The organism is Pyxidicoccus sp. M15, from assembly GCF_056858435.1.
The window spans coordinates 8417370-8471349 of sequence record NZ_CM166495.1 but is presented as its reverse complement, the minus strand read 5'-3'; the positions used below and the strand labels follow the sequence as shown (position 1 = coordinate 8471349).

61 protein-coding genes (2 of these 61 only partly in view) are annotated in these 53980 nt (G+C 68.0%); 37 read left to right on the top strand and 24 right to left on the bottom strand.

The window, feature by feature from the left end; translation table 11 throughout:
* The 15 genes from ACX9TP_RS31365 to ACX9TP_RS31295 form a co-directional block, all read left to right on the top strand.
* Nucleotides 1–3744, top strand: the 3' portion of a protein-coding gene (locus ACX9TP_RS31365; RefSeq protein WP_482974310.1) for a phage tail tape measure protein. 27 nt of this gene lie to the left of the window's left edge; only the last 3744 of its 3771 coding nucleotides appear in the window; its start codon lies off the left edge, out of view; the stop codon is at nt 3742–3744.
* A 266-nt stretch (nt 3745–4010) separates the two neighbouring features.
* The gene (locus ACX9TP_RS31360; RefSeq protein WP_482974309.1) at nt 4011–4295 is read left to right on the top strand and encodes a hypothetical protein; all 285 of its coding nucleotides are present in this window, start codon (nt 4011–4013) and stop codon (nt 4293–4295) included.
* Between the two features lie 202 nt (nt 4296–4497).
* Nucleotides 4498–5079, top strand: coding sequence for a phage tail protein (locus tag ACX9TP_RS31355; protein WP_482974308.1), 582 nt, complete (start codon nt 4498–4500; stop codon nt 5077–5079).
* 117 nt (nt 5080–5196) lie between these two features.
* Nucleotides 5197–5748: a DUF4236 domain-containing protein gene (locus ACX9TP_RS31350; RefSeq protein WP_482974307.1), complete on the top strand. Its 552-nt coding sequence runs from the start codon at nt 5197–5199 to the stop codon at nt 5746–5748.
* Nucleotides 5749–6417: 669 nt separating this feature from the next.
* Nucleotides 6418–7113, top strand: coding sequence for a phage minor tail protein L (locus tag ACX9TP_RS31345; RefSeq protein WP_482974306.1), 696 nt, complete (start codon nt 6418–6420; stop codon nt 7111–7113).
* A gap of 268 nt (nt 7114–7381) precedes the next feature.
* Nucleotides 7382–8392: a trypsin-like serine protease gene (locus ACX9TP_RS31340; protein WP_482974305.1), complete on the top strand. Its 1011-nt coding sequence runs from the start codon at nt 7382–7384 to the stop codon at nt 8390–8392.
* Between the two features lie 149 nt (nt 8393–8541).
* Nucleotides 8542–9273: a C40 family peptidase gene (locus ACX9TP_RS31335; protein WP_482974304.1), complete on the top strand. Its 732-nt coding sequence runs from the start codon at nt 8542–8544 to the stop codon at nt 9271–9273.
* Complete coding sequence (locus ACX9TP_RS31330; protein ID WP_482974303.1) at nt 9267–10334, top strand: hypothetical protein; 1068 nt, start codon at nt 9267–9269, stop codon at nt 10332–10334. Before ACX9TP_RS31335 ends, ACX9TP_RS31330 begins: the two co-directional genes overlap by 7 nt.
* Nucleotides 10327–12837, top strand: coding sequence for a TipJ family phage tail tip protein (locus tag ACX9TP_RS31325; RefSeq protein WP_482974302.1), 2511 nt, complete (start codon nt 10327–10329; stop codon nt 12835–12837). Before ACX9TP_RS31330 ends, ACX9TP_RS31325 begins: the two co-directional genes overlap by 8 nt.
* Nucleotides 12838–12850: 13 nt before the next feature.
* Nucleotides 12851–15007 (top strand): Hint domain-containing protein, encoded by a 2157-nt coding sequence (locus ACX9TP_RS31320; RefSeq protein WP_482974301.1) that lies wholly within the window; start codon nt 12851–12853, stop codon nt 15005–15007.
* Between the two features lie 20 nt (nt 15008–15027).
* A complete protein-coding gene (locus tag ACX9TP_RS31315) occupies nt 15028–15561 on the top strand; it encodes a hypothetical protein (protein ID WP_482974300.1) in 534 nt (177 codons plus the stop codon).
* A 328-nt stretch (nt 15562–15889) separates the two neighbouring features.
* A complete protein-coding gene (locus ACX9TP_RS31310) occupies nt 15890–16882 on the top strand; it encodes an AbiTii domain-containing protein (RefSeq protein ID WP_482974299.1) in 993 nt (330 codons plus the stop codon).
* A 35-nt stretch (nt 16883–16917) separates the two neighbouring features.
* Entirely contained in the window at nt 16918–17325 is a 408-nt protein-coding gene (locus tag ACX9TP_RS31305; protein WP_482974298.1) for a hypothetical protein, read from the top strand.
* 106 nt (nt 17326–17431) lie between these two features.
* Nucleotides 17432–17710 carry a PadR family transcriptional regulator gene (locus ACX9TP_RS31300; RefSeq protein WP_482982250.1) on the top strand — a complete coding sequence of 93 codons (279 nt, stop codon included), beginning with the start codon at nt 17432–17434 and terminating at the stop codon, nt 17708–17710.
* Nucleotides 17710–18240, top strand: a complete 531-nt coding sequence (locus ACX9TP_RS31295) for a hypothetical protein (RefSeq protein ID WP_482974297.1) — start codon at nt 17710–17712, stop codon at nt 18238–18240. The genes ACX9TP_RS31300 and ACX9TP_RS31295 overlap by 1 nt, the downstream gene beginning before the upstream one ends.
* Nucleotides 18241–18316: 76 nt before the next feature.
* Here ACX9TP_RS31295 and ACX9TP_RS31290 read toward each other — a convergent pair whose 3' ends face one another.
* Nucleotides 18317–18526, bottom strand: a complete 210-nt coding sequence (locus ACX9TP_RS31290) for a hypothetical protein (RefSeq protein ID WP_482974296.1) — start codon at nt 18524–18526, stop codon at nt 18317–18319.
* Between the two features lie 97 nt (nt 18527–18623).
* Between ACX9TP_RS31290 and ACX9TP_RS31285 the strand changes: the two genes are divergently transcribed.
* Together ACX9TP_RS31285 and ACX9TP_RS31280 are read left to right on the top strand one after the other, a co-directional pair.
* Nucleotides 18624–19067: a hypothetical protein gene (locus ACX9TP_RS31285; protein WP_482974295.1), complete on the top strand. Its 444-nt coding sequence runs from the start codon at nt 18624–18626 to the stop codon at nt 19065–19067.
* Between the two features lie 57 nt (nt 19068–19124).
* Nucleotides 19125–19781, top strand: a complete 657-nt coding sequence (locus ACX9TP_RS31280; RefSeq protein WP_482974294.1) for a hypothetical protein — start codon at nt 19125–19127, stop codon at nt 19779–19781.
* A gap of 118 nt (nt 19782–19899) precedes the next feature.
* Here the strand turns inward: ACX9TP_RS31280 and ACX9TP_RS31275 are convergent, their stop codons facing one another.
* Nucleotides 19900–20166 (bottom strand): hypothetical protein, encoded by a 267-nt coding sequence (locus ACX9TP_RS31275; RefSeq protein ID WP_482974293.1) that lies wholly within the window; start codon nt 20164–20166, stop codon nt 19900–19902.
* Between the two features lie 123 nt (nt 20167–20289).
* Between ACX9TP_RS31275 and ACX9TP_RS31270 the strand changes: the two genes are divergently transcribed.
* The 8 genes from ACX9TP_RS31270 to ACX9TP_RS31235 all read left to right on the top strand — a co-directional run bounded on the left by ACX9TP_RS31270 (nt 20290) and on the right by ACX9TP_RS31235 (nt 27289).
* Entirely contained in the window at nt 20290–20742 is a 453-nt protein-coding gene (locus ACX9TP_RS31270; protein ID WP_482974292.1) for an NlpC/P60 family protein, read from the top strand.
* Between the two features lie 31 nt (nt 20743–20773).
* Entirely contained in the window at nt 20774–21235 is a 462-nt protein-coding gene (locus tag ACX9TP_RS31265) for a pentapeptide repeat-containing protein (protein WP_482974291.1), read from the top strand.
* Between the two features lie 51 nt (nt 21236–21286).
* The gene (locus ACX9TP_RS31260; protein WP_482974290.1) at nt 21287–22318 is read left to right on the top strand and encodes a hypothetical protein; all 1032 of its coding nucleotides are present in this window, start codon (nt 21287–21289) and stop codon (nt 22316–22318) included.
* A 372-nt stretch (nt 22319–22690) separates the two neighbouring features.
* Nucleotides 22691–23176 (top strand): AHH domain-containing protein, encoded by a 486-nt coding sequence (locus tag ACX9TP_RS31255; RefSeq protein WP_482974289.1) that lies wholly within the window; start codon nt 22691–22693, stop codon nt 23174–23176.
* Nucleotides 23177–23178: 2 nt separating this feature from the next.
* Entirely contained in the window at nt 23179–23763 is a 585-nt protein-coding gene (locus ACX9TP_RS31250; RefSeq protein WP_482974288.1) for an imm11 family protein, read from the top strand.
* A gap of 1106 nt (nt 23764–24869) precedes the next feature.
* Nucleotides 24870–26414 (top strand): jacalin-like lectin, encoded by a 1545-nt coding sequence (locus ACX9TP_RS31245; protein ID WP_482974287.1) that lies wholly within the window; start codon nt 24870–24872, stop codon nt 26412–26414.
* A gap of 465 nt (nt 26415–26879) precedes the next feature.
* On the top strand, nt 26880–27005 hold the full coding sequence (locus ACX9TP_RS31240; protein ID WP_482974286.1) for a hypothetical protein: 126 nt from the start codon (nt 26880–26882) through the stop codon (nt 27003–27005).
* Nucleotides 27006–27097: 92 nt separating this feature from the next.
* On the top strand, nt 27098–27289 hold the full coding sequence (locus tag ACX9TP_RS31235; protein WP_482974285.1) for a hypothetical protein: 192 nt from the start codon (nt 27098–27100) through the stop codon (nt 27287–27289).
* 62 nt (nt 27290–27351) lie between these two features.
* Here the strand turns inward: ACX9TP_RS31235 and ACX9TP_RS31230 are convergent, their stop codons facing one another.
* Nucleotides 27352–27633, bottom strand: a complete 282-nt coding sequence (locus ACX9TP_RS31230) for a hypothetical protein (RefSeq protein ID WP_482974284.1) — start codon at nt 27631–27633, stop codon at nt 27352–27354.
* Nucleotides 27634–27779: 146 nt separating this feature from the next.
* Between ACX9TP_RS31230 and ACX9TP_RS31225 the strand changes: the two genes are divergently transcribed.
* Nucleotides 27780–28499 carry a DNA-methyltransferase gene (locus tag ACX9TP_RS31225; RefSeq protein ID WP_482974283.1) on the top strand — a complete coding sequence of 240 codons (720 nt, stop codon included), beginning with the start codon at nt 27780–27782 and terminating at the stop codon, nt 28497–28499.
* 153 nt (nt 28500–28652) lie between these two features.
* Here the strand turns inward: ACX9TP_RS31225 and ACX9TP_RS31220 are convergent, their stop codons facing one another.
* From ACX9TP_RS31220 to ACX9TP_RS31210, 3 genes are all read right to left on the bottom strand, one after another.
* Nucleotides 28653–29642 (bottom strand): hypothetical protein, encoded by a 990-nt coding sequence (locus ACX9TP_RS31220; protein WP_482974282.1) that lies wholly within the window; start codon nt 29640–29642, stop codon nt 28653–28655.
* Between the two features lie 175 nt (nt 29643–29817).
* Nucleotides 29818–30036 (bottom strand): hypothetical protein, encoded by a 219-nt coding sequence (locus tag ACX9TP_RS31215; RefSeq protein ID WP_482974281.1) that lies wholly within the window; start codon nt 30034–30036, stop codon nt 29818–29820.
* Nucleotides 30037–30074: 38 nt separating this feature from the next.
* Nucleotides 30075–30416 (bottom strand): hypothetical protein, encoded by a 342-nt coding sequence (locus ACX9TP_RS31210; RefSeq protein ID WP_482974280.1) that lies wholly within the window; start codon nt 30414–30416, stop codon nt 30075–30077.
* A 1297-nt stretch (nt 30417–31713) separates the two neighbouring features.
* Here ACX9TP_RS31210 and ACX9TP_RS31205 point away from each other — a divergent pair.
* Complete coding sequence (locus ACX9TP_RS31205) at nt 31714–32361, top strand: nuclease-related domain-containing protein (RefSeq protein WP_482974279.1); 648 nt, start codon at nt 31714–31716, stop codon at nt 32359–32361.
* 31 nt (nt 32362–32392) lie between these two features.
* Here the strand turns inward: ACX9TP_RS31205 and ACX9TP_RS31200 are convergent, their stop codons facing one another.
* From ACX9TP_RS31200 to ACX9TP_RS31190, 3 genes are all read right to left on the bottom strand, one after another.
* Nucleotides 32393–33643: a hypothetical protein gene (locus ACX9TP_RS31200; RefSeq protein WP_482974278.1), complete on the bottom strand. Its 1251-nt coding sequence runs from the start codon at nt 33641–33643 to the stop codon at nt 32393–32395.
* Between the two features lie 164 nt (nt 33644–33807).
* Nucleotides 33808–34941 carry a hypothetical protein gene (locus tag ACX9TP_RS31195; protein WP_482974277.1) on the bottom strand — a complete coding sequence of 378 codons (1134 nt, stop codon included), beginning with the start codon at nt 34939–34941 and terminating at the stop codon, nt 33808–33810.
* A gap of 172 nt (nt 34942–35113) precedes the next feature.
* Complete coding sequence (locus ACX9TP_RS31190; protein ID WP_482974276.1) at nt 35114–35524, bottom strand: hypothetical protein; 411 nt, start codon at nt 35522–35524, stop codon at nt 35114–35116.
* 485 nt (nt 35525–36009) lie between these two features.
* Between ACX9TP_RS31190 and ACX9TP_RS31185 the strand changes: the two genes are divergently transcribed.
* Nucleotides 36010–36198: a hypothetical protein gene (locus ACX9TP_RS31185; protein ID WP_482974275.1), complete on the top strand. Its 189-nt coding sequence runs from the start codon at nt 36010–36012 to the stop codon at nt 36196–36198.
* A gap of 3 nt (nt 36199–36201) precedes the next feature.
* Here the strand turns inward: ACX9TP_RS31185 and ACX9TP_RS31180 are convergent, their stop codons facing one another.
* Nucleotides 36202–36450, bottom strand: coding sequence for a hypothetical protein (locus ACX9TP_RS31180; protein ID WP_482974274.1), 249 nt, complete (start codon nt 36448–36450; stop codon nt 36202–36204).
* Between the two features lie 45 nt (nt 36451–36495).
* Complete coding sequence (locus ACX9TP_RS31175) at nt 36496–37281, bottom strand: hypothetical protein (RefSeq protein ID WP_482974273.1); 786 nt, start codon at nt 37279–37281, stop codon at nt 36496–36498.
* A gap of 257 nt (nt 37282–37538) precedes the next feature.
* Between ACX9TP_RS31175 and ACX9TP_RS31170 the strand changes: the two genes are divergently transcribed.
* From ACX9TP_RS31170 to ACX9TP_RS31150, 5 genes are all read left to right on the top strand, one after another.
* A complete protein-coding gene (locus ACX9TP_RS31170) occupies nt 37539–38414 on the top strand; it encodes a C39 family peptidase (protein WP_482974272.1) in 876 nt (291 codons plus the stop codon).
* Nucleotides 38411–39361, top strand: coding sequence for a tetratricopeptide repeat protein (locus ACX9TP_RS31165; RefSeq protein WP_482974271.1), 951 nt, complete (start codon nt 38411–38413; stop codon nt 39359–39361). The genes ACX9TP_RS31170 and ACX9TP_RS31165 overlap by 4 nt, the downstream gene beginning before the upstream one ends.
* Nucleotides 39362–39364: 3 nt before the next feature.
* Complete coding sequence (locus ACX9TP_RS31160) at nt 39365–40306, top strand: tetratricopeptide repeat protein (RefSeq protein ID WP_482974270.1); 942 nt, start codon at nt 39365–39367, stop codon at nt 40304–40306.
* Nucleotides 40307–40309: 3 nt separating this feature from the next.
* Nucleotides 40310–40582, top strand: coding sequence for a hypothetical protein (locus ACX9TP_RS31155; protein ID WP_482974269.1), 273 nt, complete (start codon nt 40310–40312; stop codon nt 40580–40582).
* Nucleotides 40583–40653: 71 nt separating this feature from the next.
* A complete protein-coding gene (locus ACX9TP_RS31150) occupies nt 40654–40890 on the top strand; it encodes a hypothetical protein (RefSeq protein ID WP_482974268.1) in 237 nt (78 codons plus the stop codon).
* 121 nt (nt 40891–41011) lie between these two features.
* Here the strand turns inward: ACX9TP_RS31150 and ACX9TP_RS31145 are convergent, their stop codons facing one another.
* The 13 genes from ACX9TP_RS31145 to ACX9TP_RS31085 all read right to left on the bottom strand — a co-directional run bounded on the left by ACX9TP_RS31145 (nt 41012) and on the right by ACX9TP_RS31085 (nt 50668).
* Complete coding sequence (locus tag ACX9TP_RS31145) at nt 41012–41203, bottom strand: hypothetical protein (protein WP_482974267.1); 192 nt, start codon at nt 41201–41203, stop codon at nt 41012–41014.
* Nucleotides 41204–41335: 132 nt separating this feature from the next.
* Nucleotides 41336–41752 carry a hypothetical protein gene (locus ACX9TP_RS31140; protein WP_482974266.1) on the bottom strand — a complete coding sequence of 139 codons (417 nt, stop codon included), beginning with the start codon at nt 41750–41752 and terminating at the stop codon, nt 41336–41338.
* On the bottom strand, nt 41752–42114 hold the full coding sequence (locus ACX9TP_RS31135; RefSeq protein ID WP_482974265.1) for a hypothetical protein: 363 nt from the start codon (nt 42112–42114) through the stop codon (nt 41752–41754). Before ACX9TP_RS31135 ends, ACX9TP_RS31140 begins: the two co-directional genes overlap by 1 nt.
* On the bottom strand, nt 42111–43142 hold the full coding sequence (locus ACX9TP_RS31130) for a hypothetical protein (protein WP_482974264.1): 1032 nt from the start codon (nt 43140–43142) through the stop codon (nt 42111–42113). Before ACX9TP_RS31130 ends, ACX9TP_RS31135 begins: the two co-directional genes overlap by 4 nt.
* The gene (locus ACX9TP_RS31125; RefSeq protein WP_482974263.1) at nt 43139–43423 is read right to left on the bottom strand and encodes a helicase HerA domain-containing protein; all 285 of its coding nucleotides are present in this window, start codon (nt 43421–43423) and stop codon (nt 43139–43141) included. The genes ACX9TP_RS31130 and ACX9TP_RS31125 overlap by 4 nt, the downstream gene beginning before the upstream one ends.
* Nucleotides 43416–44297, bottom strand: a complete 882-nt coding sequence (locus ACX9TP_RS31120) for a hypothetical protein (protein WP_482974262.1) — start codon at nt 44295–44297, stop codon at nt 43416–43418. The genes ACX9TP_RS31125 and ACX9TP_RS31120 overlap by 8 nt, the downstream gene beginning before the upstream one ends.
* A 31-nt stretch (nt 44298–44328) precedes the next feature.
* The gene (locus ACX9TP_RS31115; RefSeq protein ID WP_482974261.1) at nt 44329–46008 is read right to left on the bottom strand and encodes an amidohydrolase family protein; all 1680 of its coding nucleotides are present in this window, start codon (nt 46006–46008) and stop codon (nt 44329–44331) included.
* A 157-nt stretch (nt 46009–46165) separates the two neighbouring features.
* Nucleotides 46166–46753, bottom strand: coding sequence for a hypothetical protein (locus ACX9TP_RS31110; RefSeq protein ID WP_482974260.1), 588 nt, complete (start codon nt 46751–46753; stop codon nt 46166–46168).
* A gap of 125 nt (nt 46754–46878) precedes the next feature.
* Nucleotides 46879–47370, bottom strand: coding sequence for a hypothetical protein (locus ACX9TP_RS31105; protein WP_482974259.1), 492 nt, complete (start codon nt 47368–47370; stop codon nt 46879–46881).
* 300 nt (nt 47371–47670) lie between these two features.
* Nucleotides 47671–48750, bottom strand: a complete 1080-nt coding sequence (gene bet / locus ACX9TP_RS31100; RefSeq protein ID WP_482974258.1) for a phage recombination protein Bet — start codon at nt 48748–48750, stop codon at nt 47671–47673.
* A 258-nt stretch (nt 48751–49008) separates the two neighbouring features.
* Entirely contained in the window at nt 49009–49308 is a 300-nt protein-coding gene (locus ACX9TP_RS31095; RefSeq protein WP_482974257.1) for a hypothetical protein, read from the bottom strand.
* Between the two features lie 136 nt (nt 49309–49444).
* Complete coding sequence (locus ACX9TP_RS31090; RefSeq protein ID WP_482974256.1) at nt 49445–50377, bottom strand: hypothetical protein; 933 nt, start codon at nt 50375–50377, stop codon at nt 49445–49447.
* A gap of 78 nt (nt 50378–50455) precedes the next feature.
* Nucleotides 50456–50668 (bottom strand): hypothetical protein, encoded by a 213-nt coding sequence (locus ACX9TP_RS31085; RefSeq protein ID WP_482974255.1) that lies wholly within the window; start codon nt 50666–50668, stop codon nt 50456–50458.
* A 238-nt stretch (nt 50669–50906) separates the two neighbouring features.
* Between ACX9TP_RS31085 and ACX9TP_RS31080 the strand changes: the two genes are divergently transcribed.
* The 4 genes from ACX9TP_RS31080 to ACX9TP_RS31065 all read left to right on the top strand — a co-directional run.
* Nucleotides 50907–51263, top strand: coding sequence for a hypothetical protein (locus tag ACX9TP_RS31080; RefSeq protein ID WP_482974254.1), 357 nt, complete (start codon nt 50907–50909; stop codon nt 51261–51263).
* A gap of 277 nt (nt 51264–51540) precedes the next feature.
* On the top strand, nt 51541–52293 hold the full coding sequence (locus tag ACX9TP_RS31075; RefSeq protein ID WP_482974253.1) for a hypothetical protein: 753 nt from the start codon (nt 51541–51543) through the stop codon (nt 52291–52293).
* A 694-nt stretch (nt 52294–52987) separates the two neighbouring features.
* Complete coding sequence (locus ACX9TP_RS31070; RefSeq protein WP_482974252.1) at nt 52988–53209, top strand: helix-turn-helix domain-containing protein; 222 nt, start codon at nt 52988–52990, stop codon at nt 53207–53209.
* A 2-nt stretch (nt 53210–53211) separates the two neighbouring features.
* A protein-coding gene (locus tag ACX9TP_RS31065; protein ID WP_482974251.1) for a tyrosine-type recombinase/integrase crosses the window boundary here: on the top strand, nt 53212–53980 show its 5' portion. Its footprint extends 422 nt past the window's final position; only the first 769 of its 1191 coding nucleotides appear in the window; it begins with the start codon at nt 53212–53214; its stop codon lies beyond the right edge, outside the window.

The window sequence follows — 53980 nt, the reverse complement described above, 5'->3', positions numbered from 1 at the left end:
CTGTCCATCCGCATCGACTCCTCCGACGCGAAGGCGGGCGTGGAGTCCCTCACGAAGCTCAGCGGCGCTGCGGAGAAGACGGAGACGGCGACGAAGAAGGTGGAAACGGCCACCGAGCAGTACCTGAAGGGGCTGGAGCGCATGGTGCGGGAGGTCGAGGAGACCAACCGGGCCCTGGAGCGCATGCGCACCGTCAGCAAGGACCTGGAGCTGGTGGCGGCTGCGGCTGGGGGGCTTCAGGCCGCGCTCGGCAACACGGCGGGGCTCCAGCACTTCAACACGCAGCTCGGCGCCAGCGACGTCGCCATGGAGCGCTTCCAGAAGTCCCTCATGGACACGGCCGCCGTGGGCCGCTTCATGGGGGATTTGGAGCGGGCGTCCCTGAAGCTGAGGGACATGCACGCGGCGCAGGAGAAGGCGGCCGCCGCCGTCCGGGACGTCCAGCACGTCACCGAGGCCGCCGAGCCGCCCGTCACGCGCCTCGCGCGCGGCCTGGGCGGGCTGGTGGGGCAATTCGTGGGCGTGGCCGCTGCCGGGGCGGCCCTTCGCAGCGCCACCACCGAGGCCCTCGGCTTCGGGACGGCCATGGCGCAGGTGAGCACGCTGCTGGACGGGGAGCAGCTGAAGATGATGGGCACCCTGGCCGAGCGGGCGAAGGCGCTGGGCGCGGAGTTCGGCCGCATGCCCACGGAACAGGCGAAAGCCCTCTACGACATCATGAGCGCCGGCGCGTCGGACGCCGCGCAGGCCACGGAGATGCTCCGCGTAGCCAACCAGCTCGCCATCGGCGGCGTCACCGACGTAGGCACCGCGGCGGATGGCCTGACGAGCATCATGGCCACCTACGGCGGCAGCCTCCGGAGTGCCACCGAGGCGGCGGATGCCATGTTCGTCTCGGCGGCGGACGGGAAGACGTCCATCGAGGCCATCGCCCGCCACATCGGCAAGGTGGCCCCCATCGCCTCACAGACGGGCGTGTCGCTGCAGGAGTTGCTGGCAGCCAACGCGGCGCTGACGAAGTCGGGCATCAAGACGGAAACGGCCCTGGAGGGCGTGCGCAGCATCCTCGCGCAGGTGGCGAAGCCCTCGGAGGACGCGGCGAAGCTGGCACGTGCCCTCGGCGTCGACTTCACCACGGCCGGGCTGCGTGCCCGTGGCTTTGCCGGCTTCATGGAGCACGTCCGGGAGCGGACGCATGGCAACACGGAGCAGCTCGCCCTGCTCGTGGGCGGCGTCGAGGCGCTGCTGCCCGCAATGGCCCTCACCGGCACCGCCTCCGCGGACTTCGCGGCCTCGCTGGAGCACATGAAGGACGCAGCAGGCCGCACCGAGTCGGCCTTCAACAAGATGGCCGAGACGCCGCAGATGAAGCTGGACCAGCTCCGCGCGCGCTTCGCCTCTCTCCAGGTGGACGTGGGGGACGGGCTGCTCTCCGCCATGGGCCCTTCCATGGACGGACTCCTCCGGCACTTCAACGAGGTGACGACGGCCGCGCGGTACCTCGGCGAGGGGCTGGCGGTGCTGGCCACTGTGCGCGCGGCGGGGTGGGCCCAGGACTGGACGAAGGCGCTGGCGGACAAGGCCGGGGCCGCGCGCCAGGCCCGGGACGCCATGACGAACGCCGCGCTCGCGGATGCGGCGTACTCCCGCCGGGTGACGGAGAGCCGGGCGGCGGCACTGCGCAATGCGCTGGCCATGCTCCAGCAGCGACAGGCCGCCCTCGAAACGGCCGCCGCGCTGGAGGGCCCCTTCACGGTGGCGCACACCCGCGCGGCCATCGCCTCCAACGCGCTGGCGCAGGCGAAGGCGAAGGAGGCTCTGTCCATCGAGGGCGCGTCCTTCGCGGCGCGGGCGGGCTCCGCCGCGCTCAGCGCGCTGGGAGGCCCCATCGGTATCATCACCACGGCCCTGGGACTGGCGGCGACCGCCTACTTCGAATTCGGCAGGGCCGCGGAGGAGGCGAGCGAGAAGGCGAAGCAGGCTATCCGCGAGAGCGGGGCCGCCGCGGATCGGGGCAGCCAAATCATCACCGACCTCCAGGCTCGCCTGAAGGTGGAGAAGGACCTGACGAAGCAGCAGGAGGCCTACAACCTCGCCCGGCTGGAGTTCATCAACCTCGGGCCGAAGTACGAGAAGGCCCTCAGCGCTGGGACGGGCACCATGGAGGGCATGCGCGCCGACTTCGAGCGGATGGTGAAGGCCGACCTCGTGGACGCGCGTCTGGAGCAGGAGCGCCTCAAGAAGTACTGGGCAAACACCGAGAAGGCGATTTACCGAGATGCGGTCGGCGACACGCGACGAGCTAGCCCCGAGCGTCTGCGGCAGGGGGTCGCAACGGACGAATACTGGCGCATTCCGGAGGAAGTCCGGGCGACGGACAAGTACAAGCGGCGCTCGGACAAGGAACTGAAGCCCATCGAGGAGGAGTTGAAGGCCCAGCGCGAGCGGGAGGTGCAGCTGCTCAAGGCGCAGCAGCGACTCGACGACGCCGCGAAGGCCTCCAACACGCTGACGGAGGAGGAGGAGAAGCGCGCGGCCACCACGGCGAAGGTGAATGCCGCCACGTCGCAGTCCGCCCAGTCCCTCCTGGACGACGTGAAGGCGAAGGAGGCGGCGGAGAAGAAGGCCACGGCGTGGCTGGCGCGGCTGGAGGAAGAGGCGCGCGCGCTCGGGAAGACGAAGGGCGAGGCGTTGGAGTTGAGCGACGAGTACGCGGCCCTCACCGCCGAGCAGAAGCGGCAGGCGGATGTGGCCATCGCCAAAATCAAGGCAGCGGAGGACGCCAAGGCAGCGGAGAAGGCAGCCGCCAAGGCCGAGGAGGAGCGCACGCGCATCCTCCAAGAGCTCAACCGCGAGCTGGGCAACCCCGGGGCGGAGAAGTACGCGCAGGCCCAGCGCATCCTCCATGAAGAGCTGGACCAGGGGCGCGTGTCCCTCTCTGCCTACCAGGCGCAGATGGCCAAGGCACGCAGCCTCTGGACGGAGGAGGGGAAGGCGGAGACCCAGCTGGCGAAGGAGTTGGAGCAGCTCCCGCGCCAGCTCAACCCGCTCCTCGAAGCCCAGAAGCGGATGGACATGGTGAACCGCCTCTTCAAAGAGGGCCGGCTGGGCGCGGAGGCCTACCGGAAGGAGGTGGAGCGCCTCCAGGAGCAGCTCTCCACCGGCTTCGCGCTGGCGAAGGACTCCATGGTGGCGGCCACCCAGCACATGGAGGACGCCTTCGTCACCTTCGCCACCACCGGCAAGCTGGAGTTCGGCAGCATGGTGGACGGCATCCTCAAGGACATCGCCCGCCTCATGGCTCAGCGGGCCTTCGTCGCGCTCCTGGACTCGGCCACCAGCGCGCTCGCGGGCGCATGGGGCGGTGGAGGCGGTGCCGTGGTGGGCGGCGCGGACCTGTCCGGCATGTTCGGCGCCATGGTGGGCGGCGCTCGGGCCGCGGGCGGGCCGGTGCGGGCAGGCCATGCCCACGTGGTGGGGGAGCTGGGGCCGGAGCTATTCGTCCCCAGTAGCTCCGGCACCATCGTCCCCAACAAGGCGCTGGGCGGCGGCGAAGTCCACATGTCCGTCCAGGTGGTGGTGAACGCGGACGGCTCCTCGTCCGTCGACGTCCAGTCGCAGGGCGGCCACGAGGAGGCGCAGCGCATGGGCCGGCACCTGGCGGACACCATCCGCAAAGTGGTGGGCGAGGAGCTGCAGCCCGGCGGCAGCATCTACAACTTCACGTGGCGACGGCGGGGATAGGCCAAGTCACCTCATCGAGACGGCGCGCCTGCGCGGTGAGGACCCCGGGCACTACCTGCGGCGCGCTGCACTGGTCGCCATCGAGAACCAGGGCACCGTTACGCTCCCGAAGAATCGGGACTGACGTCCACGCCAGTCGGTCCTCCCGGCCGGGTCAGGCCTGCACAGGGACGGGGCACGGCGAAGCGTTACTCACAAACGCCCCGCACGCCATCTGCCTAAATGGTCGTCATTCCGAAAGCCAAAGCCTGAGTTGGGAGCAAACGATGAAGCGATTCCTGATGTCTTCGGTATTCTTGTTATCCGTTTTTTCAGCGCAACAGGCATCAGCGAAAGAAGGCAAAATCGTGAAGGGAGCGAGCGGAGCCAGTTGGTGCTGCCCAGACGGGAAACCGGACTTCGGTTGCGAGAAGCAGACGAGCGGCCCTCCCATCGGCGCCGGCAAGCTCTGCGATTTTGCCAGCAAGTCCGTGCCGAATGTGCCGAACGACGACGTGGACACGCGGCGTGAGTCGGCACCAAAGATGGCGCGGCCAGATTCACCGTCTTGATGAGCTAAGGATAGGGCGTAAGTGTTCGCCGTGCCCCGTCGCGATGGGGCACGGCGAGCACTTACCTCTTCTCTCCGTGATGGCCTCCCTGTGTGGCGTAGGGAGGTTCCACGTCAGGCTTCGCTCGTCACGGGGCAATGCGAACTCTTACGTCGTGAAGAGCATCCGGAAGGCGTCCACGCTCCTGCGGAGGATGAGGGACATGGACCGCTTCTCCTTCACCCCCGACTTCGGCGCGCAGCTGGAGAGCCAGCCCCGGGTGCGCAAGGCGCAGTTCGGCGACGGGTACTCGCAGCGCTCGGAGGACGGGGCGCGCGGGCTGCTTCAGCGCTGGTCCGTCCAGTTCACCGCGCGGAAGAAGACGGAGGCGGACGCGCTGGACGCCTTCCTCCGCGCGCACCGCGGGGTGGCCGCCTTCGAGTTCGTCGTTCCGGACAGCGCTTGGGCCGTCACCGGCTTCCGTTTCGGCACGGGGGACGGCGCGCGCACCCAGTTCCTCCTGCAGCGCCCGCTGTCCCCGGAAATGCCCGGCGAGCTGGTGCCCGCGACAGGGTGGGGCGCCGCCCCGCTGGTGTACCGCGACGGCGTCCTGGTGGCGGCCACGGGCTACGGGCTCTCCAACTCCGGGCTCATCACCTTCACCGCCGCGCCTGGTGCCGGCGCCGTCCTCACCTTCAGCGCGTCGGGCGCGCAGGTGCTGCGCGTCGTCTGCGAGAGGTGGACGTCCGTGTTGAAGGGTTTCAACGCGTACGACGTGTCCGCCGAGTTCGAGGAGGTGGCGTAGGGACTATGAAAGCCGCGCGCATCGCAGAGTCCATCGTGGGCGGTTTGCATGTAGTGGCAGCAGAGCTTCAGAATGCGTCCCAGCAGGGCGCGATGCGCCCGCAGGGGGCAATCAGCCATGGGATTTCGCTTCCGCAAGAGTTTCAAGCTCGCGCCCGGTGTTCGCGTCAACTTCGGAAAAAAGGGCGCGTCGTTCAGCCTGGGCAGACCTGGGGCTACGGTGAACGTCTCCTCAAAGGGCGTCCGCGCCACTGTCGGGCTTCCAGGAACGGGGCTGTCCTACTCAGCCTCGGTGAGTGAGGGCAAGCAGCGGGTGTCCACCAAGCGCAACATGATGAAGGCCTCTCCCCGCGCTCGTGAGGTCACTGCGGCGCAAACAGAAGACAACCCGCCAGCAGGTAATGCCATGGCCATGGTGGAGCGCATGGCCATCCTCTCGGCACATGTTGAGGAAGAAGTTCGTGGCGGCGCGCGCGTCGTGAGCCAGAAGGAGACGGTGGCGGTTTTTGCTTACGGGTCGAGGGCCAGTCACGGCCTGCACTTCATCCTGACGCTCGTCACCATTGGGCTCTGGCTGCCCATCTGGTTCATCGTTGCGCTCTCCTCTGCCGAGACCCGGAGGGTGATGCGGGTAGATGAGTATGGGCGGCTAATCCGTGTGCGCGGGTGAGGTACGTGTCAACCCTCTTGGCAGGGACTTCCCGCACTCAGGATTTCTACGCACACAGAGCCGAATGAGAAGTGCACCTGCCACTTCTTCCCGCCCGCTCTGCGCTCCAGCCGCGAGCGGGAATCGTGAGCGTCGGTTTAGTCGTGAAGCGTGGTGAGGATAGCAAACGCACCCTGAGCGCGGCCTCGAAGCCAATCGCCAAGTGGCACATGTCAGACACTTCAGTGATTCGAGCGGGCCGACGCCAACCACGTCAGGCATTCTGGCGGCCCACGCATCTCCAGGGAGGTAGCCATGCGAGCGATTCTGGTGTTGGCGTTGGCCAGCAGCCTTGTAGCCTGTGGCGGTGTCGAGGCAGACGTCGGAGAGGAGCCCACGAGGGAAACCCAGGGGCCCTCTGCGATGGCCTGCCCGGTCCCGCCTCCCCACTACAACTATCCGTTCTGCGAGGACATGGACGGGCAGAGTTGCCCAGTCTCCGGTTACTGGTCCAACTGCTATTGGCTTACCGCGTGTGAGCCATCCCAGTGTCGCTGCGACAACGGGGCCTTGAACTGCTTCAACTGGTAGGAGCCCAGGTGGAGGACTGCTTCGCCGCAGCGATGGGCGAAGCAGCAACCTGCGGTGATGCCCGGGACGGCGTCCACGCCGCCGCCGAGGATGGCAGGCATGGGTATTACCGAGGACATCCAGAAGCTGGAGCCGGGCACGCTCGTGGAACTCTTCGTGCTGGACGCCAGCGCGCTGCCGGGCGGCGGCATCAACTACTTTCACGCTGGCACCAACGGGCTGGGCGGGCCGGTGGTGTGGCAGGACGCGGAGTACCAGCCGTGGCCCATCCAGGCCCGGGGCTTCGACAAGTCCGGCACCGGGCGCCTGCCGCGGCCCACGCTTACCCTGGCCAACGTGCTGGGCACGGTGGGCGCCCTGGCACGGGACTTCAATGACCTGCTCGGCGCGCGCGTCATCCGCAAGCGCACCTTTGTCCGCTACCTCGACGCGGTGAACTTCCCCGGCGGCCTCAACCCCTCCGCGAGCCCGGTGGACGCCTTCCCGGACGACGAGTTCGTCATCGACCAGAAGACGACGGAGAACAAGCACCTCATCGAGTTCACTCTTGCGGCGCGGTGCGACCTGGACGGCGTCCGCATTCCCCTTCGTGTCATCACGCAGATGTGCGGCTGGGAGTACCGGGGCGAGGGGTGCGGCTACGCGGGCCCGCCCGTCGCGAAGGTGGACGACACCCCGACGGCCACACCGGCCGAGGACCGGTGCGGGAAGCGCCTCGCGAGCTGCAAGCTGCGCTTCGGAACGGCCGCCGTCCTTCCCTACGGGGGCTTTCCCGGGGTGGGACTCCTGCGCTGAGGCAGGCCATGCCCACCCTCAACATCGCCAAGAGTTCCAGCCCGCATACAGCGGCGCAGTCTGTGCCGGCGACCGAATCCCGCTCGACTATGCACTGCCCGAGGGCTGCTGGCATGACGGTGGCGCCAATGCCTCTGGAGGCCCGAATGTCCAGGCATTAACCATACCACAGGTCATGCAAGCAAACGGACCGAGGATGTCCTTTCCCAATCCAGCCCGTACTAATCTTGGGGCCACGCCGCTAATGGCGAACACGGAGGTGTCTCCGATGGTGAAGCTCATGGTGTTTGTGGTTGCTCTTGCGCTGGCCGGATGCGGAGCCGTAGAGGATGGGCTACCAACCAGCAAAGGTACCGACGTTGCGTCAATCGAGTCCGAAATCATCAATGGCACAGTGACCGCTGACTTTCCGTCGGTCGGCCTGACGAATGGCTGCTCAAGTACGCTCATAGGACGCCGCACGGTTATCACCGCCGCGCACTGTGTGACGTCAAATGGCCAGAGGAGTTCCTTTTGTAGCAATGGGTACTGCGTGAATGGCACCTACTACAAACACCCAAGCTACACAACCAATGGCTATTTTTACGACATCGCCGTGCTGCGACTGGATTCGGACTTTACGGCGCTCAGCGGAATCGCACCCACCCGAATCGCCAATAGCGCTCCGTTCGTTCACATGACCATTGATATTGTTGGTTTCGGCTGCACGAATTGGGACACAAAGGCAGGCATCGGCATCAAGCGCTATGGGAGAAACAGTCTTCATGATGTCGATCCGCTCAAGATTCAATGGGACGGCACCACCGACGCGCGTGTGTGTCCGGGAGACTCGGGAGGAGCTGCATTCAGCGTTGGTATCTACGGCTATGTTACTGACTGTCAGGTTGGCGTGCTCAGCCATCGCCAATCGGAGTCGGATGGAAGAGACGATGTCGCTACACGCGTCGATGCCACCGCCGGCTGGGTGCGTAGCGTCGCCGCAGACGCCACCATCCTCTCTTGCGACCAGACGCTGTGTGGAGACGGGACGTGCCATCCCGGAGAGAGAGAGCTCAACTGTCCTACCGATTGCCCCCCGGTTTGCGGCAACTTCATTTGTGAGAGCGGTGAAGAAGGGGTGTGCACTGATGATTGTCCGCCATGTGGCGATGGTGTTTGCACCATGTTTGAACAGGATGGCTCTTGCTATGCCGACTGTGGAACGTGTGGAAATTTAATTTGTGAGCCTAGTGATTACGACCGCGCCCTCATTTGTAGCGATTGTTGGGGGCCATTCTAGCTGGAGATGAGGGCCCGGGCTGCGAAGCATTGCCTCGTAGCCTGGGCTCTCGTGGCTTGTTCTGCCCATGCGTGACGGACGACGTCCACGGCGGAGGAGAAGAACAGGATGCGCGCACGCCCGCGCGCTCTTGTTCTCGGAGCCCACGCATGCCCGCTACTGCCGAGCTGGAGCTGCCTCCCAACATCCTCACCGCCGTGATCGCGCACGCGAAGGCTGAGTGCCCCCGCGAGGCGTGCGGCCTCGTGGTGCTGGTGGCTGGTGCTCAACGGTATGTGCCGTGCCGGAACCAGGCTGAGGGGCAGGCTCACTTCATCCTGCACCCGGAGGACTACGCGCGGGCGGAGGCCGAGGGCGAGGTGCTCGCCGTCGTCCACTCCCACCCCAACGCCGCGCCGGAGCCGAGCGAGGCGGACCGCGTGTGCATGGAGCGCTGGGGCCTGCCCTGGCTCATCATCAACGTCCCCGTGGGGCACTGGCGCGTCTGGTACCCCAGCGGGTACCGGCCCCCGCTCATCGGCCGGCCCTTCAGCCACGGCGTGCTGGACTGCTTCAGCCTCATCCGTGACTACTACGCGGAGCGGCTGGGGCTTCAGCTGCCGGACTTCCACCGGCCGGACGCGTGGTGGGAGAAGGGCGGCAACCTCTACCTGGAGGGGTATGCCGAGGCTGGCTTCCTGGACGTCACCGGCAGCGCGCTGCGCGAGCACGACGTCCTCCTCATGCAACTGCGCTCGCCGGTGCCCAACCACGCGGGCGTGTACCTGGGCGCGGACGTTGTCCTCCACCACCTCCAGAATCGCCTCTCCGGAAGGGAGACGTACAGCGGCTTCTGGGAGCGAATCACCCGGAAGGTTGTGCGGCACCGCAGCCTATGCTGACGACGGTGGTACTCGGCGGCCCGCTGGGCCGGCGCTTCGGGCGGGTGTGGCGGCTGGACTTGGGCGTGCCTTCCCCGGCGGAGGCGGTGCGCGCCCTGTCCGCGGTGTGCGAGGGCTTCGCCCGGTACCTGGTGGAGAACAGCGAGCCGGGCTTCCACGTCTTCGTCGGCAAGCAGGACGTCGGCGCTGAGGAGCTGGCGACGCCCGCCGGCAGCTCGCGCGTCATCACCGTCATGCCGGCCCTGGCCGGGGCCAAGTCGGGCTGGTTCCAGGTGGTGCTGGGCGCGGTCCTCATTGCCGGTGGCGCGGTGCTCTCCGTCTACGGCTTCGGCGCCGGCACGCCGCTCATCACCATGGGCGCCTCCCTCGTGGTGGGCGGCGTCTCGCAGCTGCTCTTCGCGCCGCCCACGCCCCTGGCGCCGGTGGAGCGGCCGGAGAATCAGCCCTCGTACACCTTCAACGGGCCCGTCAACACGCTGGGGCAGGGGCACCCGGTGCCCATCTGCTATGGGGAACTGGAGGTGGGCAGCTGCGTCATCTCCGCGGGCATCGTCACGGAGTGGAATGCCGGGGGCGGCTTCGGCGGCACTGGCGGGAGTGGACAACACGGGCCCGGGGGCGAGCCGTCGGGCGGTGGCGGCTGCCCCGCGCCGTGGGTGCCCGTCCTCCTAGCGGACGGCCGCGAGGTGCCCGCGGGCGAGCTGCAGGTGGGCGATTGGGTGCGCACGCAGCACGAGGCGACGCTGGCGTGGGGGGACTTCCCCGTCACCGGCGTGGCCCACCTCGAGGCCGACTGCTGGCGCGTGGAGCTGGAGGACGGCAGGGCCTTCGAGGGCACGTACAACCACCGCGTGCGCACGGACGAGGCTTGGGCGGAGGTGCGGCACCTGGTGCCGGGAGCGTGCCTCCTGGGGGCCTTCCCGGGCGTGGTGCGGCAGGTAGCGCCGTGCGGGCGCGGGCCCGTCGTGCGCATCACCGTGGAGGACGCGCACACGTACCAGACGGCCGGCTTCCTCTCTCACAACGTGAAGCAGGCGGACCCGGAGGCGCCGGATGTCTGAGAGGGGCCCCCTCATCGGCTACGGCGGCAACACCGGCGGCAAGGGCGGTGGCGAGGCCCAGCGCGCGCCGGTGGAGCGCCCGGACACGCTGAAGTCCTCCGCGCACGCGCGCGTGCTGGACCTCCTCTGCGAGGGCGAAATCGAAGGACTCGTTGACGGGCTGAGTTCCGTCTACCTCGACGGCGTGCCGGTGCAGAACACGAACGATGGAAGCTTCAACTTCCGCGACGTCACCCTCTACGTCGTCAGGGGCACGCAGTCGCAGGAGTACATTCCTGGCTTTCCCTCGGCGGAGGCGGAGTACGTCGTCAACACCGAGGTGAAGAAGGACACGCCGGTGGTGCGCACCGTCACCGACGCCACCGTGGACGCGGTGCGCGTCACGGTGCAGGTGCCGCAGCTGTCCCAGCAGCACCCCGTCACGGGAGACCTGGTCCCCGACATTGTCTCCCTGGCTGTCGACGTGCAGAGCAACGGCGGCGGCTACGTCGCCCAGGACTTGAAGGGGGCGGGCACCATTGCCGGCAAGTGCACCAGCCCCTACGAGAGGACGTACCGGGTGGAGCTCACCGGCAGCCCGCCGTGGGACATCCGCGTGCGGCGCCTCACTGCGGACAGCGGCTCCGCGACGCGGCAGAACAAGACGTACTGGAAGTCCTACGCCACGCTGGTGGACGAGAAGCTCAGCTTCCCCAACAGCGCGCTGTGCGCGTTGCAGGTGTCAGCGCACCAATTCCAGTCCATTCCCACGCGCAGCTACCGCATTCGCGGGCTGAAGGTGCGGGTGCCCTCCAACTACAACCCCACCACGCGGGCGTACACCGGCACGTGGGACGGCACGTTTCAGGTGGCGTGGACGGACAACCCGGCGTGGTGCTTCTACGACTTGCTGACGACGAAGCGCTACGGCCTGGGCCGCTTCCTCAACCCGGCCCACGTGGACAAGTGGGGCCTGTACACCATTGCCCGCTACTGCGACGAGCTGGTGCCGGACGGGAAGGGCGGCATGGAGCCGCGCTTCCGCTGCAACCTCTACCTCCAGACGCAGGCGGACGCGTACCAGGTGGTGAATAACCTCGCCTCCGTCTTCCGGGGCATGACGTACTGGGCCAGCGGCGCGGTGTACGTGGCCCAGGACGCGCCGCGCGACGCCGAGTACCTCTTCACCCCTGCCAATGTGGTGGAGGGCCTCTTCACCTACTCCAGCAGCGGCCGGCGCGCGCGCCACACCGTGGCGCTGGTGACGTGGAACGACCCGGCCAACCACTACCAGTCCGCCAAGGAGTACGTCGCCGACGAGGAGGGCCTCGCCACCTACGGCTACAACCCCACGGAGGTGGTGGCCCTGGGCTGCACCTCGCGCAGCCAGGCGCAGCGGGTGGGCCGGTGGCTGCTGTACACCGAGAGGCTGGAGACGGAGACGGTGGTGTTCCGCACCGGCCTCGAGGGGGCGCTGCGCAACCCGGGCGCCGTGGTGAAGGTGCTGGACTCGCACCGGGCCGGCCGCCGCTGGGGCGGGCGCGTGGTGGCCGCCACCGCCTCCCTGGTGGAGCTCGACTCGGACGTCACCGTGGAGGCGGGCAAGGCGTACACCCTCTCCGTGGTGCTGCCGGACGGGAAGGTGGAGGAGCGCCCGCTGGCTCCGCTGGCCCCGGCGCCGTACCGGGCCCTCACCGTGGCCCAGCCCTTCTCCGCGGCGCCCGCGCCCCAGGCCGTCTGGGTGCTCGCCGCGTCCGACTTGGCGCCCACCACGTGGCGCATTCTCAGCGTCAGCGAGGTGGAGCCGCACGTGTATGAAGTCACCGCGCTGCGCCACCACCCCGGCAAGTACGCCGAGGTGGAGTACGGGGTGAAGGTGCAGCCGGTGCCCAGCTCGGTGCTGCCCTCGTCGGCGCCGCCCGCGGGACTGGTGCTGGGGGAGAGCCTCTACAAGACCACCAACGGCGGGCTGAAGGTGTCCCTCAACGCGCGGTGGACGCAGCACCCGGGCGCCACCGAGTACGTGGTGCGCTGGCGCCAGGCCGGCGGCAACTGGGCCACCGAGAAGGGCGTCCAGGTGCACTTCTGGGAGTTGCGGGACGTTGCCCCCGGCCCCTATAGCGTCCAGGTGGCTGCCGTCCTCAACGGCCTCGTCACCGCCTTCGCCGAGGCCTCGTACACGGTGCTGGGGAAGGCCGCGCCGCCCTCGGACGTCGTCGGCTTCGCCTACAGCCTCAACGGCAACACGGCCACCCTGCGGTGGGCGGAAATCCCCGACTTGGACAGGGACATGTACGAGCTGCGCTTCGGCGGCACCTCCTGGGAGAGCGCCACCTTCGTCGCCAAGGTGCGCGCCACCGCGCACGAGTGGCCGCTGCCGTCGCCCGCCAACTACACGGTGTGGCTGAAGGCCGTGGACACCTCGGGCAACCCCAGTGCCAACGCGGCGTCCCTCACCGTGCTGGCCACGCCCACCACGCCGGCCTCCGTCACCATGACGGTGTCCGCCACGCCGCCGGCCTGACGGAGAAAACTTCATGCGAGCTCGCGAGAGAGAAGGCGTCGGCGGCGTCATCGAGGACGGCACCCCCACCAACCGGACGCCCCGCATCCTCAAGCCGAAGTACCTCGACATCCGCTGGGAGCACACCGAGGTGCTGCCGGCGCACCTGCTGGTGGGCTTCCAGGTGGCCGTCTTCACAGGAAACAACCCCAACGACACGGACGCCTACCTCGTGGAGCCGGTGCGGGTGGGGCCTTCCGAGAGGCGCGCCGTGGTGTCGCTGCGGGTGGCCGCCACGCAGAATGTCCGCTGCGCTGTCCAGGCCCTCTACTCCAACGGCAACCAGAGCAGCTGGCGCGTCCTCGGCGGGGCGGTGGCGGCGGACCCGGACACCGTCACCATGGCCGTGCAGGACTTGTCCAACGTCCCCGTCGGCGCAGTGAAGACGGCGCACCTCGCGCCCGAGGCCGTCAGCGGCGACAAGGTGGCCCCCAGCGCCATCGCCACCCAGCACCTGCTGCTGCCTCCTTCCGACAACCTGGTGCCCAACGGGTATTCGGAGGCTGGTGCGGCGGCGCTTGGGCGGAGTCCCGAGGGAGACGCCCTCGTAGAGGAGCCGGTCCATGCGAAGGAGGGGCGGTGGTGCCGCAAGGTGGTGCTGCCCTCCGCGCTGGGGCTCAACTTCACCGGGGGCTTCCGCAGTGCGGCCCCCAGTCGACTCAAGTGCGCGCCGGGGGACCAGTTCTACGCCGAGCTGTGGGTGAAGGCCTCGGCGGCCCTCGCGGGGACTGCGGGCGTCCTGTACCTGCTGTGGCTCAACGCCGACGGCGTCTTCGCGGGCCAGGGCGTGTCCAAGCAGGTGAGTGGAAACCTCATCGACTCCGCAGGCGTCGGTGGCCGTTCCATCTCCACCAGCTACCAGAAGCTCGCCCTCTCCGGCATGTGCCCGGCCGGGTGCACCGGCGTGGAGTTGTACTGGGAGGCGCCGGCGCAGGTGGCGGCCGACGTGGGCAAGGCCGTCTACTTCGACGCCATCTCCATGCGGAAAATGGTGACGTTCGACTTGCTGTCGGCCAACACCCTCAAGACGAGCAACTACGCAGAGGACGGCAACGGCATCCCGATAGCGGGCGCGAAGCTGGACAACGTGGGCACGGCGCTGAAGGTGGCGTCCGGCAACCTCCAGGTGGGGCGCTACCCGCTGGAGGCCATGTTCTACAAGTCGCTCGTCACGCTCGACGGCCCGGGGCCCGGCAACCGCTGCTTCTACCGGGGCAACAACAACGGGGCGGTGCGGGGTGGGGCGCCCAACATCGACAGGGTGCGCGTGGAGTGCGCGGACAACATCTCCGGCGCGTCGCTGTCCTGGGCGAAGTGGCAGCTCTTCCTGGAGCCGCAGTCGCTGGACGACAACTTCGACGGCATGCGCCACGCGCGCGTGGAGTTGTGGGTGCGGCAGACGGCCAACCTGGGCTTCCGCCACCAGGTGCTCTCCGTCCCGCTGACGGACAGGGTGTATCGGGACTCCACCGAAGCCACGGCCAACAACGTCGGGGCGACGTCCTTCGAGTACATGTACGCCGGCAACATCTCCGGGCTGGCCGCCTCCAACGTGTACAACTGGTGCCTGCTGGTGTCCGTCGTCAACGTGTACGGGGCGAGCGCCAGCAAGTGGTTCCTTCCGAGTGCCAGCCGCAACACGGCCTTCACCTCGCAATACGCGGCCCCCTTCTCCGGGGCAACGGCCGGTGGAGGCGGAGGCGGAGGAAGTGACGGGGACGGGTACTGCCCGGCGCCGTGGGAGCCGATTCTCCTCGCGGACGGCGGGGAGGTGCCGGCCGACTTGGTGCGCCCCGGCATGCGCGTCCTCACGTGGCACGAGGACTCCCTCAAACCGGACGTGTACGAAGTGGCCGGCGTCTCCCGGGCCCGCGCACAGAGGTACCGGCTCGTGCTGGAGGACGGCCGCACGGTGGTGGCCTCGCGGCCGCACCCGCTGTACGCGGAAGGGCGCGGGTGGACGGCCCTCGCTGACGTGCGGCCCGGCGACGTCCTCCTGGGCACGCGCCCGGGCCGCGTCCGGCGGGTGGAGCCGGAAGGCGAGGGCGACGTCGTGAAGCTCTCCGTCCACGGGGCTCGCACCTACCAGGTGAAGGGCCTCCTCTCCCACAACGCCAAGCAGCGCGAGTAGTCCGCGCCAGGAGTCGCCGCATGTCCCTCACCGTTGAAGAGGTGTACCAGCGCAACGCCGTGGAGGCCCGGAGGCGCGAGCTGACGACGCAGCTCGCCCGCGTGCGTGGCTTCCTCGACGCGACGGCGGCCTCGTCGAAGTACTTCGCGCGCATCAACCAGGACACGCAGGTGCAGCGCGACGAGCTGGAGCGGCAGCTGCGCGAACTGGACGCGGGCGGCACCGCAGGCCTCACCGACGACTGGGGGAAGTACTCCGCCCTCGAGCTGGCCGCCCAGGAGGAGCGCTACGCCGCGAAGGCGGGCTGCTACGACTGGCTGGTGGCACACCCCATGGCCACGCTGGCCGAGGCCGCGGCGGAGCTGGAGCGCCTCATGCTGGAGGCCCGCAGTGCGGCGGGCCGGCCATGGCTGCTCTTGCGTGGCGAGGGACTCGTGCGCGAGTGGCAGGCCAACGCCTTCGCGCGCGGCCTCATCCCCGAGGACGACTGGGCGGTGTTCCGGGACTGGCTCCTCGTCATCGGCAAGGACTCCGCGCTCGGCCGGGCGCTGTAAGATTGTGGCGAACTAGGGGGGGGCCCGGTATCCGGGCCCGCCCCGGCGCCCCATCAGCCCTGGGGCAGCTCGCGCACGTCGGAGTCGGAATCCACAGGCGTGATTTTTCTCTAGAGGTGCCGGATGACCCAGGAGAGCAGGGCGCCCGCGAGGACGATGGCGCCCTGGGGTGGTGCAACTGCCGTGAGGACGAGGAGCAGCAGCGCGCAGTAGTGTGGTTTCTGGGGTGGAGAGTATCCGGCGGATGGAACTCGGGTATTGTTGCTCCATGACCGCATGTTGTTTGTCCGCCTCGACGGCGCGCAACACATCTGCGGAAGGGGGAAGCGTGCCTCAGACGTCGCTCGTGCTTGAACTACAACACCTCGCACAGCAAAGCAGCACGGATCTCTCCGAATTGCTTCGACGCGCGAAGGTTGTTGCCGCGAAACTGAAGTTGGAGGACTTCGGAAAGTGGCTTGAGTGGGAGATGGGTGGCTACGCGCCTAGCGCGAAGGTGCCCGAATATCGAGTCCTGTCCACGCAACTCATGGCCCGGAATCCATATCATGGACTGATACCAATCGTATTTCAGGCTGACGACAAGCGTTCCGAGCGCTATGCGAAGTCACCTATTGTTCAGTCAGTTGGTGAGCTCACCCACCTGCTTAGCCAAATGCAGAAAGATGGGAATCTTCAGATACCGCTGACGTCGGCCGAAATACGAAATCTTGTCAGGGACCTTGAGGAGCTGAAGCACATGCCGCCGACTAGAATCGTGAGTCCGAGCGGTGTAGCAGGGATACTCGATGCGGTTCGTAACACCATTCTTCAATGGGCGCTCGAGTTGGAAACCCGAGGCATTCTCGGCGAGGGGATGACCTTTACGCAGGATGAAAGACGAACGGCGGCTGCTATGACCATTAACAACTATGGTTCGTTCATTAACGGCGACAACGCCACGATGGCCACGGCCGACAGTTCGCCGGGAGCTACGGTCACGACTGCCTCTGGAGGCGCGCAGGTCCATCAGCAGTTGACGACGTTCATCTCGGAGGCACACCAGCGAGATGCGGAATTGGGCAACGCGCTCCGAGCGCTCGCGGAGGCAGTGGCATCGAGCCATGCCTTGCCTGCCGAGAAGAAGGGCGAGGCGACCGAGCAGCTGGCATTCGTTGCGCAGCAATGCGCGCTTCCTGAAGAGAAGCGCATGCCGCGTGGTGTCATCAAGCCGCTCCTCAATGGGCTGAGGGAAACGCTGGGAGTCAGCGCGGACCTTCTGCAGGTCTGGAGCGTATACGGCCCGACGATTCTCGCAGTCCTCGGTATTGCGCTGTCGTAGCCTCCTGACGAATCGCGCCGAGGACGCCAAGCATCGTGTCATCCGCCGTGGCACTCTGCGCACCGATGACGCGCGACGAGCTGCTGGGGCAGGTGGAGGCGCTGGGCAAGGCGTGCCAGGAGCGGGGCCCAGCCATGAAGGGCATGGCGGAGCTGCTCCGGCTCTACTGGCTGGCCCTGCACCACGGTCTCGTGGTGCAGGGTGACAACCATGCCCTGCGCGTCAACGTGGACGCGGCCTGGGTTGCGGAGTGGATGAAGACGCTCGGTCTGCCACCGTACGAGAACGCGCTGCCCGTCAGCACGTGGGCGGAGGCGTGCGGCGTGTGTGAGCCGCACCAGCGGCAGGTCGTCACCGTGGCGGTGTTCCCCGGGGGCTACCGGATGCGCTGCGACAAGTGCCGAGCGGAGTGGGTGGTGCTGGACGAAAAGCCGGCCGCGTAGGCGCCGGCAGGATGTTTCCTCCATATTCGAGGTTGCATCCTCGAACGTCGAGGTTAGTATCTCCGGAATGGAATCTCCAGTAACGTCAGAGGCGGCCATCTTGTCCGTGCTGATGACCGGCAAGAGCTACGGCCTGGAAATCATCGACAAGGTGAAAGAGCGCACCGGCGGTCGCGTTGTGCTCACCGAGGGTACCGTGTACCCGAGGCTCAAATCGATGGAGCGTGAGGGGTTGCTGCGTAGCTTCGAGGGCGAGCCGGTGCCCGAGCGAGGTGGGCGTCCACGACGATACTATGAGTTGACGGGAGAAGGGCGCCGTGCGGCGACTGAGCAGCGTGGCGCGGTGTTGGGACTCTGGGGCCTGCGACCTGTGGAGGGGTTCTGATGAACCATAGAAAACTTCCGACGGAGCCCAAGAACTCTCAGTCCACAAGTGAGGGGACAAGGGCGCTGTACGAGTGGCTAGCTTCGGTCGTGCAGCAAGGCGAACTGAGCTTGAAGGAAAGCAAGGAGACACAGAAGGTTCTGGAGGAGCGCACCAGGCAATTCCAGGAAGCGCTGGAGCGCCAGATGAAAGCGCAGGGGGTGACGGCCTCCGCTATCATTTTCGGCGTGCTTGCGCGTTTCCTCAAACGCTTCAAGCCGCGCGCGCATTTGGCTAGCGCCCGCACCGCGAAGACAGCAACTTGCGCTCTCGATCTACTCGCTATGCTGGTCCCGAAGCGCATCGCGAACGAGGAGATTGGCGATGCGTTGGAGTTGATTCATGCCATGGTGAGAGCGCGACGCCCGCAGTGGTTCATCTACGTCAAGGTGGCCACCACGTTCTTTTGGGTGTTCGTGCACACGCTGCTTCACTACGCCATGAAGGTCGCCGGCATCATCGGCAAGGCGACGGGCGGGAAGGGCGACTGAGCAGCTCCGCGCCGTGAGAAACTCCAGCGGTCCGCTACCGACTCGGTGGCGGGCCGCTGCATTTCAGGGCACCCCGTCACGCCGCAGCCTGCTGGGCCTCCGCATGCGCGTCCCGGGCGCCCAGCACTTTGAGGACGAGCTCGTCCACCTCGCGGTGCGCGGCCCGGGCCCGCTGGTACCTCGTCCGCGCGGCCGGGCTCCCGTCCAGGTTCTGCACAGCCTGCTGTAGCTCCGCCTCCACCTCTTCCAGGCGCTTCGCGAGCGCCAACCGCTGCTGAAATTCCATGGCCGGTGGCGCAGAGCACGGGGCGTGCCGGACGCCGTCCACGCCTGCCTTGACGATGCGACGGCATGAGCGCCCCCCTCCGCACGTGGTGCGTCCCGTGACGCCCACCCCTGAGACATCCGTCTACGTCCTCGCTGCCAGTGTGCTGCTCCTGCCGCTGCTCCAGCGAATCCTCGCGCGGCGGCAAGAGAGGCACGAGGACGCGGCCGACCAGGTGCCGCTACTGGCCCAGCGACTCCAGGCGCTTGAGCAGCGCGAGAGTGCCGCTGACAAGGTGCCGCTCCTCGTGCAGCGCATGGAGGCCGTGGCTGCGGACGTGCGTGAAATCAAGACGGACCTGCGCATGGTGGTCGAGCACGATTCGAAGCTGCAGTTGCAGGAGCTGCGACTCAAGGCGCTGGAAACGTGGGTGAGCTCCGCGCGGCCGCAACTGCACGAAATCGCCAACCGCGTACAGCACCTCATGGGCGAGTACAACGCCCGGCGCCTGCAGCATGCCGCCAACGTCGTGGCGTCCAAGGACGGCCGCAGCGGCACCTGAGCTTCCCCGCCGAGCGCCTCGGCGCCGGCTCCACCCGCAGCACCCTGCGAGGCACCCATGCCGAAGACGATGTCCCGAAACGAGTTGCTGGCGACGTTCCGTGCTCAGGTCCGAGAGGAGATGGCCCGCGGCCCCACGCACAAGGCCAACGTCGCCATTGCCCTGCGTCACTACGTCCACCCCAGCGGGTACGAGTTCGCCTTCGACCTCATGCTCATCTGCGCGGAGGAGACGGGCGACACGCTGACGCCGGACGGCGTCTGGGAGTACGGCGCCCGGGGAGAGCTGTGGTTGCCCAAGGCGTTGCAGCTCCGCCAGCAGGCGTCCACGCCCCTTCTCCCGGGCGCTGTCACCTCGAAGCACCAGGAGAACCCGGTGAGCGGACCTCTGGACCCGAAGCGCGCAGGCTTCCTCGGTTTCACGAAGTACAACGACGTGCCCGGGCCGCATGGCCCGTGGAAGACGTTCGACGGACGGGACGTGCCCGGCTGGGACGCGGTGGGCCCGCTGACGCAGGCCCGGTGGGTGGCGGCCGGCCAGGCCGAGCGCGACGTGGCCTTGAGCATCGCCGGGCACGCCGCGGTGCAGGCGCTGGAGAAGGCCGGCATCACCGACGAGGAAACGCTCAACCGCGTGCAGGTGGCCATCCTCCTCCACCGCTCGGACAGCGTTTCCCCGCCGGACCCGCTGCCTCCCGGCGCGGTCATTGGCTGAGTAGCCTCAGTTCCCTTGGAGGATGTCCGCGCAGTCCCCTGGGAATTCCATCACACAGAGTCTGTCGCAGTCGATTCCCAGGGGCTTACCTGTCGCAGTCCCAGCACTGGGGCGCGGGCTAAATTTCGACGCCGCAGGGCTTCTCGAAACAGAGGCATCTCCCGCCCGAGCACCAGCACTCAAAGCACACTCCGTCAGCCATGCCACCGGCTGTTTCGGTCAACGTGATTTCGCTCACGCCTTGCTCTGCTGACAATTGGGACGCCCGTTCCTCCGCCCTGTTCAATGCTTGCTCGAATTCTCCTGCGGTGGCCTCTACTCCACCGCAACCGGTCAGCAGCCCCGCAGCCATCAGCACACCCATGAAGAATGACTTCGCCCGCATGCGCTTCTCCTGGAATGCCTCTCGTTCATGAGAGGAATCCCAAAATACTGCATGAATTGGCACGGGCAATTGCGCGCAAGTCTTTGCTCAGTGGCTCTCGTTTCACAGTTCCAGGGAGTGAACATGTCTTCGCAGCGCGCCGCCTTCCTCGCCCTCGTCCTCCAGCAGATGCACTCCCCCTACCGCTGGAATGCGAAGGGCACGCGGGACGCCACTACCGGGCAGCGCCTCTTCGACTGTTCCGGCCTCGTCGCGTGGGCGCTGGATCAGGTGGGCGGGCCGGACTGGCGCGCCACCCACAATACGGACCGGCTGTGGGCGGAGTGCCGGCCGGTGGACTTCGCCGCGCTGCTCCCCGGGGACCTCGTTCTGTACCACCGCGCCGGCGCGCCCGACGACGCCGAGCACGTCATGGTGCACGTGGGCGGTGGCGTCGTGGTGGGCGCGTCCGGAGGCGGCCGGGCCACCCTCACGCTCGCCGACGCCGCGGCCCATGACGCGCGCGTGAAGGCCTTTCCCCACGTCGGCTACCGGGCGGACCTCATGGGCTTCCGCCGGCTGCCCTTCGCCTCCTAGCTGGCCCCTCGCAGTCCCATGGAGTCCTCGCATGAAGCCGCCGTTGATGTGTGCAGCAATGGAGCGACGATTGACATCTGGCGGTGACCTCGCGCCGGTGACCGATGCCTGTCGGATTCACCAGGACCTCGGGACGATGATTTCCCACGGCCACACACCCCCGGTCTTTCTTCGGAGGCAGCGAGTGGAAGGTGCGGCATGGGAAGGCTTCTGCTTGCTGGGCGTGCACCTCCTCGACTCTGTGTTCTTCAACAGTCGTCTCGGCGCGGACCTGCGCGGCGCATCCTTCGTCGGCTGCACCTTTGAGGCGTGCTCCTTCGACGATGCCGACGCAGCGGGAGCGTACTTCCACGGCTGTACTTTCATCCGCTGCAGCTTCCGCGACTCCCGGTGGAGCGGCGCCGAGGTGTCACGAAATTCGTTCCACGGTGACGCCCCGCCCCTCACCGAGGCGGACCTGTACCGCAACACGTTCACCACCGTCGCCCCCTGAAGCGTTACGCCCGGAGTGCGCTCCGGAAACCCGCAGTCCCTGGAGTCGTCTATGAAGAAGCGCTTCACCCTCGCCGCCGTGCTCGCGCTCGCCCTCACCGCGCCGGTCGCCCTGGCCCAGGTTGGCACCTCGCCGCCGGGGCCGACGCTGAAGTCCATCATCCTGTCTGCCGCCGTGGCCGTCACGCCGGTGGTGGCCACCGCCCTCGCCGGCCTCGTGGCGGCCGCGCTCGTCGCCCTCACGCGGAAGCTCCAGGCCCAGGCCGGGGAGTCGAGGCTGGCCGAGCTGCTGTCCCGCGTGTCCGTCCTCGCCGAGGCGGTGGTGCGCGACGTGGAGGTGACGCTGCGGCCGGAGCTGGTGGCCGCCGCCGCTGACGGCATCCTCACGCAGGCCGAGTGGCACCGGCTGAAGACTGCGGCCGTGCAGCGGCTGCTGGCCGGGCTGGGCGCCGGAGGGCAGGCGGAGCTGGTCGCGCGCCTGCGCCTGGCGCCCACCAGCGTGCCCATCCTCGTGTCCGGCTTGGTGGAGGCCGCCGTGTCGAAGCTGAAGGGGGAGGGTGGCGGGGCCGCCATCAACCTGGGGCCCGTGGAGCTCGGCGCCGACGCCGTCCGGGCGCTGGTGGGGAAGGAGGAGCGGGGCGCCGGCAGCTCGAGCGCACCGCCGTCGCGGGCCGGCTCGCTGGCCGTCCTCCTGCTGGCGCTGCCGCTGGTGGGCCTGCTGGGCCAGGGCTGTACGCCGTTGCATGCCAGCCGGCCGGACGCGGGCGCCGAGCGGACCGCGCTGCAGGTGCCCGCGGTGGACTACCGGCCGGCCGTCTCCGACGCGCAGTGCGCCGCCTGGGACTCCTCGCGCCTCACCTGGGGCGTAGTGGGTACGGTGTCCGGGGCGCTGGGCGCGGCCGGCGGCGGGGTGGCGCTGCTCTCCAACTTGGTGGGCGAGGACCGCAGCGCGCAGCTCGCCCTGGGCCTCACCTCCGTGCTGCTGGGAGCGCTCACCGTGGGCGCCTCATACGCGGAGGACGGGCTCACTGCGCGGTACGCGGAGCGCTGCACGGTGCCCGCGACGGCACCCGAGGCGCGCTGAGCCGCACCACTGGGCCGCGCGGCATAACAGAGGCGCGGACCGAACTGTCCTGGATTCCGTTCTTACCTGCCTTCCAGGACACTTCTAGGTGGTTGGGCATGGGCATCTGCTTTATCCATGCCCGTCATCATTCGCGGCCGACGCGTCATGTTCCTCCAGTCCCAGCCCGGTGACGGGCCCACGGCCCCGAAGAAGCCACCGTGTGAGTACTGCGGGAAGCCGGGGCACCCGTTCGCTACGAAGTGGGGCAGCCACATCGGCAACTCCACGTGGCTCGGCGAGGCCATCCTCCAAGGTCAGGAGCCGGAGGCTCACCCCTGGTATACCGGGCGCTGGTCCATCGCCGCGCACCACCTCATCTGCTCTGAGGCCATGGCCGATGACGAGGACTGGGCGAGGTACTGCCGAGAGTACGGGTACGACATCAACCGCCGGAAGAACGGCGTCATGCTGCCATCCCGGATGGATGTCGCCTGTGAGCTCCATGTGCCGGTCCATCGCGGCAACCACGCGGCGGGTTGGGCCCACGACGTCCAGATGGCGTACCCCAATGCGGTCATGGCCAGGACGGACGACATCAAGGCCCTCATCGTTCGCGGCGCATTCTGCTCGGACCCGAGCGCGCTGACTCGCGAACTGGACGCTCTCAGCGAAGAGATTTTGGCCAAGGTGGCGAGCTTTCAGTGGACCCTCTCAGTCGACGGGCTTGACTACCGCGAGGGCGGCAACGGGTGCTCAGGCACGGCCAGCATTTCGGACAAGCCAACGCGCGCATGCCCGCGCCGTCGGGCTCACGCGTTGAAGCAGGGGGCTACCGGGAAGCCGCTCGCGCGTCGAACTCTGCGAGTAGGGGGATAGCCATGCAGCGCGAGTACTTCGTCCTTGAGCGGGCTGCCTCAAACGTCCACCCGCTGCTGGGCTGGGACCAGAGTGGCAGTGCCTTCTACAAGGGCAAGCCCGTGAACGTGACAGAGCCCGTCCGGCTGCGCCTCGCGGAGCCGGTGCCTCCCAAGCCGGACATGGTGGACCACCACAGCCTTCCGAAGCCCGTCCTCTCGCCGCGCCTCAAGGACGCCTTGGAGCCGATGCATCTCCACCGTGTGCAGTGGGTGCCGGCGGACGTGCGAGTCGCTGAGGGAAACGTGCTGCGCTACTGGCTGCTGCACGTGCACAATGAGCTGCGCTGCATGAACCGGCAGGAGTCCGTCTTCAAGCTCTCGCCCAGCGGGCTGACGTTGCTGAGCCTCGATAGGCTGGTGCTCGACGAGCAGTTACTCGCGGACATGCCCTTGGAAGAGCGGCGCGTCTTCGTGCTGGCCGAGTCCCCATCCACCTGTATCTTCCACGAGTCCGCAGTGGACCGAGTGATGAGCCTGACCCCTCCGCCAGAGGGCCTGCGCTTCATCCCCGTGCCGGACTGGAGCGACTCGTCCGGCTTCCGCTGAGCGGACCGCGGCGTCAGCTCGGCGACGAGCTTCTGCACGCGGGCGCCCACCGTGGGTTCGGACGTCCAGGGGAGCGCCGGCCCGTACCACGTGGGTGCCTCACCGCTAGGCCCGCCGAAGACCTCCAACCGGGAGGCTGGGTGTCCTGATACACCACGCGGAGCCGCCCGGACTGCGGCCGCACTACAGCGCCGCCGACGTCCTGGTCCATGCGCAGCCAGAGGAGGTTTCCCCGCGAGGTCCAGGTGCACCTGCGCCAGCTTGCGCACCTCGCGCCCGGGGGAACTCCAGGTGCGGGGACTCCAGTAGGCGCAGCACCTCGTGCGCTGGCAGCTCCACCAACTCCCCGGCCTGGGTGGCGTCCTCCAGCGCCTTGCGGCGCTCGCGCCTGCCGAGGGACTTCCAGCGCGGGTCCGTCCACCGCTTCGCCGCGCCGCCCACGCGCTTGTAGGCCTTCCACCGGGGGCGCGGCCACCGCGTCCGCCACCGTGTCCACGACGGCGCGGAGCCAGCAGTTCTCCCGGCACGCGGCGAGCACTTCGCGCATGCCCCACCGCGGGGAGAAGGACGCGACGGGCCGGGCGTGGACGAGCGGGCCCCGGGCGGTGGGCGGTAGACCCAGGGCTTTCAGAGCACGGCGGATAAGGTAGGCCATGCAGGGGAGAGGGGCGTGAACTGCGGTCCCCGAATGCACCACTGCATTCGCAATGCATCACGCGCGAGGCGCGACCGTAATCGATGGCCAATCGACGGGTCATCTGACACCCATTTGCTCTGACAATCCATTGGCGGGTACATTGCAGTCCGGCTCCTGGGCTGGCGCCAGGGAGGCATCAACGCGCTCGAAGAGCCCTGTTGCATACCTTGACCTACCGAGAACGCGCAGCAAGCTGTAGTGCAAATTGGCCTGGGTGCTCTATGGAGCGCAACACCAGTCGCACGCTCAAAGAAATTAGCATTCGATTTGCTTGAAGGCAGTTCAGGGATTTGATTAGGCATCTACACATGCGCCTTCTCAGGACTGACAATGATGCCTGATGTAGCCCGGTCGGCCTCGTCCAGAAAGAAGGGGAAAATTCATGGGTCGCGTAGCCGAGAGTACCTGCATGTCGCATGGAGCGGTTCGGAGCGCTGTGCCAGTTTCGGCCTTGCTCCAAGGGTTTGATACATTTTCGGGAAGCGCGTGCAGCACTGCTCTTGAGGGGATCTTTGGGCCTGGCACCAGCACCAAAAAACTGGACTATGCGGTTTGTAGCTCCGCCGTGTCGATATTCGAATCGGTCGATTTGAGCGCTTCGCTTGCGGCGTCTGCGCTATTTGGCTCAGTTGACGCCAAGGCCAGTTTCATTAGCAGCTTGGCGGTTAGCGCAATGTCGGTAAGTATTGTGGTGCGTTGCAGCGTTGCAACCGAGCAGGCGTATACAAATGCGCAATTGCGCGTGCCGCCACCGACAGACTTAGCGTCGTTCTGCTTGGCTTATGGCGATTCATTTGTGAGCCAGCTTACGACAGGCGGAGAGTATATCGCAGTCTGTGTGTTTTACGCGGAGTCCGAGGAGGAGCAGGGACAGGTGCGCGCGGCACTTGAGGCGAATGGCATAATCGGGGGCGGCAGCATAGGGGGGAACTTCCAGGCCAGCCTCACCAAAGTGCAGCGGAGCGTAAGTACGAGAAATGAGGTTCATCAATTGGTTGTGGGGGTTACGAATGCAAAGCTCCCAGACCCTGGCGGAATTGTGGATTATGCGAATAACTTTCCTCCGTCCGAAATTGATGCTCCCGCTGTCATTACCTTTGGCACTACTGGTTACGAACATGTTCCAGGGATGCCTGATTTTTCATCTGTCGAGAGCAATCGCACCGCATTTGTCGGAACATTGACGACTCAAGGTGTTGCCGACAAGATGATGATACTGCGGCAAGTGTACCTGCAGTGCCAGTGGCTGCAGGGAGTGTACGACGTCTATGGTTATTCGGGTGACGTCGAATTTCTGTCGAGGGCAGAGCAGAATGAGAATGATCAACAGGCGGTGCAGAACTGGCTAAGTGAGGTTTCGGCCGATCCATCCCAGAGTTACGCCGTTCCTGATGCGGCTAGTATTGGCAATGGCTTCCCGTCTGTGTCGTACTCAGTCCAGAACACTCCAGCATGGGGGGGGATGGGTGGTGAACCATTTCAGGATTTCCCGGATGGTAGTGCCGATGTTGGAGTGAGAATTCGGTCGGTCATAATTCGCGGCGGTTGGTATGTGGACAGCTTGTCTGTTACTTATGTCGATGACGACGAAGATACGACATGGGTTAACAAACACGGTGGGGACGGTGGGGAAAATAGTAGTGCGTTGACTCTCCGGCCAGGCGAGTTCATCACTAGCATTTCGGGGTGCGCGGTCGCCGATGATGCCCCTTATGTTATTCAGCTTTCGTTCTCGACAAATTTTGGCCAAACACTCACATGGCCGAATGGCAGCCCATACGCCTCCGTGGCTGCTCCCTTTTCATGGAGCGTGCCAACTGGTCAGGTGCTGGCTGGTTTTCAGGGGCGCTCTAGTGCTTACCTAGACCAATTGCAGCCAGTGGCGATTCTGTTTTCACCGGCCGTATGGGGCGCATTGCCCCAGGTAGGTGCTGCCAGCAGTGAGGTGTCTTGAACTGGCGGTCACATGGCTACGCTCTTCATGCGTCTTCAATCGACTCCGCAGATGCCTCTGTCCGTTCGGCCGCGCCCTCGTTCCTCCGCTTCTTCACCACGTACGTGAAGATGGGCCACGCGAAGGCGGCTGCACGCTCGTCCCGAGCGGCCAGCCTTCGTGGCCGGTGAACTTCGCGAGGTGCTTCTCAAGCTTGCCGTGCTTGCCCACCATGTGGACAAGCACGGCCTCGGCGAGGGCGGACACCGGGGAGGCGCGCTCCGCGACCGCATGGACGGAGGCGTGCTGTAGCGCGGCTCCGTGCCCTGCGATGGGCCGGGCCAGCCCGGAACCTGGTTCTGGCCGCCGCACATGCCCGCGAAGCCGGCCGCGCCTGCGTACTCCCCGCCCCGTGAGCTGGTGGGGCAGGCCGAGTGGGAGCTGAAGCGCAGCCTTCGCGAGCGCGGCTTAGCCGAGACGCAACAGGTGCTCCAGCTCACCGCCGGCAGCGTGGGCACCTTCCTCTCCGAGCTCATTGAGGCCGCGCTCGACAGGATGAAGGCGAGCCGGGCACCCGCGCTGGCGGACGAGGTGGTGTCGGCGGCGCTGTAGCTGAGTGCCATCGGCAGCCAGGCGTCGCTGGCCTCGGTGGCTGTGGGCCCTCAGACGCCCCGCAGGTAGCCGTCGCTGCGGGGCTCTCCCGAGTGCTGTCCGACGTGCCCGTGCGCAGCGGGTACCTGGAGGCCCAGGCCGGCGTGTCCTCTCTCTCCGGCGCCTACGCGCGCCTGGATGGTGGGGCGCGGCTGCGCAGCAACCTGGGACTCTTCGCCTTTGCCGAGGCCAACCAGCGCGAGCGCATGGCGGGCGCCGGCATGCGGTGGACGTTCGGTCTCTAGGGTAATCCACCTGACATAAAGCGGCCCGCCTCGCGATGGGACGAGAGGCGGGCCGTTACGTTTTACGGAGTGATATTCGCGGTAATCCAGGAAACGACGTCGGCAGGCATGTTGATGCTCGCCCCTCCGGCTTGCGTCTGAATGGGCAGCACAATCAGTTGGTCGTTTGAATCGACATATGGGTCCAATGCCTCTCTAACTTGAATGGGCCTCAGGTTCGTCACAACCAGCCACACAGAGTCCACCGGATGAGCCCAGGTGCCCAAACTCTTGATTGCTTTATATAGCTCCGCGTATTCGGCGCCGGGCTTGCTCAGGTCATAGCTGATAATCATTACTGCCATTGAGCCTCCTTTTTGACGAAGCATGGCGATGTGTGTGTGTGTAGTTGATTGTGGTTTCGTGCGCCATTGCCCTGAAGGGAGGGGCAGAAGCAACCCATCGGCATCAGACCTGCACCAGGAAGGGTTGCCGCGCCGGAAAGGACCGCGTGAAGCCCTACTACCGCAACGACTCCATCACCCTGTACCTCGGCGACTGCCGCGACCAGCTTCTGGACCTCCCGTCTCATTCCGTGGACCTCCTTCTCACGGACCCGGCCTACGGCATGGCCTACGAAGGGAAGGGCGAGCACGCCGCGCCCATCCGCGCGGACGGTGCGCGCCAGGGCGTGCGCGTGCTGCGCCAGGCACTCACCTCCGCCGGGCCCGCGCTGAAGCTGGACGCGCACGCCTTCCTCTTCTGCCACTGGGCGTCGTGGCCCGACTTCTACGACGCGGTGGCCGCGCACCTGCGCCTCAAGGGGGCCCTGGTGTGGTGGAAGGACCGGGGTGGCTCCGGCGACTGCGCCGGCTCCTTCGCGCCCGACTACGAGGTGGTGCTGCACGCGGCCGGGCCGAAGCGCCGGGCGCTGGCGGGCAAGCGCCGCAGCGCCGTGCTCGCGGGCTTCCCGCCCGTGCCGCCTCGCCAGCGCACGCACCCCACCGGGAAGCCGGTGCCGCTGCTGGCCCACATGGTGGAGAAGGCCTACCCCAAGGGCGGGCTGGTGCTGGCCCCCTTCGCGGGCGCCGGAGCCACGCTGGTGGCCGCGCAGCAGCTCGGCCGCCACGCGGTGGGCGTGGAGCTTGAGGAGCGCTACTGCGAGGTGGCGGCCCGCCGGCTCGAGCTGGCGCTGCGTGAGAGCCCGGCCCCGGTGCACACGGTACGTTGAGCAAACTCCGCGGCAACAGGGCTCGCCCCGGAAGAAAGCCGAGGCGGGCCCAGCGGGAGGGTTGGCCTGACGCTAGTCATTGCACCACACGAGACATCGCCACCAAGCAGCAGCGACTGACGTTGAGGTCAGCAGCGTCAACGTTGAGCTGCGTCACCAAGATACAAAGGTGCACATCCAATCACCCATGTCGTTGCAGGTGCAGGCCATCTTGCCGCTTGGCTTGAGAAGGCAGTTGGTGGTTTGTCCTTCAAAGCAACTTGGCAGGTGGTCGCACAAGTAGACAGCAGTAGCCCCAACCTCTCCCCCATGCGACGTCTCTTCGGCCTGCGCATCCGCCGCACTGCCGTCGGCGTCTACCCCACCACACCCCGCCAGCAGTCCTGCCACCAACACCGCTCCAAGAATTCCTCGCATGCATTCTCCTGGTTGTGAGACGTGGCGAGGATAGGCTGCCGCGCATGGGCTTTCGGAGCCGCAGCCTGTATGCAATGTCCTATGGCTTACACGGCTGCCTATCGACTTGAGCTGGCGCTGCATGAAGGACCGTGCTGTGCGAAATGGCGTAGGGACAGGAGGCTGATACTTCCGGCCGCCCTCCCGCGCCAGGGTGACGACGAGTTCCTGGACGAGGGCGCCCACCGCAGGCTCCGTGGCCCAGGGAAGCGCCGGCACGTACCACGCCGGCGCCTCGCCGTCGGCCCCGTCGAACACCTCCAGCCGGGGCGGCTGGGCGTCCTCCTGGACTACGCGGAGGCGCCCGGACAGCCAGCGCACCTCGGGGCCGAGGACGTCGTCCACGGGCCCCTCGTGCGCAAGCGCCTGGCGCTCCACGTCCTCCAGCCACCGCCGGCCATGCTCGGCGGACGGCGAGCGCAGCACCTGCCCCAGCTCGCAGTCCGGCATGTGCGCGTTGGCCACCTCGCGGCAGACGGGGCACGCGGGCACGGAACCGTCCTGCGAGTCCGCCCAGTGCTGCACCCGCTCGAGCGCGGTGACGAGCACGGTTAGCCCGGCGCGCTGCTCCGCGATGTGCCGCCGGAGCATGGCCACCGTGAGCGCGTGCCGCTCGCTCAGCTCGTCGAGGTACTTCTCCAGCTCCTCATCGGGAATGAGGGCGGAACGCGAGTCGCACTGCGGCATGGGCACTCCTGGCGAAAGGGCCCGGGCAGAAAGGGCGGGGAGATTGCCTCCCCGCCCGGGCAGGCGCCGTGCTCCGCGCCGCGAGAACAACCCCGCCGAGCCCATGCCCGGCGGGTGTGGTGGACGTCGCAGGCCAGAAAGCCGCGCCAGAGGGCCTGCCGCCACCACGACAGGATCAGTCGTCGTGCGTGCCGTCCACGCAGATGCGCCGGCCGCCCACCAGCAGCAGCTCCGCGGCGCACCTGCAGCTCTCACCGGGGGCGAGCTGGCGCGGGGGCGTTGGCTGCTCCGGGGGCTCCTCGCGCAGCTTGCGTAGGTCGCGCGCGAAGTCCTCACGGACGCGCTGGCGGCGCAGTTGCGCTGGCGTCTGGGCTGGGGGACGGGCTCTCCGCACGTGGACACCTCCACGCTGGAGAAGGGGCGCGCCGCAGCTCAGGCAGGCGGCACCGTGAAGCCTTCCACCTCGTGTTCCGGATGCTCGTCCTGGTGAGCCATGGCGCTGGTGGCATCCCCCGTCCACCCTTCGCAGGTGACGCACCGGTAGACGCGACAGCCACCGGTGAGGAGCTGCTCAGCGACGGCTGGCTGGAGGAGCAGCAGGTCCAGCGCACCGGAGCGGTGAGCGCGGGGAATGCCGGCGCGGACGAGTTGGGCCGCGAGGGCCTCTACGCGAGCCCACGCCCGGCGCGACACCCGGAGGCCGTCGATGCGCACCGTGCTGCCGGCGCGCGCCTTCCGGCGCTCCGGGCGCGTCTTCCTGCTGTCGTGGGGCACGGCGCTCTTCTATCCGATGTAGGAGAGCTGCTGCGTAGGGACTCCGGACCGCCGCATTCTGTTCGACATCCGGTGGACTGCCGACGTGACTGGTCCTCGCAGGTTTGGCGACGTGACAGATGCATTCGTGGGATTTGCTGAGCTGCTGCGTGCTGCACCGGTGGGAGCCGCTCGGCTTGTACTTCAGCGAAACGACAGGCGTTTTTGCCCGAGCGAAAGCCGCCGTCCAGCGGAGGCAACCGCAGGTGCGACCCGTCAAGTCGGCTATGAAAACGCCCAACCACTCAGGTCTGCACTGCGGCTGCATATTCCATGGGTGACCAAGCTATTGACGGCACGGACCCGAGTGGAGGATGGTCCGTTGTACCTGCCACGTCCATGGCAATGGTGCCGTGCCGCATGGCAGTGCAGGAGGCAGAGATGACGTCACGACGGCAGAAGCGGATGACCGGACGGAATACCGGGCCGCCAAAAAGGAAAAGCCGGGCTCAAGGCCCGGCCTTTCGAGAGAGTGGAGCGGCAACTCCCCTCACTCATGTCACTCCCACTGGCGAGCAGGATGGACAACTTGGGAGTTTAAACTCGCGCAATTCAAGCGTCAACGCTCCGCATTGCGCGGCGCATTGCGCGCAGTGCGGCCGCAGTGCAGCCGAGGTGGCTCCTCGGAAAAAGCGCAAGCCGCGTCGGCAGGCGCCCAGCCCCGTTGTTGAGCGGGCAACGTCGCTCCGGCTGCCCAACGGGCGGGTGTTGAGGGCCGTGGACTACGGCCTGCGGCACTTCCTCGTCCGGCGCAGGCTTGGCGCACGGTGGGACTCGCGGCGGCCTCGTCCTGAGCCGCCGCAGCAACTCGAGCTGGACTTCCGCCCACGCTCGCCGCCTAAGCGGATGAGAGCGCGGCGACGGAAGCAGCCGTAGCGCAGTACCAGGGGCTGCCGAGCCGGTTCGGTTTGGCAGCCCCTCTGCATTCTGGCAGGAGCCTTTTCAGCCAACTGCACTACCGACTCGGCCCCCGGGAACAGAGGCCCCGCGCCCACCTCCGGCGTGTGGGCGAGTCTCCGGATGGCCAGCGAGAGCAGGCTGACGCGCTCCAGCCGCGTGAGGCTGGCCACGTCGTCGAGGTAGACGGGGCAGCCTCCGGCGAGGACATGGTCCGCATCGTCCAACTGGAGGAGCAGCAGGTGTAGCGCGCCGGAACGATGATCTGAGGGGCTGACTGGACCCGCTGCCCGACGCCTGGCCTCACGCGCTACCGTCAGGCATTGCCGTGCCCGAAGAGGCACGTGGAGGAGGCAAGCCCATGTTCTTCAGGAAGCGGGAGCCGCAGCCCGAGCCGGTGGCCACGCGTACCGGGCGCCGGCCGGGGCAGAGCGCGCGAGCGAAGCAGCAGGAGCTGGCGGCGGACGCGCCCATCAAGACCTTCTTCACGCGGCTCCTCGACATCCACACCGACGAGCGGGCCTGGCGGCTCGGCGCGGACGGCGAAGAGCGCGTGGGCGCGCTGCTGGAGCAGCTCCGGCCTCAGGGCTGGCACGTGGAGCACGACGTGCGGGTGGGGAGCCGCGGCGCGAACCTGGACCACCTGGTCATCGGCCCGCCCGGCGTCTTCGTCCTCAACACGAAGGCGGTGAAGGGCAAGGTGTGGGTGGGCGGGCCCAACGTCATGGTGGACGGGTACCGCACGGACTACGTGGAGAAGCTGGAGTTCGAGGCCCAGCGCGTCCGGCGGTGCCTCCTGGGGGCCACGCGGCTGCGCTCGCTGTGGGTGCAGGGGTTGCTCGTCCTGGTCCACCGGAAGCCCGTGGTGAAGCAGCAGCCCCAGCACGTGGCCGTCATCCACTTCACCGAGTTGCTCCCGGGCCTCCTCGGGCAGCCGGTGAATCTCGGCCTGGACGAGGTGGCGGATCTCGCCGCCGCCGCGCGGCGCGAAGACACGTGGGTCGAGTAGGCAGGACGCACCGTCGCGAGCGGGCCTGCTTTTAGGCTTTGTCTTTCTTCTTGAGCGCCTCGATAAGCAATTGCACGAGCAAGGGCACCATATCCTTGTTCACAACGGTGTCCATCAGCGCAGGAGGTATATCCCCAGCCTTTTCGACGGGCATCTCTCGACCAAAGGTGCGTTGAGCCATCAGGCTGAGAAGTTCGTTCGACTTCTCCTTTGGCAGGGGCGCCATGAAGGGTGGAAGTGCTGCGAGTTCGAGGGCGGTCCTGCGCAGTTGCAGGTCCGCTTTGCGTGCATGAGCGGCCTGTGCTGCGGCGTAGCCTGCGATGAGGAAGAGAGGCGTAAAGACAGCGAGGCGGCCAACGATGCCCCAACTGGAGTCCCCCCGAAGGGAAGGGATTGCCACGAGAAGGACGGCCCAGGTCACCATGAGCGCCATTCCGATCAAGACAATCCGATTCCACCATATCATCTCACCCTTCGCGACTTCTGCCTCCTGCTTGAAGCCGGTGGATGTCCCATTGGCGCCGATGATGCCCAGCAGGTCGGTGGCCTCTTTGTCGTACCCCTTCAGAAGAGCCATTAGCGTCTCAGCGTCAAGGCGGAATTGGGAGTTTTGTTTCTGGTGCTCCTCTTGGAATTGGGCTCGTTGCTGCTGCGCTTCGCTGCGAAGGTCTCCAAAGAGGGTTTCGAGGTCCCCACGGGCTTTTTTGAGAACGTCTTGGCTCTCCTTCGAGTAGAGGGCCAAGCTCTCACGCAGTTCGGTGAACTGCGCGCTACGCATGCTCCTCAGGTCCTCGTCGTGCTCCTGTCGCGCAGTCCGAATCTCATTTCGCAACTGAGAAACAATCTCATCCTTGCCGGCGCGCAGCGAATCCAGTTCCGAGCGCATTTCCCGGACGAGGCGTTTCGCTGTTTGGTAATCAATGGCAATTTCTGTTTGTGCCTGCCTCGACAGGCGTTGTAATTGCGTGAACTGTTCCTGGAGGGTGGCTTTGACTACCTTTTGTGTTTCCGGATCAAGCGGCAGTTTGCTTGAGTTGACAGCCAAAAGAAAGTTCGCAGTGTTTTGAATCACTGACGACGCCGTGAGCAGCGTCGCATTTGATTCGTCGGCGTTGGAGTTCAAGATGAAGTGCCACTGCTCAATCATTTGGAGGAGTGGAACTTGAAGTTCACGCGGCACGATCTGATTATCGTTTTTTAGTGCCCCCTGAAGTGCTTCCTTCATGGAGTCCAGTGCGATTCTTGCCGGTAACTCAAAAGCTTTCTCGTCTTGCTTCGCCACGACATCCCCTCCAGAATCACCATCTGACCATTATCCTACACGTTGGGGGATGAAGCAGGGGAGGCAACCGGGCTCGTTTCCAAATGGCCACCTCATTTAGAACGCGGGACAGAGTGGGGCCGTTTTGCCCCAGGGGGCCGGAAGTCAGCGCTTGTGGCAGCCGTTCAGAACCCGCAGGTGTGAGTATTGGAAGCTGCGGAGTAGCGACAGTCGGTCGGCCTCGCGCAGAGCGGCGAGCACTGGTTGTTGCTGCCGGCGGGCAGTGTGCAGGTGTTGCAGAAGCACCCCGTCTGGTGGCCGAACGAGGTGACGAAGGTGGAGCAGAAGCCTGCCGAGGAGCTGGTGCTCGCGACGCAGTTGTTGGCCAGCAGGATGCCCAGGCTTTCAGCGCACGCGAAGTGCACCTTGGGCGTGGGGACGCTCGCGCCGTCCGCCGACGCGCACACGCCGTTGGCGTCGATGCTGCCGCAGGTGCAGGCGCCGTTGCCCGCGGAGTCGATGGTGCGGCACTTCCCCGTGCCACACGCCAGCGCGACGATGCCCTGCTGCGCGTCGCAACGTACCCACGTGTCCCCCGCGCAGTAGCCGTACTGGCTGACGCCGCCGCACGGCCCGCCCACCTTGATGCAGCGCTCTCCAGCCTGGTCCGGCACGTAGCCGGGATTGCAGCCGCAGGCGTCCGCGCTGGCGGTGCACGTGGAGTTGGACGGGCACGTCCCGCAGGTGCCCCCGCACCCGTCCGGCCCGCACACCTTGCCCTGGCACTGAGGGACGCAGACGCAGGCCCCAACGGTGTTGCAGGTGGTGCCCGTCCGGCACGTACCGCAGGTGCCGCCGCACCCGTCCGGCCCGCACTGGCGGCCGTCGCAGCGAGGCACGCACACGCACCGCCCGGACTGGCAGGCCTGCCCCGTACCGCAGGAACCGCACGAGCCGCCGCACCCGTCGTCCCCGCACGTCTTCCCGGTGCAGGAGGGCGTGCACGTGGCCACGCACTGCCCCGCAGTGGTGCACACCCGGCCGCCGGAGCAGGAGCCGCAGGTGCCGCCGCAGCCGTCCGCGCCGCACTGCCGGCCCGCGCAGTTGGGCGCGCACGTCCCGGCGTCACCTGGGCGCGTGCCGGCGTCAGCGGCGGGGCTGCCCCCGTCCACGGTGGGGGAGCCCCCGTCCCGGGCCGCCGGGGGCCGCTGCTCCTCCTCGTCGACTTCGACGTCAGTAGGGCCGCACCCCACCAGGGCAGCGGCAGCAAGCAGCGTCAGCAGGAAGCGGAGGCGGGCGCTCCAGGGGCGGGGAGGCATGGGTGTGTCCTTTCAGGGGCGCGGGCGCGGCCGGCGGGGAGACTTCGGACGCCCGTCCGTAGCAAGCAGGAGGCCGGGGGCGCCGCGCGCGCCGGGAGAGGGAAGTCGCCTCCGCCCATGGTGGCCGAGGCCGTCCGCCCCCCGGGACGGGCGTCCTGGCCCGGGATGCCGCTCAGGGGGCAGGGCGGATGCGCCCGTCTTCGCCCACGTGGAAGCGAAAGGTGCCGCGCCCCTCGCCGACGACGCCGAGCTGGTAGGTGCGGCCGGGCTCTAGGGGCAGAGCTGGCTGGAGCACCTCGAAGCCCTCCGGCGTCTCACCGTAAACGACGCTGCGCGGGCCCTGCGCCGCCTGGGCGGGGCGGGCGCGGGTGGCCCATACCTGCGTCCCGTCCTCGGCGAGGACGTAGACGGAGTCGTACCGCGGCGCCTCGCCGGGCTGCGCGGGCTCGCGGACGAGGAAGGCGGGGGCGGGGAGGCTCTCGTCCGGAAACGCGAGCTCCACTTCCAGGAGCGGCTCGCAGGCGCCCGCCAGCACCGCGAGCAGGAGGGGCAGGGCGTGGAGCGGCGCGCGTCGAAGGCCCACGACTACGGTGCCCCTCGGCCCGCGCGGACGTCTTCCCGGATGGCCGCGAGCTGCGCGGAGTAGTCCTTCCCGTTGACGATGAAGGGCTTCGGGGGCGTCCCGAGTGAACAGGGCTGGCCGGTCAAGTCCGCTGCCATTGTCCGCCGCGCTGATAGCCTGCCCTGATGGGAATCTGGCGGAAGCTTCTGGGGAAGGTCTCCGTGCGTGGCGCTGAACGTGAAGGGCAGACTGAGACGGTCATCTCCCCACTGTCACCCGAGATGGTGAGTACTGGAGGGCTCCCGCACCGCGCCATTGCCGGCACCCTCAGAGGCGCCCCCAGCGACCCGGCTGCATTCGAGGCAAACCCCGCGTTTGTCGAGCTGGTGCACGAGGTCGTCCGCGACTTCGCGCCACAAGACCAGGCCGCCCAAGCCGAAGCTCGCCGAATGGGCAGCGGGTGGCTCTACATCGTGGACCAACGGCGGTCTACTAGGATACCGCACGTGCCACCCGAGGACATCGTGGGGTACTTCCGGGTGGAGGGGGGCTGCATCCAGCAAGCGAGCTACACCCCCAACCCAGGCCACGTCGTCTACACGGAGCGCGGTCTCGTCCATCTCCCCGGGATGCTCCACGAGGCGCTCATCGCCCGTGCCGCCCAGGAGGGGCAGGCAGAGAAGGGGCCTCGGTGACGCTCAGGCAGAGGACTCGGCGAGGTGCTTCAGCACATGGGCCACCGCGTGGTGCGCCTCCACCAGAGCCCGCGCGGCCCGCGCGCCCAGCTCCACGAGCGTGGCCTGTTCCGCGTGCCGGTACTCCGTCCTCGCCCGGGCCAGCCGCGTCCGTGCGGCCGGACTGCCGTCCAGCCCGTGCGTCGCCTGCTGCAGCTCCAGCTCCGCTCTCCCCAGGCGCTCCGCGAGCGCCACCCGCCGACTCGTGTCCATGCCCGCAGCGCAGAGCAGGAGCCGCGCCGGGGAGGTGGCTACCCCTCATGACGCTGCGGGGAGGGAGCGCGCAGGCGCGCGAAGTCGCTTTGCCGTGTCGAACGCGTTCAGGAGCGAGAAGCCGACCTTCCGCCCCTCGGTGGCGTGAGCGTTGTAGCTACCGATTAGGTCGTTGATACGCTCACGAAGGATTCCGGCTTGCTCCAACATGCGCCCGCTTCGCCAGTCATTCAACGACGCTCCTGCCGTCTCGCAATCCGCAATGTAGCGCGGGAGATCATCTACAAGTCGGTGAAATGCCTCATCGAGAATTCGCGCGATGACGACGGATTGCTCCGCCGTGACACTCTCCGGCAACGCCATGAACAGCAGGCAGTAGGTGCGCATGACGTCACGTCGCGCAAAGAGTTCCGGCGGAATCTTCGCCTCAAGAAGATTGACGAGGTGCTCGATAGCATGAACAGCAGTATTCGAGTTGCTCTGCCCTGCGGAGAGCTGGTCTCTGACGAGCTTGAGCGCGGCGCTCGTTATGTCGGTGAACTGCGCCAGTCGTTCTTCATCGGCGCGAGCCTGTGCACGCTCACGGCGCCAGTGCCGTAGCTGGCGAACGGCAGCCCGAACGGGAACGAACAGGGTCGCAGCGGTGAGGACTCCGGCGCTGATGATGAGCGCGGGCGTCGAGTCTCTCACCGCGCTGAGAATGGCCGCTACTGCTCCAGCGGCGGTGAAGATGGCCGTAACCCTTTCGGGCCACGAAGAATGGGAGTGATGCGGCTCTTGGGTGGCCACGAGCCCAGCAGCAATGTAAGGGCCCAGCGGATTGGAAGACATGAAGCGCTCCTGATGTCGGTACTGCGAGAAGATACCCCATCACGGCCCATCCCCCATGCTGTGGCCTGCGCAGTGGCAACAAGTACCGGATGTGCTGGCGGTTGGCCTTCACCGAAGGGCTGGCGATGCCGTCTACGGCCACGGACGGACGTGCGGTACCTTGGACGGCGCAGGCGTCGCAACCCATGGACGGGACTGGCCCTGCTGTTGGCGACGCGCCTGCAACACTTCCCGGAAACCCCAACCGGGAGCACCCCGTGGACCCCATTCGCAGCACTACGCAGGCGCCGGCCTGTTTCCCTGAAGGCACCACCTCCCTGGAGGGCTCGACGGCCTCGTCGTCGGTGACGCCCTCCAGCTCCGCCACCGCCAGTTGCTCGGAGACAAGCGGCGGCAACCAGGTGGAGGCGTACGTCTGCCGCTACCCGGCGTCGTATGCCCTGCCGCCGCAGGCCGACTCCTCAGGACCGAGCTTCTCCGCGGCAACGCTGGCCCTGCTGGGCGGCGCTCCGCCAGCGGCCGCTCCGGCCGCGAGCTTCGCCCGAGCGGACGGCATGCCCTTCCCGACGTCCACGGATGGGACGCCCATGTACAAGCAGTCGGACGCGGAGTGGGGAGATGCCCGCCTCGGTGCCTCCGCCACGGCGCCCACCCTGGCCAGCCGCGGGTGTGCCGTCGCCTCCATGGCCATGGCCCTCTCGAAGCTCTCCGGCGAAACCCTCACTCCGGGCGCGCTGGATGCGCACCTGGACGCGAGCGCCGGGTATGTGGGCAGCGCCCTGGTGTGGGGTGCTGCGGGAGCTGCCACCGAGAAGCCTTTCTCCGTGGAGAAGACGACGACGTGGAGCCTGGACACCGTGACGAAGGAGCTCGAGGCGGGCCGTCCCGTGGTGCTCGGCGTGGACTACAAGACGGGCGGCAGTGGCGGCACCCTGGGGACGGACCACTGGGTGTGCCTGACGCGGAAGGAGGGGGACACCTACTACGCGAATGACCCGGCTACCGGCCAGGAGACGTCCTTCACGAAACAGGCGGACGGCACCCTCCTAGAGGTGGAGCCGAAAGCGGGGCAGGAGAAGCCGTACCGGAACTCGGGCGAGTTCACCACCTTCAAGGCTGCGGTGAGCGCGTGAGGACCTACATGCATACGAGCAGCGTCCTCCGCGTGCTGGTGGTCACCCTGGCCCTGGCCTTCGCTGGTCCCGCCCAGGCCGAGAAGTGCCCGCCGGTATTTCAAAACCTCTACGACCGGGCGGCGAATCTCTCCGCTCTCGGCCGTGATGCCGTCATCGATGACCTGCTTGGCGAGATGGAGCGAGCGATAGGGGATGAGTCCCCTATCGCCTGTCGCCTCATTCTCGCGGGCGCCTTCTCCGCGCGCTCTGCCGCAGAGGGAGTCTCACCGATTGAGCGCCGACACCTCCGTGAGCGCGCGGAGGCCGAGCTGGAAAAGGTGGTGGAGCAGTACCTTTCCGAGGGCAACAAGGCCGACGCTCATTCGGTCCTGAAGGTGCTGGCGGACTTCCTAGAAAAGGGAGGCCAGTACGAGCTGGCGGCTGACGCCTACGCGCGGATGAGTCGCCTTGAGCCGGCCAACCAGATGCTGCATGGAGACCGGGTCCGCCTTCTCCTGAAGTCAGGGCGTGCGGAGGCTGCGGTGGATGCAGCAAGGGAGTGGGTGCGGGTGGCGCCTCAGGACTGGTCCGCCAAATACTCGCTAGGCCAGAGTCTTGAGGCTGCGGGGAAGGAGGCGGCGGCTCTCGAAGCGTACACTGCCGCCGTCGCACTCGCAGAACACTCCGGCCTCCCTCTCCTCGCCCGAGCGACATTGCTGGGGCGGATGGGCAAGTGGGAGGAGGCACACGGCGCCTTCACGCACGTGGAGGGACGCTACCGAATCCTCGGGGAGTACGGCCGGGCTGTTTGTCGCTTGAAACTCGGTGACGCGAAGCTTGCCCGCGAGCTGGTTGCGGTGTTCGAGAGCGGCGGAGAGGTGGCACTGGCGCGCCGACTGCGCGCTCTGCTCAAAGCGCCACGCAGCGTGCCCGTGCTGGGCTTCCCTGCCTACGAGGAGAAATAGCCGATGCGACTCGCCATTCCTTCGAGGGAGCTGCGCGGTGCCGCGCTGCTGGCATACCTGTCGTTGCTCCTCGCCGGTCCGGCCTACGCGGGCGAGGACTGTGCGACTGAGGCCGTCCTGGCGGTGACGCGCGCCGAGAAGCTGTCGGGTGCCGCTCGCACCGCCGAGCTGGACAAGGCCCTGGCCTTCCTGGACAGCCGGGTGGGCGAGGCGTCCCCCATGGAGTGCCAGCGCCTGCTGGGCGCCGTGCTGATGTGGCGCGCGAAAGTGGAGGGCCTCACGCGTGATGCCCAGCGCGCCATGCGCGAACGCTCCATGGCCGTCCTCGAGGTGACCGCGAACGTGTACCCAGAGGACACGGCCACGTGGCAGTTGAGGGCTCAGGTGGAGGAAGAGTCCGGGCTGTACGCGAGGGCCGCCAACACCTGGCACTCACTAGCTCTGCTTCAGCCCCACAATTTGCGTGCCCACGCCGCACGCGTCCGTCTCCTGGTGCAGGCCGGCAAGGCTGAGGATGCGCTCGCCGCTGCGCGCGAGTGGGTACATGTGAAGCCCTGGGACTGGGAGGCCCACCTTGCCCTGGGCCTGCGTCTGGAGGCCGCGGGGATGATGAAGGAGGCGCTCACCGAGTACCGCCAGGCCACAACGTTGGACGAGGGTGTCGATAACGCCCCCCTCGCGCTCGGCGCGCTGCTGGCGAAGCTCGGCCGGTGGAAGGAAGCCGAGGCAGCCTTCGCGAAGGTGGACGCCGTCGAGTACCTGCTCGGCTGGTACAGCCGGGGCGTGTGCCGGGTGAAGCAGGGAGACCTGAAGGGGGCGCGTGCCTGGGTGGCGAAGCTGGAGACTCAGGAGGGGGGAGGCGCGCTCGCCCGCCGACTGAAAGCGCTCATCAAGTCACCGGGCACCTCGCCCATGCTGGGACTGCCCGCGTACGCGGAGCCGTGAGGCTTGCGGGAAGCCGTCGCTGCGGTGCTCGCCCGAGTGCTGGCTGGCGTGCCGGTGCAGGCCGGCTATCTGGAGGCCCAGGCCGGCGTGTCCTCCCTCACGGGCGCCTACGCGCGCCTGGAGGCGGGGGCGCGGCTCCGGCCGGACCTGAGGCTCTTCGCCTTCGCCGCGGCCAACCAGCGCGAGCGCATGGCAGGCGCGGATGTGAGGTGGACGTCCCGGGCGGGCCATCGCACGTCATGGCTGTGGGGTGTTGTGCGGTGTGGGAACACATAAATAGGGAAAGGAAGCGGCGAATTCTTCAGGCCTTTTTGGCCATGGTTCACCGTCTAGAAAGCGTCTATCCCGTGGACCGCATCATCTTCCAGCAACCCTCCCTGTGGCTTCTAGCTTCCGCCGTCGCCGAGCACTGGTCCCGTTCGGACGACCTGTTCAAGTTCGCGGCTCTCTTCAAGACGGATGGGCGGCTTCGACTTTCGGAGAGCGCGGCGGACGCCGCCATGTGGAACCGGCAGGTCGCTGGCTACCTTGAAACCCACCTCATGAGTCGATTGAGCGGCCAGCGTCCGCGGGGCCAAGCGTAACGGGGCGACTCGGCTCACCCGGAGTGGTTCTGGGGTGGGCCGCCGTCTTATCCCATACCGGCATCGAGCGCGGCGATGGCTTCGTCCACTATGCCGGCGGCGCGCTCGACGTGTGGCCCGGCTACTCCCCTGCCGGTGGCCGCCGGTCACGCTCGGCCAGCATGGCGTCGGCGTGCCGGTAGGCATCTTCGGCGTTTAGGTCGTTCTCGGCCTCCCGCCATGTTCTCCCCATCATCATGCCCACCATGGCCAGCCCGGCGAACACGTCTCGCACCGTCATCTCCGCCATCAAGGGCTGCTCCGTCTCAGACATTTTCATCTCCAGACATGTGAGCCGAATCGCTCGCAGCCATGGAGCCATGTGGTGTGTGCGGCGTCCACGATTTCGCTGCCCGCCACGTCCAGCACCGGGCAGCCTGCGTTGTTCACGTAACCGAGATAGGGTTTACCCGTGCAGTCCAGGAAAGAGCGGCCCCGGGCCGACCTCCGGCGTGTGGGCCAGTCGCCGGATGGCGAGCGTGAGAAGGCCGATGACTTCCAGCCTCGTGAGCCCGCCCACGTCCTCCCAGGCGGTGAGGCCCAGGCCGCCGATGCTGGGCGGCACCATGGCGCGGGTGGCCTCTGCGTGTGCCTCGCGCCAAGCGGCCAGCTCGCGCGGCGGCGGGGGCGGGCCCTCGGCGAAGGGGTTGGCGAGCTGCTCCGGCGTCGCGTCGAAGCGGACGTCGTCCAGCATCTTGTCGAGCTGCACGCGGGCCTTCTCGGACAGCTTCAGCGTACGCCGCGCGGCATCCAGGCTCGGCCAGCCCGCGGCGACGCGGTGGCGCAACTCCTCGAGGGCGGTGGTGAGGGTGTGCCGGAGCATCAGCGCGCTCCCGGCTGCCACGACGGCATGCTGAGCTGCGAGTACACGTGCCGCTCGCAGCTCCAGGCGAAGAGCTGTTGCAGCGCGGCCCAGGTGTCTGCGGGGCAGGGGAAGCGCCTCGCGCCGCGCTCCAGCTCGCCGAGCACCACTGCGGAGACGCCCCAGCCGGCCGCCACCTCTTGGAGGCCCAGGCCCAGCATGACGCGCCAGTCCCGGAAGAGGCGGCCGTCCCGCTCTCGCTCCTCGCGGGCACCGGACTCGACGAGTGCGCCGATGGGCCCCTCATGGGCGGTGCGCGGGTAGGGCGGGCACTCCTCCAGCGTGAGGCAGCAGCGCCAGGGTGAGAGCGGGGCGCAGCTCATGGCGTTGCACCTCCGGGCCATGAGGCGTACCAGCAACCGCCCTGGCCATCGCCGCGGAGAGCGATGGGCACCTGGTGCGCGTCCGGCGGGCGCGGGCTGCCGCCCCAGCAGGTGACGTGGTACATGCGCTCCGGCCCCAGGGCACGGTGCACCTCGGCCATCGAATGCCACGCACCATCCGCGAGGAGCGCCCGAAGGCGCTTCGCAGCTGCGTGCAGGTCCTCGCCGGGGGCGTCCTGGCGCTCGGACGGCGTGGCCGCCGGGGTGGGCACCGGCGCAGCTGCAGGTGCTGCGCGCTCCGCAGGGACCGCGTCGCCGAACAGGCCGAGCTGCTCGACGTGGAGCATGGGCGGTACCGGCCGGTTATCCACCACGGGCGGCGGATGGGCAGGGGGCACGGGCGGTGCCGGCGGCTCCTCGCGGACAGGCGCAGCGAGGGGGAGTGCGGCGGGCACCGGGTACACCTCGGGCCGCCAGATGCCGTCCCGGGCCAAGCGCGCCCGCTCACGCAGCTCCGGCAGCAACCCCACGTCCACGGGCGCCAGGCGCTGCATGGACGCGGCCGGCAGCGGCTCGAACACCTGCACCTCCTCCAGCCACCACGCCACGGTGCCCCGGCTCTCCACGCCGCGGGGCCACCACCACGCGTCCCGGCCGAAGGCCCGGGAGTCGTTGCCGACGGTGGACACCTCGGCGAGTCGGGCCACGGCCACGTAGCAGCCGGCCGGGAGGACGTCGCCAGCGGGCGCCTCCAGGCCGTGCGCCTTGCGCAGCCACTCCACGGCGGCCGCGTCGTACTCGCGCGTCGCGTAGAGGGCCAGCCAGCACCCCAGCACCGTGTCGGGCGGGAGGACGGAATGCCGCCGCTCCGGGACGCCAGCGCGGGCGGGCTCCAGGTCCTGGGGATACACGCTCCACATGCCGTGGTGGGTGAGGGCCCACGTCCAGGGCCGGGCGAGGGGCAGGTGGAAGACGCCGCGTCCCTCGCGCGTGTACCGGACAGGGCCTCCGAGGCGCGCGCAGCTCATGGCCGGAAGTCCTCCGGGCACACCGGGCGCTCAGCGTCCGCGCGGGCGTGCTGCACGAGGGCGACACCGGCGCCGAGCAACGCGGCGAGTCGCAGCCCCCACCAAGTGCCTACCGGGTCCAGCACCACCACCTGCGCGCCCGCGTCCAGCATGCCCTCGGCCAGCTTGCTGGCGCCGTACGTCTTCCCCGCGCCCCGGCGGGCGAGGAATGCGAACGTCTGCGTCACCGCGTCGAGCGGCAGCAGCAGCTCCTTCGACAGCTCAATGCTTTTCTCAGCCACGTGCGGAGCCCTCCTCGGGGCGAGGCGCGGCCTCCACGGCCGGCGCGTCCACGTCGAGCGACAGGGACAGAAGCGTGTCGTGTGCGCAGTCGAGTGCATCGGCCACGTCGGGCTCGCCACCGCGCCGGGCTTCGTCGGCCAGGTCGGCCAGCGTGCGCAGGTACCGCGCGCGGACATCCTCGGCGCCGAGCTTCGCGGCCTCACGCACCGCCCAAACCAGCACGCGGAAGGCGTGGTCCCCGGGCGTGCAGACCGTGTGCTGCTGCTGAAGCCGCAAGAGGGCGGCATTGGCCCCCGTCACCTCGCCGTGCTTGGCGGCCGTGTTGAGCGCCAGCCGCACGGCCCGCCAGTCCACGTCTTGCCCCTCGGTGGACGGCAGCGCCAGCGGGGGCACAGCGGGCGTCGGCGTCGGCGCGATTCGGGCGCGCGGGGCAGCGTCCGGGACTGCCACCTTCACCAGCATGAGACGCGCCACCGCGGCGTCCACCAGCGCCTCGTCCTCGGCGGAGAGCGGCCCCTCTTTTTCGCGCACGGGCTGCGCCAGTTCCCGGGCCAGCTCGGCCAGGTACTCCGCGAGGGCAGGGTGCTCGCGCCGGTAGCGCTCCAGCGCGCCGGCCGGGTCCTCCTCGACGGCGAAGGCGAAGAGCACGTCGTCGCGCGAGTCCTGCTCCGGCGGCGCAGTGCGCCCGGCACGCTCGTTGAGTCCTGCGTGCGCCAGCTCGAGGGCAGCCTGCAGCTCCAGCACCTTCGACTGGAGCTCGTCGTACTCGCGGGACAGGTCGCGCACCTGCTCGCGGGCCGCGTCGCGCGTCACCTCGTCCTGCGCGGCGGCGAGTTGCACGCCGGTGGCCACCTGGTCCAGCCGGGCCTCCAACTCGGCCGCCCGCGCATGAGTCAGGGGAGGGCTACGGCGCGGGAGCAGAAACCGGCAGCGCGAGCTCGCCCTTGATGACCGTCTTCAAGATAGTCGCCGTGTGGAGGTCGTCCGGGTTGCCACTGAAGATGTTCTTGCTGATGACGACGTACGAGCCGTCCTTGCCCGGCTCCAGCGTGCCGATGTTGGACAACCTGCGGACCTCGGCGGAGCCACGCGTGAAGACCTCCACCGCTTCCGCCACGGTGAGGCGCTCCTCCGGGCGGGCCTCCTCCACCATCCGCCGAATCTGCCGAAGCGGCGCCTCCGGCGCGGAGAACGTGTCGCCACCGGCACCGATGCGGAAGCCCTCGCGCTTGAGCGTCGCGAAGATCTCGGCGCGATTCAGTTCTCGCGGGTCGTGGTAGGGCACCATGTAGTCGAGGAAGGTGAGGTGCGGCGGGTTGACGGCAATGTCTGCCCCCACCGCGCGCAACAGCAGGCGCGACGCCTTGTCGGACATCGCCAGGTGCTCGACGCTCAGGCACAACCGCTTCCCGGTGTCCAACTCCACGGCCGCCGCCACGAGGGCAATCTGACGCGCGGCCCTGGGACCCCAGGCGTGAACCATGAGGCACTGCCCGTTCACCAAGGTGGAGCGCATCCGGGCCTCCAGCTCCTGGTTGCTCAGGTTGAGACGCCCGCGCCAGCCGGGGCCTACGCTGGGGCAGAGGTCCGTGTTGACGTACTCGTAGTCGGACGCGCCACCGCAGGCTGCGATGGCACCATCTGCAAAGGCTTTCACCCACTGGATGCGTCCCTGGCGCTGGACGCGACGGTCGGGACACCGCTCTGTGGGCGACAGCAGGAGGCACGCGGTGTCCAACTCAACCGGATGCTGGACGGAGTCGACGATGGGCATCGTCTCCGCCGCGAAGCCGTCGAAGGGAATCTCCAGCGCGTAAATCATGCCCTGCTGGAGTGCGGTGTTGAGCCACACCCTGTACTGCTCCCGCTTCGTCTCGACGGGGATGCGGCTTCCCGTCAGGCGGAAGAAGGGAATCTCGGCCATCTCTTGGATATGGCCGTCGGCGGCGCCTGAGGGCAGGCGGCCCAGGTATCCCATGTACGGGTCCGGCGAGCCCACCCCATACCCGAGTCCAGCGGCGTTGAACGCTGCCTCGTTGGCGGTCACCCCATGGCCCTCCAGCGCCTGGAAGGCCACCACTGGGTTGAGCGGCGCTGCTGCGGTGAGGTCTCCGCGGGGGAACCGGCCACGGCTCCCGATGATGAACCGCGGGCCCACGAGCATCACCATGGGGTCGTTGGGGGCGAAGTAGTGGGCCGCGCAGAACGCGGCGGCGTCCACCGCCTCCTGGTACTCGGGGTCGATGTTCATCTTGAGGGTGCCCGGGAAGTACACCGGACACACATCCTCGGGCGCGAACGGCGGGCGCATGTGGTCATGAATCGAAATGAACCCCGGCGTGACCACGGCGCCGGTTCTGCGCTGGTCGTCCACGGTGGTGCTCGGGCCGACGTACGACTGGATGCGGCGCGCGCTGCCGCTGGCAATCACCTTGCCGTCCTTGACGGCAAGGGCTTCGACTCGCTGGGCGCCAGGGGCGCGTGCCGACGTGTGGATGTCCCCGTAGACGACGAGGTCTGCCGGGGGCGGGAGAGCACTGCTGGGGGTGCTCGCGAGGGCCGCGAGCAACAACGGGGCGAACATGTACATCTCCTGTTGGGGCTGCTGCTGGACCGAGACCGCGTGCCGGAGGTGCGCCGGCGCGCACGTCGTTACGTGCGCTGCTGCTCCGCGGTGGTGATGCGGTGCTGCGGAAGCGGCACGGGCGGCGATGTGCCGGCCGCCCGTGCACGAGGCCGGGCTACGGAACCGGCAGGGGCAACGCTTCCTTCGCGGCGATGGCGATGGCGATGGCGACTGCCAAGGCGACGTCACGCGCCGTGAGGTCGGCGTCCTTCAGCTTCTCAGCGCGCGCTGAGTACTTCTCCGTCACCGTCCGCGCCTGGGGTAGGCCCGTGGTGTTGCGCTTGATGAACAGCGCCACCAGCTCCGCGCCGCGGTTTGACGGCGCCCCGGGCGGGTTGCGGCACCACCCCTCTTCACGCGCCCGGTAGTGGGCGAGCGCGTCGGGCAACCCCTTCATGTCGTCAGGCGTCAGCCCGGGAGGAGGATTCAGCATCAGCTCCTGGACGAAGCCCGCGCCGAGCTTGGCGAGGGCGCATTGAATCTCCTCTTGGGTGAGCGGGTTCTTCGGCCCCACGTTGACGTGGTTGCGGAAGGCGCTCTGGAGTGTGGCCAGAAGACGCGCTGAGTTCGTGAACACGGTCCGCGCGAACACCTGGCGCAGCCCGGGAATGGAAGTTGCCTCGGTCAGCGGCGGGGTGCTCGCGAGCGCGAGGTGGGGCCAGCTCAGGATGAACAGCAGGAACAGCGAAAAGGATTTGCGCATGACGTGACCTGCGTGGGGACTGCGGGCTGGACCGAGACCACGGGCCGGACTCGAACCGGCGCGCACGTGACGTGCCCTGCTGCTCCGTGGTGGGGTGCCGGAGGCGCTTCGGCGGGCGGTGGCCGTCAGGCCGGCGTCAGCGCCTGGACGTCGCTCGCCGGGAGGCTGGGAGCGCTCGCGTCCAACCCCAGAGCGGTGAGCACCTCGGCAGCCGTGACGCACACTGCGTCCGCCATCAGGTACATCAACTCCGGCTGCGTGCCGGGCTCCAGTAGGACGACGGACCGCCGCCCGGCGCCGGCCGCCCAGCCGAGCTCGAGGTGCGCGCTCTTCCCGCACGGGAGCACCAGGACGCACGCGTCGGCGGCGGTCAGCGCCACCATGTCGCGCTCGAAGAACTGGCGCGCGAGAGGGTTCTTCGTCAGCACGTCGCGGAACGTCTCCGTGTTCCACGTCCGGTGGTCGCCCTCGCCCAGCAGCTCCCATGAGGTGAACCCCTCGCGGCCGTCCGGGTCCTTGCGGAAGTCGTAGACCTCGCACCCGGCCGCGCGTAGCAGGCGCACCATGGCCTGCTGCCGCTCCTCGTTCCTCCAGCTCGACGCGACGTAGACCTTCATTCGTGACCTCCTCTGCGGCGCTGCATGGGGACTGCGAAAAGGTGCGGGCCCGGCCCAGCCAGGGGGTGGAATCCGAGCCGGGCCCGCGTGGCGCGCTGTGCGCGCCGTGAGAACAACCCCGCCGGACCACCCGGCGGGTGTGGAGGCGGACGGTTCGGTCCAGGCAGTCCCGGGGGCTGCAGGTCCGTCCACCACCACGAGAAGGCCACGCCCATGCGGGCGTGGGGTGCCGCCTGCGAAGAGGCGGCGGGAACGCGGGCGGAGAGCTGGGGCCGCAGCTCCCGGCGCCGCGTGTGAGGCTCAGCCGTCCGAGCCGGGCTCGCGCGCCTCCGGCAGCGGCGGCATGCGGCAGCGCAGCTCCGTCTCCGCCTCCAGAGCGGCCAGGTTCTCCCGCATCGCCTTGGCCCAGCGCGCCTTCGGCTGCTCCTGGAGCTTCTCGTTGGCCATGTCGATGGTCTCGCTCAACTCCTCGTCGGAGAGCTCGGCGGCCGTCTTCCCCTTGAAGGGACCGAACGCCACGACGACGGCCGGGCGCGGGGAGGACGGCCCGCTGGAGGCGTGCTGCGCCGTCGCTGGCGCCTTGGCGACCGGTGCCGCCTCCACCGGCAGGGGCTTGTCCGTGCGCTGCAACGTGGCCGTCGCCACCTCCAGGGCCTCGCGGGTTGCCGTCTTCGCTGGCAGCGCGGCACTTGGCGTGGACTTGGCGGCCGGCTGTGCCTCGGGGGCGGGTGTCGCTGGCGCGGCTGCCACCACGTCGTGGGCCCCGTCCTCCGTGGGCTGCTCTTCGGCGGGCAACTCCTCGCGCACGTACAGGCCGCCGAAGGCCTCCGGGTACGCCTTGCGCAGGGCCGCCACGCGCGCGCACTTCTCAATCATCGTCGTGGGAATCTTGGCCCACAGCGGCGTCGTCTGGACGTAGCCGCTGAAGTCCAGCCACACGACGACGGGCAGCTTCCCGTCGCGCACCACGCGGGACCAGGCGCCCACCAGCGCGCCCTTGCGCTTGGCCGGGTTGAAGCGGTGCACCACCTCGCCCTTGCCCTGGTCCACGATGATTTCGTCCTCCGCGAAGACGGCGGACGCCTGGAGCCCTCGGAAGTCCGGGAAGCGCTCGGCGCGGGCGAGCATGCCGGCCTCGGAGGGCTGGAACTCGTGCTTCGTCACCCAGTTGGGCCGCTCGCGGTTGCCGATGTTGAGGCGCCGCGCGACGCAGAAGGCTTCCTTGAGCAGCGGGTCCAGGCCGCTGCGCTTGCACTGCTCCAGGAAGAGGGCGAACTCGTCCTCGCTGATGCCCTTGGGGCAGATGGTGCGCCGAATCAGCTCCCGGCGCTCCGACGTCCAGCCACTGCTGTTGTTGCCCGGCACGTTCCCGTCAGCCATGGTCATACTCCCCTCATTCCTCGTAGCGCTCGCCGGCTTCCTGCTCAGCGCGGCGCAGCAGTTCGCGTAGCTCCGCGGTCCACTCGTCCACCGGGTCGTCCCACTCCAACTCCCCGGCTCGGTGCCGCCCCTCGTGGCCGTCCGCGCGCTCGCACAAGACCCAGCTCTTCTCTGGGTGCTCCGTGAATGCGTGGCAGCGATAGAAGTGTCTTCCAGGGTCCAATCACATAAGCACTACCCTGGAGGTCTGACATTGATTCAACCAGCCTCGCGCTCCTGTGCGTTGAGAGCCGCGACTCCAGCCGCCCACTTCGCCTTCCGCGCCCACCACAGTTCAATCTCCAGCTCGGAGAGCAGCGCCGCCTCCTCCGCGCGGAGCGCCACCGTTTCGTTGCGGTGCCGCGCGACGGCGCCCTGCTCATGGCGCCACAACTCCTGCGTGGCCCGAGTGCCGTCGGGTGTGAGGCGAGCGCGCGCGTCCTCCGCGGCGCGCAAGGCCTCGGCGGCATCAGCCTGACGGGCGGGAAGGGTGGCCGCCTCGGTGAGCAGCTTGCTCACGTGATCCACCAGATTCGGCCGCCACCACGGTGCCAGCGCGAGGAGGCGCCTGCACACGTCGCCCAACTCGCCGACGGGCTCAGGAGTCGCGCAGGTCACGACGCGTCCTCCGAGCTCCGCTTCAGGGGCTGACCGTTCACGGCGACACCGCCCGTCCCTGCTCGCGGTAGTACTCAACGTCGGCCGGCCGAAGCGGGAAGCGCACCGCGTCCCAGACCTGGTGGTGCCCCTCGACTCGCCAGCCGTCGGCGTCCCACGCCGCAAGAGCGGCCTCGCGCGAAAGGACTCCGTCGACAGGGCACAGCACCTGCTGGCCGTCCCACAGTACCCAGTGGCCGCTCCCGGCCTCGTGACGGAGCAGGATGAAGGCGCGACCGATGCGCGGAACGTCCGGCTCGCATGATGGGTCGAGGTCGAGCCCCGCGGCCTGGACTGCAATCCGAAGCCCGTACGCTCCGCACTCGCCCGTCCTCCCCATCAGCTCGCATACCGTCTCCACCGACTGCCCTGTGAGCATGGCGACGCAGGTTTGGCCGCACTGCGCAGGCTTCTGTGGATGCCACCGGAGCCGGCCCAGCGGACGGCGGGCCCGGTACCAGCGGCGCCAGTGGGGGTAGGCGGTGCGCCAGCCGAGGGCGACCGCCCCCACCCACCCGAATGCCGCTGCCAGTGCCACGAGCCCCAGCCAGGGCATCAGCGCGCGGAGCTGCGCAGCGCGCGGGGAGCACTCCACGCGCACCGGCTCGCGCCCTTCCGCCTGCGCCTGCTCACGCTCCCGCGCGGACACCGAGTCCAGCTCGGCGCCGTACAGCAGCAGCGCGAGGGAGGCGGCCAGGGCCACCGCGCTGCGCAGCGACTCCCACGCGGGTGTGGCACCCAGCGTCGCGCCGTGCTGGGCCACCACGGCGCCCAGCAGCAGCGCGCCGTAGACGGCGCGCTCCACGTGCCAGGTGCGGAGCCCGGCCGCGTCGGCGCGGGACTCCAACGTGCGCAACGCCCGGCGCAGCCAGGGGCCCGGCTCCGCACGCTCTTCGACTACTCGGCAAAGCTCCGCCAGCAGCGTCGACATGACGCCTCCTTCGGTCAGCGGTGGAGTGGGGCCGGGATGCGCTCCCGGCGGGCGGCCTCGCGCAAGAGGCAGGGCGGCCTACGCGTCCGTCGGGTCGTTCTTCACCGCGAGCTGGAGCAGCTCGTAGAGCCCCTCAGGCCAGTCCTTCGGCTCGCCGTAGCACTCCACCGACGCCAACAGCTCCTTCGCCAGGGCCCGGGGCCACTTCGCCGGACGCTGCTTCCGCTGCGGACCCTCGAAGAGCGCGTTCACCGCGTCCTGCTTCTCCTGTTCCGTCATCTCTCCAGCCATGTGCTGCCCCCTGTGTGCTGGTGCTGCGCCTCAGCGTCCTCGCGGCCCGTGCCGCTCGCGCCCGCCCGTCGCCCCTCTCCCTCCCGGGAGCCCCGTCCGTCCGCCGAACTATGTCTCAGATGTTAACCATATTTGGTATCAAATCAAGGTTGAAATAGAGTTGGTGTGTAGGTATCAGTGTCGGCATAAGTCGTCGGCGCCGTTGAAGTCCCACCGAAGGCCACATAAGGAGGCGCGAATGGGCGCCGTCGCAGCCCGGAAAGAGGACGTGATGCCGATGTTCGAGACGCGCGGACCACTGGACGCCATCGTCCAGAAGCCCGCGAGGTTGCCCAAGCGCGAATGGTTGAAGCTCCAGGCCGTGAAGAACCGAGAGCGTGCGGCTGGCTCTGTCTCGCCGCTGACGGGGCGCAAGGTGTCGAGGAATGACGCCCTGTGGGCCATCGTCGTTCGCGGCCTCGCCGCCTATGAGGCGGAGCACGGCGCCATCCCTGTCGCAGAGAACGACACTTTGGAAGATGACGAGGAGTCCACGGCTCCGAAGCCGGGCGCCCGAGCAGTGAAGAAGGCAGCGCAGCCGAAGGCGAAGAAGTAGACGGGGAAGTCGGGGAAGGGCGGTACAGTCCGGCTCGGACGCACAGCGTCCTGGCAGCCGAGGAGCGGGCATGCGTGCAGGCGTGAATAACCGGGCCGGTGGTACGTCAGACGGCTCGCGCGGAGGTGGGCGAGGGGAGCAGAGAGGCCCGCGCGCCAACGATGACCGGCAGACTGACCGGGTGGGGCCGTACCACCTCAGCCGCTGCATTGAGAGAGGGACTCAGCACGGGGACCTGTACCTCGCCCGCGACCTGCACACCGGGGACGCTGCCCTGGTGGCGCGCCCCATCGTGGATTCGGCGCAGCTCCTTCCAACCACGCCGATTGACGTGCTGGACCAGTACCCCAGCGCCTCGGTGGAGGTCTCGCTGAAGTCCTCGGACTCTCCTGCGTACCGAGCTGTGGTGATTCGCGCTTCACCTTCCGCCTCGCCGGCCAAGCTGAACGAGGAGCTGACCGCATTGGCCGAGGACATGCCGAAGTTGTTGGAGAGCGCATTGGAGCGCTCCGACGCGCGTGAACATCTCCTCTCGCCGCCGCTCACCCGAGCGCAGCGGGCGCGTGGCCGCCTTCGCAGGCACATGGTGCGGGCCCGCCGGCTCGCAGCCCGCAGATGGAAGGATGTGGCGCTCGCCACCGCAGTGGCTGGCTTCCTTGGGGTGCTGTGGCTTCGGCCGGTGCCGTCCCAGGTCGACCCGCAAGTGGCTGCGCCGGCCCCTGGGCAAGCCACGCTGACGTCCAGCGTGGGAGAGGCCGCCGTTAATGACCTTGATGTTTCCCCACCCGTGCCGCTGTTCGAAATGACGGGTTCACGCGCGTTCGCGCTGGAGATGCCCAAGAGGCCCTTCAAGGGGCAGAAGAAGCCGCCCTGCAAGAAGGACCAGGATGAAATCAGCGGTGGCTGCTGGGTAGCGGTGAAGAAGGCGCCGCCGTGCGGCGACGACTACTTCGAGCACCACAACACCTGCTACGCGCCCATCATGGTACGGGATGATGGGACGGAAGGGCCGCGCTCGATTTCGCGGTGAGGGGCTTGAATTCCTCCGGCAGTATCAGTACTGGTTGAACCATAGTTATTCGTAGTTCCCGCTGAGTTAGAGGCAGTGGGCTTCCACAGGCAGTTCTTCAAGATGCTCTGGCCGGACGTGATGGTCTCGCCAGAGCTAGGGCCCTGCAACCACGTGATGGTGCTGCACGTGTGCCCGCGGGTTCTCGCTGGTGTCCTCTAACCACCAGCGAGGCCTGTCTTTGGAGGCGCCATGGATACGTCGGTCATCGTCGCCCCGCAGAGCAGCTCGCCCGCGCACGCGGAGCTGAGCGCCAGCTTGGCGCCCTCCAATCTCCAAACCCGGACGGTGCATCCATGGAGTGCACTGTCTCCGCCCCCGCTGCACGCACTGCGGTGCGTCCTGGCGGGCGCCTGTCGTCGCGGCCCCCTCGGTGCGCTCGCCCGAGCAGGGCGCGATGAGCATCCGCCCTGATCTGGCGCGCCGGTTGCTGACACGCGCGCGAGCGGTTGCACCTGGTGCTGCCAGCCAGCATCCGCGCGGACCGGGACGCAACGTATTGGGTAGTTGCGTCACTTCAAACCTAGTGTTTTGTTCAGTGATGCGTCCGACTGAGGTAGCGGCGATGAACGATGAACGAGGTGGCAGCGCCGAGGAGGCGAAGGAGAGAGCGGGGCGAGCCAGTGAAGCGGCGGCGCCTGGGGCGCGAAAGCGCATGAAGCGCGTGCCTGTGCCGCGCAGCGAGCTGCCGCCGGACCACTGGAGCGTAGACGACGTCGCCGCGTTCGCAGGGCGCTCGAAGGACTGGGTCTACAGCCAGGTGGCAGCCGGAGAAATCCCGCATTCGAAGCGTGGTGGCCTGCTCTTCTTCGACCCGGACACCATCGCGAAGTGGCTCGTCGGCAAGCCCGTGGCAGTGCCGAAGGCCAGGGGGTAGCCATGGCCGGCGTGCGGAAGAAGGGGCAGCGCTACTACGCCATCTTCAAGGACGTCACCGGGAAGAAGGTGGAACGTCCGGTGAAGGCCCGCACGCTCACCGAAGCGCGGCGGCGGGCGAACGAGCTCGAGGAAGTCGCGTGGAGCCGGCGCAACCACCTGAAGGTGGCGCCCACCTCTGAGCCGTTGAGCGAGGTGGCGCCGAAGTTCCTGCGCAGCATTCGCCACCACGTCAGCTTCCCGAGCATCGAATCCCGCTGGCGCCTTCACATCCTGCCCGCGCTCGGCGCTCTTCCCGTTGGCCAAATCAAGGCCACCGACATCGAGGACATGCTCGCCGCGAAGAGGGACGAGGGGTACGGCCAGCAATCGCGGCGCCATCTGAGGATGGCGCTGTCCGCCTTCTTCAAGTGGGCCATCAAGGATGGACTCGTCGAGAAGAACCCGGTGAGAGAAGTGGAACTCATCGCCGTACCGATGGGGGCCGCGAAGGCGCTGAGCTGGGCCCAGGTCGAAGCGGTGCGTGACGCGGCGCACGTCCAGTGGATGAAGGACCTCATCTGGGTGGCTGCCCACCTCACCCTCCGGTACATCGAGCTGCGTCGGCTGACGTGGGCCACCATCGATTTCCGCAGTCGCCTCGTGCACGTCCAGCGCGCGAAGCGTCTGGCATCACGTCAGCAGGCCGAGTCCTCACGCCCGGCCGTCATCCCCGAAGTGCTGGTGCCCTACCTCCGGCAGATGTGGCAGCGGCGGCGCGGGGACTATCTCT

What these genes read in the sequence shown, in the direction of transcription:
- ACX9TP_RS31105 (WP_482974259.1), bottom strand. Translation starts at nt 47,370, where the DNA reads ATGAAGGTCTACGTCGCGTCGAGCTGGAGGAACGAGGAGCGGCAGCAG.
- ACX9TP_RS31280 (WP_482974294.1), top strand. Translation starts at nt 19,125, where the DNA reads ATGCCGAAGACGATGTCCCGAAACGAGTTGCTGGCGACGTTCCGTGCT.
- ACX9TP_RS31130 (WP_482974264.1), bottom strand. Translation starts at nt 43,142, where the DNA reads ATGAGCTGCGCGCGCCTCGGAGGCCCTGTCCGGTACACGCGCGAGGGA.
- ACX9TP_RS31315 (WP_482974300.1), top strand. Translation starts at nt 15,028, where the DNA reads ATGTCCCTCACCGTTGAAGAGGTGTACCAGCGCAACGCCGTGGAGGCC.
- ACX9TP_RS31260 (WP_482974290.1), top strand. Translation starts at nt 21,287, where the DNA reads ATGAAGAAGCGCTTCACCCTCGCCGCCGTGCTCGCGCTCGCCCTCACC.
- ACX9TP_RS31340 (WP_482974305.1), top strand. Translation starts at nt 7,382, where the DNA reads ATGGTGAAGCTCATGGTGTTTGTGGTTGCTCTTGCGCTGGCCGGATGC.
- ACX9TP_RS31090 (WP_482974256.1), bottom strand. Translation starts at nt 50,377, where the DNA reads ATGTCGACGCTGCTGGCGGAGCTTTGCCGAGTAGTCGAAGAGCGTGCG.
- ACX9TP_RS31360 (WP_482974309.1), top strand. Translation starts at nt 4,011, where the DNA reads ATGAAGCGATTCCTGATGTCTTCGGTATTCTTGTTATCCGTTTTTTCA.
- ACX9TP_RS31115 (WP_482974261.1), bottom strand. Translation starts at nt 46,008, where the DNA reads ATGTTCGCCCCGTTGTTGCTCGCGGCCCTCGCGAGCACCCCCAGCAGT.
- ACX9TP_RS31230 (WP_482974284.1), bottom strand. Translation starts at nt 27,633, where the DNA reads ATGGCAGTAATGATTATCAGCTATGACCTGAGCAAGCCCGGCGCCGAA.
- ACX9TP_RS31295 (WP_482974297.1), top strand. Translation starts at nt 17,710, where the DNA reads ATGAACCATAGAAAACTTCCGACGGAGCCCAAGAACTCTCAGTCCACA.
- ACX9TP_RS31175 (WP_482974273.1), bottom strand. Translation starts at nt 37,281, where the DNA reads ATGTCTTCCAATCCGCTGGGCCCTTACATTGCTGCTGGGCTCGTGGCC.
- ACX9TP_RS31080 (WP_482974254.1), top strand. Translation starts at nt 50,907, where the DNA reads ATGGGCGCCGTCGCAGCCCGGAAAGAGGACGTGATGCCGATGTTCGAG.
- ACX9TP_RS31140 (WP_482974266.1), bottom strand. Translation starts at nt 41,752, where the DNA reads ATGCTCCGGCACACCCTCACCACCGCCCTCGAGGAGTTGCGCCACCGC.
- ACX9TP_RS31265 (WP_482974291.1), top strand. Translation starts at nt 20,774, where the DNA reads ATGAAGCCGCCGTTGATGTGTGCAGCAATGGAGCGACGATTGACATCT.
- ACX9TP_RS31180 (WP_482974274.1), bottom strand. Translation starts at nt 36,450, where the DNA reads ATGGACACGAGTCGGCGGGTGGCGCTCGCGGAGCGCCTGGGGAGAGCG.
- ACX9TP_RS31275 (WP_482974293.1), bottom strand. Translation starts at nt 20,166, where the DNA reads ATGCGGGCGAAGTCATTCTTCATGGGTGTGCTGATGGCTGCGGGGCTG.
- ACX9TP_RS31335 (WP_482974304.1), top strand. Translation starts at nt 8,542, where the DNA reads ATGCCCGCTACTGCCGAGCTGGAGCTGCCTCCCAACATCCTCACCGCC.
- ACX9TP_RS31195 (WP_482974277.1), bottom strand. Translation starts at nt 34,941, where the DNA reads ATGCCTCCCCGCCCCTGGAGCGCCCGCCTCCGCTTCCTGCTGACGCTG.
- ACX9TP_RS31290 (WP_482974296.1), bottom strand. Translation starts at nt 18,526, where the DNA reads ATGGAATTTCAGCAGCGGTTGGCGCTCGCGAAGCGCCTGGAAGAGGTG.
- ACX9TP_RS31160 (WP_482974270.1), top strand. Translation starts at nt 39,365, where the DNA reads ATGCGACTCGCCATTCCTTCGAGGGAGCTGCGCGGTGCCGCGCTGCTG.
- ACX9TP_RS31205 (WP_482974279.1), top strand. Translation starts at nt 31,714, where the DNA reads ATGTTCTTCAGGAAGCGGGAGCCGCAGCCCGAGCCGGTGGCCACGCGT.
- bet (WP_482974258.1), bottom strand. Translation starts at nt 48,750, where the DNA reads ATGGCTGACGGGAACGTGCCGGGCAACAACAGCAGTGGCTGGACGTCG.
- ACX9TP_RS31270 (WP_482974292.1), top strand. Translation starts at nt 20,290, where the DNA reads ATGTCTTCGCAGCGCGCCGCCTTCCTCGCCCTCGTCCTCCAGCAGATG.
- ACX9TP_RS31085 (WP_482974255.1), bottom strand. Translation starts at nt 50,668, where the DNA reads ATGGCTGGAGAGATGACGGAACAGGAGAAGCAGGACGCGGTGAACGCG.
- ACX9TP_RS31320 (WP_482974301.1), top strand. Translation starts at nt 12,851, where the DNA reads ATGCGAGCTCGCGAGAGAGAAGGCGTCGGCGGCGTCATCGAGGACGGC.
- ACX9TP_RS31350 (WP_482974307.1), top strand. Translation starts at nt 5,197, where the DNA reads ATGGGATTTCGCTTCCGCAAGAGTTTCAAGCTCGCGCCCGGTGTTCGC.
- ACX9TP_RS31330 (WP_482974303.1), top strand. Translation starts at nt 9,267, where the DNA reads ATGCTGACGACGGTGGTACTCGGCGGCCCGCTGGGCCGGCGCTTCGGG.
- ACX9TP_RS31250 (WP_482974288.1), top strand. Translation starts at nt 23,179, where the DNA reads ATGCAGCGCGAGTACTTCGTCCTTGAGCGGGCTGCCTCAAACGTCCAC.
- ACX9TP_RS31070 (WP_482974252.1), top strand. Translation starts at nt 52,988, where the DNA reads ATGAAGCGCGTGCCTGTGCCGCGCAGCGAGCTGCCGCCGGACCACTGG.
- ACX9TP_RS31145 (WP_482974267.1), bottom strand. Translation starts at nt 41,203, where the DNA reads ATGTCTGAGACGGAGCAGCCCTTGATGGCGGAGATGACGGTGCGAGAC.
- ACX9TP_RS31220 (WP_482974282.1), bottom strand. Translation starts at nt 29,642, where the DNA reads ATGCCGCAGTGCGACTCGCGTTCCGCCCTCATTCCCGATGAGGAGCTG.
- ACX9TP_RS31110 (WP_482974260.1), bottom strand. Translation starts at nt 46,753, where the DNA reads ATGCGCAAATCCTTTTCGCTGTTCCTGCTGTTCATCCTGAGCTGGCCC.
- ACX9TP_RS31325 (WP_482974302.1), top strand. Translation starts at nt 10,327, where the DNA reads ATGTCTGAGAGGGGCCCCCTCATCGGCTACGGCGGCAACACCGGCGGC.
- ACX9TP_RS31245 (WP_482974287.1), top strand. Translation starts at nt 24,870, where the DNA reads ATGTCGCATGGAGCGGTTCGGAGCGCTGTGCCAGTTTCGGCCTTGCTC.
- ACX9TP_RS31255 (WP_482974289.1), top strand. Translation starts at nt 22,691, where the DNA reads ATGGCCGATGACGAGGACTGGGCGAGGTACTGCCGAGAGTACGGGTAC.
- ACX9TP_RS31135 (WP_482974265.1), bottom strand. Translation starts at nt 42,114, where the DNA reads ATGAGCTGCGCCCCGCTCTCACCCTGGCGCTGCTGCCTCACGCTGGAG.
- ACX9TP_RS31355 (WP_482974308.1), top strand. Translation starts at nt 4,498, where the DNA reads ATGGACCGCTTCTCCTTCACCCCCGACTTCGGCGCGCAGCTGGAGAGC.
- ACX9TP_RS31345 (WP_482974306.1), top strand. Translation starts at nt 6,418, where the DNA reads ATGGGTATTACCGAGGACATCCAGAAGCTGGAGCCGGGCACGCTCGTG.